The sequence below is a fragment of the Neptuniibacter sp. UBA6509 genome, from assembly GCA_002435145.1.
In the GTDB taxonomy this organism is placed as follows: Bacteria; Pseudomonadota; Gammaproteobacteria; order Pseudomonadales; family Balneatricaceae; genus Neptuniibacter.
In genome coordinates this window covers 27,950-83,254 of the sequence record DJLT01000043.1, presented here as the reverse complement: position 1 = coordinate 83,254, position 55,305 = coordinate 27,950, and the positions used below count along the sequence as shown (strand labels likewise).

Sequence of the window (55,305 nt, the reverse complement as noted above, 5' to 3'; positions counted from 1 at the left end):
GGTACGGGTAAAACAGCTGCATTCCTATTGGGTATTATTACTGACCTACTTGACTTCCCGCTTGCAGAGAACAGGCGTTTAGGGGAGCCGCGTGCTTTAATCGTTGCGCCCACTCGTGAACTTGCTCTACAGATTGCTGATGATGCTGAAGGGTTATCTAAACATACATCATTGCATGTAGTGAGTTTAGTGGGCGGCATGGATTATGATAAACAACGTCAGAAGTTGAAGAAGAAGCCGGTTGATATTTTGGTTGCTACTCCAGGGCGATTAATTGATTTTGTTAACCGTAAGGATGTCGATCTGTGGAATGTTGAAGTGCTTGTGTTAGACGAAGCAGACCGTATGTTGAGCATGGGCTTTATTCCTGATGTCCGCACGATCGTACGAAATACGCCTCGTAAGGGTACTGACCGTCAAACTTTGTTATACAGCGCAACTTTTACGGATGATATCTTAAATTTAGCTCAGCAGTGGACGTTAGATCCCGTTACGATTGAGATCGCTCCTGAAATTAAAACGACTGATAATGTGAGTCAGACCGTTTATTTAGTTTCTAAACAGCAAAAGTACCGTCTGTTACGTAATTATATGGATAAAGATCACGCGGAGAAGGTTATTGTTTTTGGTAATAGACGTGATGAAACACGTAAATTAGCAGAGAAACTCTCTCGTGATGGAATAAAAGCGGCACTTATGTCCGGTGAGATTCCTCAGCAGAAGCGCGTACGTACACTGGAAGATTTCCGTAGCGGAAAAATTCAAGTTTTAGTTGCGACAGATGTTGCTGGACGAGGTATTCATATTGATGGGGTAACTCACGTATTCAATTACCAGCTACCAGAAGATCCTGATGACTATGTTCACCGTATCGGCCGTACAGGGCGTGCTGGTGCAACCGGAGCTTCTATCTGTTTCGCTTGTGAGGATGATTCCTTCATGATTCCTGAAATTGAGGCTGAAACAGGCGTTAAACTTAATTGTGTTCACCCTGAAGCTGAATTGCTGGAGGAACCTAAGTCACAAACAATTAAGCCTCAGGATTCCAAACTTCCCGAATCTAATTCCGCGGAGCCTAAACCGCAGGAGTTTAAATCAGAGGTTTCGGTAGCTGAGAAAGATAGTGGTAGTGAGAATGCAACAAGACAAACACAGGACTAAGCGTCTGGCTAATATCGTTGCCGTAGTGTTCAGTGCGGTTATAGCCGCACTGGGTGTTGCCGGTTATCAACGTACTGAGGACCCTTTACAGTTACTGCTCTTTTTAGGCTTAGCCTGCTTGGGTTACTTTATTGTTATTTTATTGTTTAAGGGCATTAATAAAATGCTCGATAGTTTGGACGAATCAAGTCGATAAAGTGCGTGTTGGAATTAAATAGTATGTCGAAAATAAATAAAGTTGCCATATTGGGTGGCGGTAGCTTTGGCACTGTTATCGCCAATATGGTGGCAGAAAATGGTTTTGATGTTAATTTATGGCTTAGGGATGAAGCGTTAGCTGCACATATCAATCTAGCGCATGAAAATACGCGTTATTTACCGGAGTATAAGCTCTCTAGTCGTTTATTTGCCTCTACCTCGATAGAAGAGGTAGTAAAGGGGGCAGACATCGTCTTTGTGTCTATACCTAGCCAGTCCTTTCGACAAGTTGTAAGACAAGCTCGCGAATGGCTAAAGCCCGAGCAAATGTTAGTTTCGACGACCAAAGGTATAGAAGCTCAGACATTTAGTTTAATGAGCGAAATCCTGAGAGAAGAACTGCCTTTATCTCCTGTAGGTGTGTTGAGTGGGCCAAACTTAGCTAAAGAAGTTGCAAACCGCCATTTAACGGCAACCGTGATTGCGAGTGACTCCTCTGAGCTACGTAGTGCCGTTCAGGAGATACTTCACTCTTCCTACTTCCGAGTATATGCAAGCTCTGATACTTATGGCGTTGAGTTAGGTGGAACTTTAAAGAATATCTATGCAATTGCGGCGGGCTTAAGTGCTGCTTTGGGGATGGGTGAAAACACTAAAAGCATGCTGATGACTCGAAGCTTAGCTGAAATGAGTCGGTTTGCTGTCTGTATGGGGGCTAACCCTATGACCTTTATAGGTCTTGCAGGCGTCGGTGATCTAATTGTGACATGCATGTCCCCTTTAAGTCGTAACTACCGAGTTGGTTATGCTTTAGGAGAGGGTAAAACCTTAGAGCAAGCAGTTGATGCATTAGGGCAAGTAGCCGAAGGTGTGAGCACTATTAAGCACGTAAAAGAGAAAGCAGCAGAGATGAATGTTTATATGCCTTTGGTGAGCGGTCTCTACGAAGTAGTCTTTAATCATGCTCCGGTGGCGGAGGTTGTCAAAATGTTGATGATGAATGAGCAAAGTACAGATGTGGAATTTGTATTGCCTCGAGAGGGTGCATGAAGTTTTATCTGATGCGTCATGGAGAGGCTGAATTTACAGCTCCTTCAGATGCTCAGAGACACCTTACAGAGCAAGGTGTGGCTTTACTTAATCGTCGTTTAGATTCACTGAAACAAGAATTGCATGACATTAGCTGTATAATTCATAGTCCTTATGTCAGAACATTAGAAACTGCAGAACTCGTTTCAAGATGCTTTAATGTATCTGATCTGTACTCTTCAGATTTGTGGACCCCTGAGAGCAGCCCCGAAAAGGCTTTAGCATCACTAGAGCCTTATACTGAACATACCCCGCTTATCGTTACTCATATGCCGATCATCGCTTACGTTGAGGCTTTATGTTGTGAGGGTAATGTATCCTCCCCCCGCTCGTTTGGTTGCGGTGAAATTTCATCGATCACTGCTGACTGGCCGGCTGCTGGGTTGGGTGTTTTAACTCACCGTTTTTGAGCTTTTCTTGTTGAGTGGTACTTGCTGTGAATTTTCCCTCTAAGTGTAATAAGTCTTGATTTTGAGGGTAGATATCTAGTGCTTTCTGTAAAGTGTTATCCCGTTTTTCTATTTCATTGAGGTAATTGTAAGCTATAACTAAGTCTCTATAGCTACTGATAGCCGGAGTGGTTTTTAAGCTTTGTGTTGCCCAAGCTATATATTGTTCAGCAGCTCGGGTATCGGAATCATGAATGCCTAAATACATATTACGCCTAAGTAATAGGTAGGTTGTATATTCCCGGAAGTAGGCTGATTCTATAGATGATTCTAAGAATGCAGGATGGCTCTGGTTTCTTTTCAGATAATTTACAAGTCCCGCATTAGCGACTTGTGCATTAACTAGGGTGTAGCTGCTTAATATAGCTACAATCATAAAGAATATAGGTACTGTATTTTGAGCGGGCTTTGAAAGGACGTTTGTATTGAGTTCCTTCTTTCTGAATTGATGAGTCACAAAGAGTAAAAATAATAGTAGAAACCAGTGTGTGTTTGAAATATAGAAAGGTAGCTCTACTTGAGAATGGATAATTAACGGGAAGAATAAAGCTGCGTATGCCCAGCCCCTTTGCCAGCCTACTTTTATTAATTGTAGAAGGGTGAAAATAGTCGCTGCCAAAATTCCAATAATGGCAATAACTCCACCTTCGACTAACCAAAAAATAATTTCATTATGAGGATGGCTAAATCGAGGGGAGCGTTCTAGCTTAACCCCTCCTTTTATTTGGTAATCGGCTCTTTCCTCCTGGAATACTTTCTGGAAACTACCTAGCCCGTGACCAGTGATAGGGGCTTGAGTAAAAATGTCCCAAGAAAGCGTATATATATGCCAGCGTACATCTGCATCAAGTCCTCCTATTACGTTGTTCATTTTACTAGCGGTCGCCGTTAATCCGCTTTGCCCTAAAGTAGCGCCGATAAACACTGAGAGTGTGAGAGCGATAAACATGAACTTTGCGTTTTTTATTAGTTTCCAGCGACCAATTAATAACATGGAAAGCCCAATGATAGCGCTGATTAATCCCACCCGAGAGCCGCTATATGCAATTGAAAAGCTTGCGGTGATAGTTGCAATGATTAAGGTGAATTTTATTATGAAACTGAAATTTTGTAGCGTAGGACGGCTTGCTAGGTAGAATGAAAGAATAAGTAATGTAGCCATCAAAGAGGCTTGTAGATTAACTTGTTGGAAAATCCCTACTGCTTTATGTTCTGGGCTGACGGGTATTATATGCCCTAAATTTAGTGCCCCTGTTTGACTTTGAATAATACCGTAGGTCCCAGCAATTAACCCCATCGCTAATATGATGTAAAGGCTGCGTTCTATGTGTTTAGATTTAAGCTGAAATTGGAATAAACTGAGAAAGAAAAGGTACCCGCCAATAATGACTGAAATCCTTACAATCCATTCTGTTGGATTGTTATTATCGGCTACAAATCCGGTCACAAGCGCACCTATAGGTAATAACGCCAAACCTAGCCAGTGTTTAGGTAGAACAATTACTTTATTTTTGTAGATTAAAAAGCTTGCACTCGCAATAATCCAGCTTGCAACGATCCATAAACTACTATTGTGCGGAATGAAAAGGCCTTCTCCACCCAAATTAGGTTGGTAGTAAAAGGGTGCGATAAGAAAAAGGATGCCGAATAATATAAAAAATAAGCGTTGAGGTTTCTTTAGGCTAGAATCTTGTTCTAGTTGTAAGCCGGATATCATCAAAAATTCCAATTCATTAATTTTTCCCTTAAGTTTAAAGATCTTACTTTAATTTGAGATTATAGTAATTAAAGAAGCGCGATATATCAGTCGATTAGTTGAGGGAAAATGTTAAGTCATCGAGAGTATGTAGTTTCAGCTGCGGGTTATAACATCGCGATTGTTGAATATGGCGACCCTATTGGACGGCCTGTTTTAGCGTTACACGGGTGGTTGGATAATGCGGCAACGTTTTATGCTATAGGTGGCCATCTATCAGGTATACGGTTAATCGCGATGGATCTTGTGGGTCATGGACGTTCTGATCATCGTCCAGCACAAATGCCATATCACTTGTGGGATAACGTGGCTGATATATATGAAGTGATGAAGGCGTTAGAGTTAAAAAAAGCTGATTTTGTCGGTCACTCCATGGGGGCGAGTATTGCAATGTTATTTGCTTCCTCTTTTCCCAAAATGGTTGATAAGCTCCTCTGTATCGAAGGTCTAGGTCCGCTTGTTTATGAAGTTGATGATTTACCATCCCTATTATCTGAAGCGATAACTAAACGGCATAGAATGGCATCTCGTACGCTTACACCATACGCTAGTTTTGAAGATGCGGTTTTAGCCCGTATGAAGGGACGTTGGCCAGTCTCAAGAGAGGCCTCAGAGGCGCTGTTGGAACGAGGTTTAACGAGAACAGATAAAGGTTATATGTGGAGTAACGATTCTAAGCTTCTTCTCCCCTCACTTATACGTTTTAGTTCTGAACAGGTTTATTCATTTCTTCAGAAACTTGAATCAGAAGCTATAGTGATAATAGGTGATGAGGGTGCGAGTGAAAGCATTATTAATCGCTGGCTAGATAGCATTGAGCATCTCGACGTTATTAAATTAAAAGGAGGTCATCATCTTCATCTTGATCCTCCTGTAGCACAGTTTTTGGCAGATAGGATAAATAGTTGGGCGCGTTATGAATAGAGAAAATGAACGGTCAATTATGCAGTTTGGAATTTTAGGTTTTAGCAGGACTATTGTTAGATGTTTCAGCACCTTTGTGTTGATTTTTACATCTTTGTTAACAGTAGCTAAAGCCGATGTTTTAAACTCGTCGGATTATCCGGGTATCTCACGTTCCTCCGGTTCCACTATTGTTCAGTATGAGGAACGTGATTCAGATTATCGTTTTATTTTGGGCAGTTTGAAGAAAATAAACGGTGTATTAGTTCGTGAAAAAGAGCAAAATTTAAACGGTCGGCTTTATCGAATCACTTATAAAGTGCCTGAGCGTTTCACCCCTCAAGAAGCTTTTTTACATATAGACCAACAAATTCTACAGCTAGGGGGTGGCAAGCTTTTTCAGTGTGTAAGTCGCGCATGCGGTAGTAGTAACCAATGGGCAAATAAAGTTTTTGGCTATTCTCGGTTATATGGTTTTGATGAATCTCAGTCGTTTGCTTCCTATCAATTGGGTAATCAATATTTTTCACTTTATTCCGTACAGCGCGGTAATAAACAAATTTACTTACGTTTAGAGGTGCTTGTAACAAAGCCCTTAGATTTTCAGGCATTACTAGCAAAGGGGCTAGGCGTTCCTTTTGCTAATGAAAATGAGATACCAATGATTAAGCAATATATGGCTGATAATTCAGATAAGTTGTTATGGCTAGTTGGGAGAAATAATGATGATGTTACTACTCAAGAGCAACTAGCGAGGGCGAACGAATCAGTCAATCGCTTAAAATTAGCTTTAATCGAACAGGGGGTTGATGCGGTGAGGATTAAACTTCATTCGCTTGGTGGTTTTGCCCCAGAAAGGGATGCTGAGATATTAATGTATGTAGAATAAGTATCAACTGAAGGAATAGCTTATGGCAACGGTTTCACTGGTATTAGGTAGTGGTGGTGCACGTGGCTATGCTCATATAGGGGCTATTGAGGAGATAGAACGACGAGGGTATGAGATCGTTTCTGTTTCAGGTAGTTCTATGGGCGCGCTTGTTGGCGGAATGTATGCTGCGGGAAAACTGCCTGAATATAAGAAGTGGGTGATCTCTCTTAATTGGATGAGAGTGGTGCGTTTACTCGATTTTACTTTGTCTCGAGGTGCCATTCGAGGTGATAGGATTTTTGTTCAATTAACTAAGATTCTAGGCGCCCTTAAAATTGAGGACTTGGGATTAGATTTTACAGCGGTTTCAGCTGATATTGCTCATCAAAAAGAGGTTTGGTTTCAAAAGGGATCTTTGATTGACGCTATTCGAGCTTCCGTGGCTGTACCAGGTTTGTTTACCCCAGTTATGCAGGATGGCCGTGTGCTCGTTGATGGTGGTATTCTTAACCCCTTACCCATAATACCAGTTGTTGCGGCTCAGGCTGATTTCATTATCGCTATCGATCTGAATACGGGGGATTCCAGCCATAGTCATATAGCACTGCCGAGTAACCAGTACCTAAAGCGCAGTGGTATGAGTGATGAATGGAATATGCCAGAGTCTGAAGTAGCCGATCAAAGAGATGAGCCTACCGCTAAGGCCGACCAGATTGGTGGCAGAATGGATGTGCTATTGAACTCAGTGGAAGTGATGCAAGCGAGTTTGGCTGAGTATAAAATTGCAGGTTACCCGCCCGACCTTCTTATTCGTATCCCTAAAGATTTATGCAGCTTTTATGACTTTCATCGAGCAGAAGCCGCTATTGAATATGGTCGCCTAGCTGCGCGCGATAGATTGGAAGCATTGGAAAAAGGCGAACCAATTAATTAGGTGATCAAATAGCTATATATAATCGTTACTTTTCTCTTTTTAGTAAAACATAAAGAGCGCCTGTGCCCCCGTCTTTTGCTTGAGCGGAACAAAAGGCGAGAACGCCCGTTAATCGCTTTAGCCATTCGTTAACATATGATTTTATCATCGCTTGATCACTACCCGATGAGTGCGCTTTACCGTGAATAACAATAATACAGCGGCATTTGTTTCTTCTTGCATCAAATACAAATCGGCTTAGTTGGTCCCTTGCTTGATCAATTGTATAGCCGTGTAGGTCTAAACCTTGTTCCCAGGGTATATGACCCTGCTTGAGTTTTTTAAGTACTCGTAACTGGACACCCGGGTTTGCAAATAAGAGTTCTTCGCTTGATTCAACTAGATTAACAGCCTCATCGGATAAACCATCGATAACTTTCTCTTCCTCAAGTGTTGCGGCTTGTCTTCGGTAGAGGGTATTAAGCTTATTTTTAGAAGTTGTCGACTTGGTATCCGCTTTATCATGCTTATGTCGGCTGACACCTTGCATTGCATCGAGAAAAGATTGCTCTTCATTTTTATTCTCATTCGGGTCTTTCATGGTGTTCCTAAGCAATTTTTATTAAGATGGCGGCCTTTAATTAGCAAATTATCGGTCCAGAGTACATGAGCGATCAACCCCTGTTTTATAATACAGTTAAAAATGAGCTGCATAGCCTTAGAGATTATATCCGATTTGCGATGAGTCAGTTTGGTGAGTATCGGGTGTTTTTCGGTCATGGTACTGATAATGCTTGGGACGAAGCGACGCAGTTAGTCTTGGCCGCTGTTCACTTACCCTGGAATACAAACCCTGCTGTGCTGGAAGGTCGTCTGACTGAAACTGAGAAAGAGCGGGTATTAGATTTTATTAAGCTGCGTGCAGTTGGGCGTAAGCCGTTACCGTACATCACTCATGAATCGTGGTTTTGCCAATTACCCTTTTTTGTTGATGAGCGAGTGCTTATCCCCCGGTCGCCAATCGCTGAATTGATTCAAGCTGAGTTTTCTCCCTGGTTACGTGAAGGCCCAGTTCATCGGGTATTGGATCTATGTACAGGAAGTGGTTGTATCGGAATTGCTTGTGCGTATGCGTTTCCTGATGCTGAAGTCGATCTGGCTGATATTTCCGATGATGCGATCGATGTTGCGAACATTAATATTGAAAAGCATGAGATGCTTGATAGAGTGAATGCAATTCAAAGTGATCTATTTTCCGGTTTAAAGGGTAAAACTTATGATCTTATTGTAAGTAACCCTCCTTATGTGGATGAAGCCGATCTAGCTTCAATGCCTCAGGAGTACGATCATGAGCCTGCTTTGGCTTTGGGGTCAGGGCCTGATGGGCTTGATATTACCCGGCGTATTTTGAGAGAAGCTTCTGATTACTTAACCGATGACGGTTTGCTGGTGGTCGAAGTAGGAAACAGTGAAGTACACATGATGACTGAGTATCCAGAACTACCCGTAGTTTGGTTGGAATTTGAGCAAGGTGGGAATGGCGTATTTACGATTACGGCTCAAGACCTTCTGGCATTCAGAGATAGCATATAATTTGCTATAATCGCGTGTCTAGATTTTATATTTATTTTTTTGTTGCTTAATGGATCCATACAATGTCAGGAAATAGCTACGGTAAACTGTTTACGGTAACCACATTTGGCGAGAGCCACGGTAAGGCGCTCGGGTGTATTGTGGATGGTTGCCCTCCCGGCATTGAGCTGTCTGAAGCTGATCTTCAGCTGGATTTGGATCGAAGAAAACCTGGAACCTCTAGACATACAACACAACGCCGTGAAGCTGATGAGGTTGAGATCCTTTCGGGTGTTTTTGAGGGTAAGACAACAGGTACGCCGATAGGGTTGCTGATTAAAAATACAGATCAGCGCTCTAAAGATTATTCAAATATTGAAGAAACGTTCCGTCCGGCACATGCGGATTACGTGTATACCCATAAATATGGTTTCCGTGATTATCGCGGTGGTGGACGTTCTTCTGCGCGTGAAACGGCGATGCGAGTAGCAGCAGGCGCCATTGCTAAGAAGTTTCTTGCATCTAAAGGGGTTGAGGTTAAAGGCTATCTTTCTCAGTTAGGTCCTTTGAAGATTGATCAGGCCAAGTTCGATTGGAACGAAGTGCATAACAATCCATTCTTTAGCCCTGATGCCGCTGTTGTTGAGCAGATGGAAAACTATATGGATGATCTTCGTAAGGAGGGTAATTCCGTCGGTGCTAAAATTAGTGTCGTCGCTAGCGGAACGCCTGTGGGTTTAGGTGAGCCTATTTTTGACCGCCTTGATGCTGAGCTAGCTCATGCATTGATGAGTATTAATGCTGTGAAAGGGATTGAAATTGGCGATGGCTTTGATTGTGTAGCGCAAAAAGGTACAGAGCATCGTGATGAGATGACTCCAGACGGTTTCTTATCCAACCATGCGGGAGGTATTTTAGGCGGCATTTCTACAGGACAAGACATTGTTGCTCACATAGCACTAAAGCCAACGTCTAGCTTGCGTTTGCCCGGTCGTAGTATTAACAGCCGCGGTGAAGAGATTGAGGTGGTCACTAAGGGACGTCATGATCCATGTGTGGGTATTCGTGCAACGCCTATAGCTGAGGCTATGATGGCCATTGTCTTGATGGATCATATGTTGCGTCATCGAGGACAAAATGCAGACGTTCAATGTGACGTACCTGTGATCACTTGATGTCTTAATATTTCGCGATACACTTTTTAGAAGGATAAATTAGCGATAATTTATCCTTCTTTGCTTTTCGGGCTATGGCCTTTTCATTTTTTCTTAAAGAGCCGAATTATGTCTTTCGATTTGCTCGATCACTATTCACTAGCTAAAGAGCCAAATTTTCCACCGAGAACTTTGCCTGTTGGCTTTATGCTGCGTTTAGCTAAAGCGTTGCACACGCATGGTATGACCGCCTACGAGCTTGAAAATACGATGAAGCGTATGGGGGAAAAGTTAGGTTTTGGTGTTCAGTGTTTAGCGCAGCCGACCAATTTGATAATGAGTTTTTCTCATCCAGAGGAGCCTGAACCTAAAACGTACGTCTTTCGGGTTGAACAGGGTGAGGTTAATCTGGAAAGACAGATCCAAGTTCAAGACGTAGTGAGTTCGGTTCTTGATGAAACCTTAACGGTAGAAGAGGGAGCTGGGCGATTAAAAGAGATCGCTAATACCCCAGTGCGTTTTGGTATTAAGGGACAGATGGCTGGATTTGGCTTATTGTCAGGGTGTATTGCCCAACTATTAGGGGGCGCTGTTTCAGAGATTATCGTCGCTCTTGTGATGGGGATGGTTACAGGTTTAATTGCTGTTCGCTTTTTAAAAACGGAATCCCTTAAATACCTGTTCCCAACACTTTCGGCTATTATCTCAGCCTTGTTGGCTAATTTCGTCGCTAGTTTAGGTTGGCTTTCTGCTCCGTATATAGCCACAGTTGCAGGGGTTATTGTACTTGTGCCTGGGTTACTTTTAACAACTGCGGTTGCTGAACTTGCGCGTCAGAATATGGTTTCAGGTACTGCTCGATTAGTTTACGCAGGTACTATATTTCTACAGATAGGCTTTGGTGTAGCGATCGGTAATGCTATTGGTGCGGTTGTGTTTCCGGTTCAGGCTATTCAAACTGAATGGTTTTTGCCCGCTTGGACATTATGGCTTTCTATCGCCATCGGTAGTGTGGGGCTTTGTTTCCTTTTTCAGGGGCGGCCTAAAGATCTACCTTGGATTATACTGGGAGGTCTAACCGCGTTTGCTACTACATGGTACGGCGCGCAACTGTTTGGGCAAGTGATGGGGGCTTTTGTTGGCGCATTTGTAACAGGTTTAGGCGCTAACCTTTTTGAGCGTCTATCCGGTATCACCCGATCTGTCATGCTTATGCCGGGCATTATTTTACTTGTTCCGGGGAGTGTAGGCGTTCAAAGTTTATCTCTATTGGTTGAGAAAAATGTCTTAGAAGGTATTGATACCGCATTTAGTATGAGTTTTGTTGCGATTGCACTGGTAACGGGTTTACTTTTCTCCTCTCTAATTTTACCGCCGAAGGAATAATGATAGAAGAAGAGGGCTGGCCATTGGAGGGCTAACTGCTAATATGCCAATTATGCATAGTAACTTTTTAAGTTTTTGGAATATAAGAACTCTTATTATCAGTTTATTGATGATGGCTTTCTGTACTGTTTCTTCCGTTTATGGCGCAGGCGTTCGCAAAATAGTGCACCCTGATGGTCGAGTGGAATATACAAACCTTTCTGATAAACAGCGTGGTGTTCATTATACCAATAAGAGCAAAAGCTCTACGCAAAGTATCTATAAGTATCGTAATGATAAAGGAGTGATTACGTATACTGATCAGCGTCCTATTAACTTGAACTATGAAGTCTTAAGGTTTGATTGTTATGCCTGTAGTGTCGCGTCTACGGTTAATTGGCATAGCACTCCATTGAATACCGATGCTTATCAGAATCAGGTGAAGGCCATGTCAAATAAATATGGCGTTGATGCGGCACTTGTACGAGCGGTTATTCATGCCGAGTCTGCCTTTCGGGTGAATGCGGTTTCTAGAGCTGGTGCTCAGGGGTTGATGCAGTTGATGCCCGCGACAGCACGTGATCTAGGTGTTACAAACAGCTTGAATGCAAACCAAAATATTGAAGGGGGAACGAAGTATCTGGCAGAGCTTTTGAAACGTTTTTCTGGCGATATTGCATTAGCTACAGCTGCTTATAACGCTGGGCCTGGCGCTGTGACACGATATAATGGAATCCCCCCCTATGCCGAAACGCAAGCGTACGTAAAGCGAGTGGCCATATTGAAGACTCGATACGCGCAAGTTAATTAGGGCGTTTGTGAATGTCTCTTAAGTTTTTCAGTAAATAGCGATTCGGATTTGTACGATTCGGTATGTGATGGAATGACGCGCTATTTAAAAGCTGCAACGTAAAGTGGGAGGTTAATCTAATGCTCGCCCGTAGAGTTTATCTGCAGTTCGATTAGGTGATTGGCTGTGCATGTCTCAGATTTCTTTTTCACAAGATAGACTCTCTGAAAAGGCGACTTACTTCTGATGCTACTCCTGCGCTGAACATTGGGTGGGGAATCGGTGCTACAGCAAGCACGATATCTACTGAAGGAAGAGCTGGCATCGTCATGTTATTAATGATTACTAAATCATTAGGTACACTGGATCTGGCCATAGCACTAATACCTAACCCTCTACGTAGTAAGCTTTTAATGGTTGTCGCACTAGAAGAGCTACAAAGTAATCTATAATTCTTTCCTTGTTTCTCTAAACCGTCTACAGCAGTGCTGTGAAATTTACAGTCCGCCTCATATAGGATTAGAGGGAGAGGGTTGCTGTGCATAAGATCTTCGTAACCGCCGTGTATCCAAACCCCTGAATCATGTCTAAGTAGATACCCCTCTTCCACGTCAGGTGAACGGGTCAGAATGGCTATATCTATCTCTCCAGCATCCAGCTTTAAGCGTAATTGGCTACTACAATCACAACAGATTTGAATATTCTGATGTGGAAGTTTATCCAAGATTATTTGAGTGATGTGCGGAAGTATCGACTCAGCGTAATCATCGGGGCAGCCAATGATGAGTGGGGGGTGCCCCTCGCCCTGAGAGAGGCTTCCTAACGCCTCGTCATGCAAGGAGAGTATCTTTCTGGCATAACTAACTAAAAGCTGCCCATGCTCTGTTAGCGCAAGATTACGTCCCTCTTTTATAAACAAGCGCTTACCAGTGTCGTCCTCTAGCTTTTTCATCTGCATACTAATGGCGCTTTGGGTGCGGAAGGTTTGTTTCGCCGCGCGGGTAAAGCTGCCTGTATCAACAAAAGCTAGAAAGCTCCTTAGCGCATCAATATCCATTTACTGTCTCATTCAAATAGGGGCAGGGTATCACCTATCAGGTTTTCCAATAGGTGCCATCAAAACTATTCGTTAGTCATACGAAATGCAAGTTGCCAGAATGGTACTTCTTAGGATTTATAGTGTGGAAAGGGGAGTTGAAATGGAATTAATTATTGGTAATAAAAATTATTCGTCCTGGTCTCTGCGAGGTTGGTTAATACTTAAAGCGTTTGATCTTCCTTTTAGTGAAAAAAAGCTATCACTTTTTACTGAATCATTTTATCAAGAGCTTGAACAGGTTACGCCTGTCGCAAAAGTCCCCGTGCTGGTGGACGGTGATATTAAAGTTTGGGATTCTTTAGCGATTTGTGAATATGTAAATGAGCAGTATCTTGAAGGGAAAGGTTGGCCGGTAGATCCTAGTCAGCGTGCTGTTGCACGAGCGGTAGTGGCGGAAATGCATTCTGGCTTCTCTGCTCTACGTAATGAAATGCCTATGAATTGCCGTGCTAATAGGTCTTTGGAGTTGAGTGATGGCGCGCTCAATGATGTATCTCGTATCGATAAGCTTTGGCAGCACTGCTTACAGCAGCGTTCTAATAACTTAAGCAGTGTGCGTCAAAATGATAGCGATAATCATGATTGGTTATTTGGCCAATTTAGCATAGTGGATGTGTTTTATGCACCGGTGGCTTTGCGCTTTCAAACTTATGGCATAGAACTTTCTGATGTTTCGCGTGCGTATCAGGCGCGTGTATTAAATCATCCTGCCATTCAGGATTGGATCAATGATGCTTTACAAGAAACAGAAGTCGTTGCTGAAGATGAGGCCGGTGTGGAGCGGTAAGCTTCAAACATTAATGGAAGGGCTTAAATGCAAGAGCTTAAGTTGATGAAAAGCCGCGCCTGTCATCAGGGGCGGCTTTGAGTGTTCAAGAAAGCTCGCTGGAGGTACTTTCTTGGAAACTAGGTTGTTTTAGCCAGAAAATTAGTGATCTAAAATCTGACTTAAGAACAGCTGTAGTCTATCGGTCTGAGGGTTCTGGAAGATCTCTTCAGGTGTGTTTTGCTCAACGATCTCACCTGCATCCATAAAGATAACGCGGTCGGCGACCTTCTTAGCAAACCCCATCTCATGAGTTACGCAGAGCATGGTCATGCCTTCTTCGGCAAGTTCAACCATGACATCGAGTACCTCTTTGATCATCTCTGGGTCAAGTGCTGAGGTAGGTTCATCGAATAACATGATTTCTGGATTCATGCACAGTGAGCGAGCGATAGCGACACGCTGCTGCTGACCACCGGAAAGTTGTCCCGGAAACTTAAGCGCTTGATCTGGAATTTTGACGCGCTCCAGATACTTCATGGCTGTAGCTTCCGCTTCTTTTTTCGGCTTCTTCTGAACCCAGATAGGGCCCAGCGTTAAGTTCTCAAGAATAGTGAGGTGCGGAAACAGATTGAAATGCTGGAAAACCATACCAACTTCACGCCGAATAGCCTCAATATTTTTCACATCTTCAATCATTTCCACGCCGTTGACGATAAGAGAGCCACGTTGAAACTCTTCTAGGCGATTGATACAGCGAATCATTGTCGATTTGCCTGAACCTGAAGGGCCGCAGATAACGATACGCTCCCCTTTTTTAACGCGAAGATTAATATCCTTCAATACATGGAAGTCGCCATACCACTTATTGAGGTCTTTAATAACGATGATATCGTCATTACTTTCGATGCTTTGTTCGTGTTCAATGCTCACAAAGATGCCCCTTAATTTTTATGGCTAGTGTCTAGCTTACGTTCGATGGAGTTGCTGATCATGGACATACTAAAACAGCAGATCCAAAAAACGACAGCGACAAATAAATAACCTTCAGTTGAATGCCCGCCTAACCAGTTAGAGTTGGTTAGGGCTGTTTGGGTTGTACTGAGCATCTCGAAAATGCCGATAATTAATAAGAACGTAGTGTTCTTAAACAGCATGACAAAGGTTGCCAAAATGTTTGGCATGGAGATTTTTATAACTTGCGGCAAAATAATCAGTAAGGTTTTTTGCCAAAAGTTTAGACCTAATGAATCAGCTGCTTCGTATTGACCTTTTGGAACGGCTTGGAAGCCGCCGCGAAATACTTCTGCCATATAGCCAGACATAAAGAGTGTTAATACGATCCATACACGGACAAGTTTGTCGACATTGGTTCCTTCTGGAAAAAACAATGGCAACATAACAGAGCCCATAAAGAACAGAGCCAAGACCGGAACACCACGGAAGAACTCGATAAGCACGATACTGACACTTCGAATAAAAGGCATATCCGAGCGGCGCCCAAGTGCCCAAAGAAAGCTTAATGGAAAGGCGACAATAATACTGGCCGCTGCTAGAAGGACGTTAAGTGTGAATCCCCCCCAGTAATCAGTAGACACATATTCGAGTCCAATCCAGCTGCCATCCAAAAATAAAATAGAGATAAATGGAAGAAGTAAAAATAGTGGAATCGCTATTTTATTTCGCAGATCTTTATTTAATTTAAAGGAAGCAATGATAATTGCGACAAGGCCGATGAGGCATAAGTTTACTCGCCAGATCTCTTCAACAGGATAGCTGCCGTAGAAAAACTGTTTAGACCATGCAATGACAAAGACCCAGCAGGCGCCATTCTCATTAGTGCAGGCAGATTGTGTGTTACCAACCCAGTTAGCTGAAATAAATAACCAGTCGACTAGCGGTGGGATCACTGTGGCAAAGAATGCAATGATCGCAAGTGTCACAATCGTATTTACAGGTGAAGAAAACAGGTTTTCTTTCATCCAGTGAATAGGACCAATCGTATCGTTGGGCGCAGGTTGAGCGGGTAAAGGTTTAAATTCTTTCATAGCATCAATTCCGCTCAGCTAGTTCAACGCTTGCATTGAATCGATTCATTACAAACGAGATAGACATATTAATGACAAAATAAACCGCCATGGTCATAAAGACGATCTCAATCGCCTGACCGGTTTGGTTTAGTGTTGTCCCCACAAAAACAGTAAAAAGGTCTGGATAGCCAATTGCGGTAGCGAGCGTGGAGTTTTTTACCAAACTTTGGTACTCACTGTTAAGAAGAGGCGTAATCACGCGCATAGCCTGTGGAACTATGATCAGTTTCATGATCTTGCTCTCTTTCAAACCTAGGCTTCTTGCCGCTTCCCTTTGTCCTTGAGGAACAGCTTGAATCCCTGCACGAACTGCTTCTGCGATAAAAGCGCCTGTATAAATAGTGAGCGCCAACGCAAGAGCCATAAGCTCTGGGATAACTGTAATACCGCCACGGAAGTTAAAACCTTTAAGGGCGGGGAAGTCCCAGATAAAAGGAAAACCTGATACAAATAAAGCGAGTAGTGGCAGACCTAAAAGTATACCAATGCTGGTTGAAAGAACTGGAAATTGTTGCCCTGTCTCATTCTGCCTGTTTTTGGCCCAGCGAATGAGTATGAATATGCCTGCAATCGCTGCTGCAATAGCACCATAGACAATACCTGCGCCTGATTCAGCAATTAGCCCTGGGAAATAGAGCCCTCGGACATTAAGAAAAATCATTTCACCAAAGCTCATACTCTGACGTGCACTTGGTAGCGCTGCCAAGACTGCGAAGTACCAGAAGAAAATTTGCAAAAGTAGGGGGATATTACGGAAGGTTTCAATATAGGCAACGGCAAGTTTACGGATCAGCCAGTTATGGGAAAAGTGTGCAATCCCCATAAGAAAGCCGACTATTGTCGATAAAATAATGCCTATGGTTGAAACTAAAATTGTATTTAGTAGGCCTACAATAAATGTGCGCCCATAAGTGTGAGTAGCATCGTAGGGGACTAGCGACATTAAAATGTCGAAACCCGCGGTGGTGGATAGGAAGTCATAACCGCTTTTAATGCCGCGTGCTTCCATGTTCGCTAAGGTATTAGAAACGATCCCATAAAAGAAATAGGCTAATCCGATCAAAAGTAAAAATTGATAGATCAGAGAGCGATTTCTAGGGTTGTTGAAGAAGGAGGGTGAGGATTTCACCAATGGCTTTTCAGGCATAATTAAGCACTTATCTTCAGAAGGTTAATAGTAAACATAGCAGAGGGACACGAATGTCCCTCTGTTTTTTTCTTATTAACGTACTGGCGAAGAGTACATAATGCCGCCCTTGTTCCATTGGGCGTTAAGTCCACGAGAGATTTTTAGTGGTGAACCTGTACCTACATTACGCTCAAAGCTTTCTGCGTAGTTACCGACTTGCTTCACAATGTTGTAACCCCACTCAGCAGGGATTCCCATTTTTGAGCCAGAATCACCTTCTGATCCCATTAGGCGTTTTTGTGATGGGTTGCCTTCTGCTTTTGCTTTATCAGCAGATGCGCTGTCGATACCTAAAAATTCAGCCTCAACCATTGCCATTAAAGACCAGCGAACTACGTTAAACCAAGCGTCATCGCCCTGGCTTACAACAGGACCTAGTGGTTCTTTAGAAATTACTTCAGGAAGTACCATTGCCGAAGCAGGATCTTTTAGGCCGATACGTAGTGCGTATAATTGTGATTGGTCGGATGTAAGTACATCGCAGCGGCCGCTTTCGAAGCCTCCACGTGTTTGGTCAGACGTATCGAAAGTAATCGCTTTATAAGTAATGCCGTTAGCACGGAAATAATCGGCTAGGTTCAATTCACTGGTTGTACCTGCTTGGATACAGACTGCTGCTCCGTCAAGCTCTAGTGCACTTTTAACACCTAGATCTTTGGAAACCATAAAGCCTTGCCCATCGTAATAGTTTACGCCAGCGAAATTTAAGCCAAGCGATGTATCACGAGTATGTGTCCAAGTGGTATTACGTGAAAGAATATCTATTTCACCTGATTGAAGAGCGGTGAAACGTTCTTTAGCTGTTAATGGTTTATATTGAACTTTACTAGCATCACCTAAAACTGCAGCAGCAACCGCGCGGCATACGTCTACATCTAGACCGCTCCAAGTGCCATGCTCATCCTTCTGTGAGAAACCTGCTAAACCTGTACTCACACCACAAGATACATTGCCACGTTTTTGCACATCTTCTAGGGTGCCAGCTTGCGCGCCAAAAGATAAACCAATCGCTAAACTCGTAGCAATAACTGAGGTAACTCGTTTCATCATCATTCTCCGTCAAGTGTGTTGGCGACGCCGCCTTTTTTATAGTTTTTATTGTTGAAATTAGAAAGCGCAGTAAGTTTTAAAAATTGTCTTATAGAGTCTAGAAGAATATAGACCTATGCGTGGTTTAAATTAGACTTTAGTATTACTATTCTGTTTGGTCCCTATTTACGGGGGCTGTAGCCTATTATTGGATTATCTAATATGTGAGATTTTTACTCCGAAACGAAACTTTTGTACTGAAATTGGAAAAATCTTGTTTGGGTTTGAGCTCAAAAGTTAGTAAACGTGATCTGAATTGTTAGTTTTAGTGTTAAGACATCCACTGATTAAAGGCTTTGTTTTTCCGCTGTTTCGCGGTATAAATGCGCGCAAATAAACACACCTATATGGTGTTAAAGCTGATAACTTTAAAAGTATTTGAGAGGGCTTTATTTGGCTATTTCTCAAATAGGTGAGAACAATATGACAACCTCTTATAGTGAAACGCTGCATAAAGGCTACGGCCAAGCATTTGATGTTGAAGAAGTGCTATTTGAACAGCAGACGGATTCTTGGCATTTAATTATCTTTCGTAACGCGGTCTATGGCACTGTAATGGCTTTGGATGGCATCATCCAAACTACAGAGAGAGATGAGTTTGTCTACCATGAAATGCTAACGCATGTGCCATTAATTGCTCACGGTAGTGCTAAGCGGGTGTTGATTATTGGCGGTGGTGATGGCGGAATTTTACGTGAAGTATGTCGGCATCACTCTGTTGAGCATGTTACTCAGGTAGAGATTGATCAAGCTGTCATTGATATGTGTAAAGAGCATCTACCAAATCACTCCGCAGGTGCTTTTGATGACCCACGAACCAACATCGTGATTGCTGACGGTGTGGAATATGTCACTCAGACCGATGAAAAGTTTGATGTTATTATTTCTGATTGTACTGACCCCGTCGGTCCTGGAGAAGTTTTATTCTCTAGCCGTTTCTATGAAGGCTGCAAACGCCTTTTGAATGACGGAGGTGTTTTTGTGGCTCAAAATGGCGTGCCGTTTCTACAGCAAGATGAAGTGATCACTACGAAACGTCGTTTGAGTCCCTATTTTTCTGACCAGTCGTTTTACACAGCAGCAGTGCCAACCTATATCGGTGGAGTGATGACGTTAGCTTGGGGTTCCGACAATGACGCGTTACGCTCATTTGGCTTAGATGAATTGAAAGCCCGTTATGAGAACAGTGGTATTACAACGCGTTATTACAACCCACAGGTCCATTTAGGAAGTTTTGGGTTACCACAATATTTGCTAGATGCGTTAGAGGAGGCCTAATCGCTCTTTGACTAAAAGCCGATTTTACCGTCGGCTTATTATCTATGGCTTTTCTGCTAAGCTCCTACCACTGATTGATTTAAAAAACTTACAGGCTTAATTCTATTGAACAGCTATGTTCGCCTTTCCGGTTTCTATTTTTTCTACTTCGCTCTTTTGGGTGCACTCGTCCCATATTGGAGCCTTTACTTAACCTCTTTTGATTTTGATGCAAAAACAATAGGTACATTGATGGCGCTTCTTCAAGTATCGCGCATTATTGCGCCGAATCTATGGGGATGGGTGGCTGATCGAAGTGGTAAACGTGTTGAAATAGTACGTTTTGGGGCATTAATGACCTGCATAGTATTTATCGCTATGTTTTGGCAGGATACGGCCTTAGGTATTGGTTTGGTCATGCTGGCGTTTAGTTTTTTTTGGAATGCTGTTTTACCTCAATTTGAAGTGATTACTTTAGAAGCGTTAGGTGACGAAAAAAGTCGATATAGCCAAGTGCGGCTATGGGGATCAATTGGCTTTATAATCACCGTTGTCGGTATTGGGGCGTTATTGGACTATGTTGAAATTGATTACCTTCCTTGGGTTTTATTGGCATTGATGCTAGCCATTTGGCTGAACACTTTACTGATTCCAAAGCCAGCACCGTTTACAGTATCGTCGGCTGGCAAGCAGGGCTCTTCGGGGTTTATAAAGCTTTTGTTACGCCCTCAAGTAATAGCCTTTTTCGTTATCTGCTTTCTTGTGCAGTTTGGACATGGCGCCTATTACACTTTTTACAGTGTTTTAATGGTTGATGTTGGGTACAGTCGGACCGAGGTTGGGCTCTTATGGGCTGTGGGCGTGGTTGCAGAAGTGCTGGTCTTTATCTACATGCACTGGATGATAAAACGCTGGGGTATTCGCGCTATTATGATAGTCAGCTTATTGATGTGCGTTATTCGATGGTTCTTAATCGGTGTGGTACCAGAAAGCTTGTTGATTATGTTGTTTGCGCAAACATTACATGCGGCTACATTTGGTTGTTTGCATGCTGTAGGGATAGCTTTAGTTCATCAATACTTTTCTACACAAACACATGGGCAGGGGCAAGCGCTTTTTTCTAGTATTGGTTTTGGCTTAGGTGGCGCGTTAGGCGCTGTGGTGAGTGGATTTCTATGGGATGATTATGGTGCTTTCTACACATTTGCCCTTTCTGCAGGTGCCAGTTTGATTGCAGTTATATTAGCTCTTCTATGGATATACCCTGAGAAGGTACGTCCTAGTTGATCTTTTACTTTTTCCTAAACCAGTTACGCTTGGCCACATTGTTGCTCAGCAAGAATAGTGAGCTTTTGTTTGGCAATTAGGCTCGGCAGATGGATCATTCTGATGGTGATCTTTTGATTGTCGAGCCCAGTAGCAGAGATTACTTTGCAAGCATGGACGGTATACTCCTTTTGGTTGAAGGAACGTCTAACAACGCCAATTCTTAGAACACTTTCGCTTTCCCATTCACTGTGCGTAGCTAGTTGATCAAGATCGCTATTAAAAAAATCTGCGATCAATTTATGTTTCTTACTGTAATGCACAACAGGGGCTTGTTTTGAATGATCTATTTTTTCGTGGCGAATACCTTCATTGTTAAAGTAGCCTGATGGTTTTTGAGTGTTGTCACTAAAGAAGGTTTGAGCCGAAGTGTTAGTGCTGATCACTAAAGCCCATAAAGCTAGTACCAATGTAACCAGTAGATAGTTAATGGCTGATTCATTTGAACCACTTGAACGATGAGTTATAAATATCATATATACGAGCCTGACTTTTTGCGTAATTTATCGGTAATATGTTGATATAACAAGAATAAGTTTATTAAAATTTTATCTTTCTAATTCTAGTGTTTTTAGCATTTTATCCTAGATGCTAGAGGGCTTTGTTTGTTCATAATGAGTCGCATGTTTTAAGGTTTTTTTTGTTTTTAATGGCAGGGTAAATGAATAAATTAAGTAATTTTTTTATAATTAATCTGTGGTTTTATTACTTATTGATCGGCTGTTTTCTTTTAAAAAGTCGCTATGAAATAGATCAGCATGCGTATATGTTGGAAAACAATTGATCTGGATATTTTGCACTGCCGTAGTTTTGCTATAGGATTAGTATATTGTGCCACCCAAAAGAGGGCTCGGGGAATGAAGTTTAATATTGATATTGATATGTCTCCTGAAGAGCTGCGTAAAGTTCTGGGCTTGCCAGATGTGCAGAAGTTTCAGGAAGATATGATGGCTAAGATTACTGAGCAGATGGATGCTGGGGCGGAAGGATATGATCCTTTAACCTTGTTTAAGCCTTATCTGACCGGTGGTACCGGGTCTATGGAAGCACTGCAAAAATTCATGATGAATTTGATGACGTCCAGTTACGGCAGTTCAAATAATAAAAAAGATTGATCAACAATAGAGTGATCATATGAAACCGAAGGAATTAGACGAGAGAGATGGTAGCTTGCGTATTTTAAGAAAGTATACAAATCGTCGTTTGTATGACACTTCTCGTAGTTGTTACGTTACATTAGAAGACGTGAAGCAATTAGTGTTAAGTGGTGAAGCATTTAAAGTTGAAGATTCCAAAACCGGTAACGAGCTAACACGTAATATATTATTGCAAATTATTAGTGAGCAAGAAGCTTTAGGTCACGGAACACTGCTAACTAATCAGGTGTTGCAACAATTGATCCGTTTTTACGGTGACAGTATGCAGGGCATGATGAGTCAGTATTTAGAGCAAAGCATAGCGTCTTTCTTGGAGCATCAGGATCGTATTAGAGATCAGATGCAGACAATGATGGGAGCGGCAAACCCTCTTACCATGATGAACCGTATTGCGGATCAAAATATGCAGAACATGCAGATGTGGGGAGGAATGTTTAAACCTGAAGAACATCCCGGTGGGGACGTTACAGAAGAAGAGCCTGAGAAGAAGGATAAGTCTTAAACAGTTTTATCCTGTATTCTGGTTTGAGCATGTAAAAAAGGGACATATAGATATGTCCCTTTTTTGTGTTTCTATATTAAAGGCTTTTACTTCATATCCGGCATGTTGCGGCCATAAAAGATTTCATTCATCTCTTTATAAAGGCGTTTTGTTATCTCTTTAACTTCTGATGTCCCAAGTTCTTCCTTCGTGGTATGAAACAGATAAGTATTCAGATCAAAATCCTTTAGCATCATTTTGGTGTGAAAAATATTTTCTTGATAAACATTCACATCAAGCATCTGATAATGATCGTGTATGTCGGGTGTGAAGAAGTTTTGGATGGAATTGATGTCATGGTCAATGTAATGCTTAACGCCCGCCACGTCACGCGTAAATCCTCTAACACGATAATCAATCGTGACTATATCTGATTCAAGTTGATGAATTAGATAATTGAGCGCCTTAAGCGGCGAGATAATACCGCAGGTCGAGACTTCTATGTCAGCTCTAAAAGTGCAGATACCATCATCCGGATGAGCTTCCGGGTATGTATGTACGCAAATATGGCTTTTATCTAAATGGGCGACGACTGAATCTGGCATTGGCCCAGGTTTTTCAGTGGTATCGACATCTCCAGAGTCTTTAATCGGCTCTTCGGCGACTAGCAGAGTAACGCTGGCACCTTGAGGTTCATAGTCTTGGCGGGCAACGTTCAATATGTTGGCGCCAATGATCTCACAGCACTCACTTAAAATTTCAGTTAAACGGTCAGCATTATATTGCTCATCGATATACTCAATGTATTCTGCTTTTTGTTGTGCTGTTTGGGCATAACAAACATCGTAGATGCAGAAACTTAGGCTTTTGGTGAGATTATTAAAGCCTTCAAGCTTAATTTTTTGAGTCGTTGGCAAAGCGGTTCGCTCCGTTAATCATGCAATACGAAATTCAGACGCGCGATTTTAGTAAACAATTAAGCTTGGAGGAAGCAAAAAGTCACTGTTATTTAGCTGAAATTAGTTAATAGTGATGGTGGGTGGTTATCAAGGGATGTTAATCCCTCTCTACTAACCAATCTACAATAGCCGGAGCGACTTGCGTTTGGGATTTGCCAGATACAAATACGCCTATATGTCCTCCTTTGACTTCCAATTCTTGGTAGTCTGTGGAACTCACGTGTTCTTTAAGGGCAGTAGATGCACGTGGCGGTACTAAGTGATCAAAGCTACCGTATACGTTCAGAATGGGCTGTTGGATATCTGCTAAATTGACAGTTTTATTGCCAATTTTGGCTTCCGCTTTGATGAGCTTATTTTGTTGGAAGAACTGAGTGATAAACTCCCGGAACGCTTCGCCTGCCTGGTCGGGGCTATCGAATATCCATTTTTCCATACGTAAAAAGCTCAGAGCGCTTTCTTGATTCTCAAGCTGGTTAGGCATGCCTAAGTTTTTCTGTACGCCTAGGCGCATTGGCATTAGAGAGTTGTATGAATCGTTCAGCATACTGCCTGGGATATTGCCGTAAGTTTCTACCGCGAGGTCTGCATCCACATATTTAGCAAGATGATAAAGTAGATTATCTTCTGTTTGAAAATCTACAGGCGTTACCATCGTGACAAGGTTTTTAATCTTTTGAGGATTTAAAGCGGTGTAACACAAACTAAACGTCCCGCCTTGGCATATGCCAAGTAGATTCGTTTGCTCTGTATCTGCGTGTGCCGTAACAGAATCTACGCAGTTATTTAAATACTCGTTGATATAATCATCTAGATCTAAATAACGATCTGCCGCATCGGGGTAGCCCCAATCAATTAAATAGATATCTAAACCAAGCTCTAACAGTCGTTGTAGCATGGAGCGCTTAGATTCTAGATCAATCATGTAAGGGCGATTAACCAGGGCATAACAGATGAGTAACGGTGTTTTACAGCGTTTTTTAGCACTAGATTGGTAGTAACGGAGTTTGAGCTTGTCTTCCGTGTATATGACTTCATAAGGAGTCGAGTCTACGTCGACCTCTTTGAGCTGGTTGAGGGTGTTAAAGCTTTTTAATAGCTTACGATTAAATTCAAGTAACTCATGGGAGACGGTTGCGGGATCAAGATCAAATCCATTCATGGCCGTTTATCCTTTTTTTGCTTTCTTAAGAGACGCTACTTCTTTTTTAAGAGAAGCGATCTCTTTTTTAAGTTCAGCAATAGCGTTAGATGTAGTGTTTTCTTGCAGCTGGTTTAGTTGCTCTTGAAACTCGAGCATTTCACGGCGATTCACGCGCATCTCTTTACGAAGTTTGTGCTGACGCTGGAGTGCTGTATCGAGCCCGGTGCGTGTTGCTAAACCCACTGATTGGAAGTGTATGTCACGAACATCTTGTAGGAATTTTCTTAGCTGCATAAGTGCATTACTTATGCGTCCGTGGGAGCGCTGATAAACATCCGTAAATACAGTCACGGAATAAGCGGATTCATACGCCTCTACCCAGATATCATGAAGCGCTTGTAAGCTAGAAATGTTAGTTTCGGGATTGTTTAAAGTCTGTAGCATTTTTTCAGAAGCATTTTGATTAATGGAGTTGTAGTGCTCCATATATTCGTGAAGTGCTTCTTGGTATTCCAGTGTAAGGGCCGTTGCTTCTCTGAGCTGCTCTTGAGTTTCTCTATTGCTGCCTACGACCGGTGTTTCAATTAGGCTTTTCATACCACTGATAAAAGGGTTTTCGAAAAGCAGATCATCTTTAAAGCTGTGCGTTTTGAAAAGGGCAGCAAATTGCTCAGGAAATTGCCACTGCTGCATGAGAGCATCAGTGGTTTGTTGTTGCATATATTGCTGGAATTGTTGAACTGCTTCGTTAAGCGGTTGCTTAGTACCGGCTTTGTATTGTTTCAATAACTCTTCACCGTAAGCGGTGAAATTACTGGATTGGGCTCCTAGAATGTCTAAAAGTTGAGCGAACTGTTGGGGGGCTTCTTGGCGAAGGTTGTTTTGGTTGCTGGATACAAATTTAGCCCATTCTGCTGGAGGCTGTAAGTCATTACCCGCAGTGATGTTTTTCCAGTATTCCTTCTGAGCGTCCAGCAGGGCTTCAATCGTTAAGCCGCTATTATCCATCAGTTCAATCTCTTTGAAGTTATTCAATTGGGTTATCTTATTACAACTAGCGCCTGCTTACATCCGATTATCGATGGGACTTTAGGATTTGTACTAGATGATTAGCTGTGTTAGATAAGGTTCGATTACGGTGGTATATGATCCCTAAGTTACGATGAACGGGTTCTGAATCAATTACATTGAGTACGGTCAAATCATCATTAACTAAGCGCTGCGGTAACAGGCTCCATCCTAAACCAATGCTGACCATCATTCGGATTGTATCAAGGTAATTTGTCGATATGGTTACATTGAGTTCAAGTTGATGGTGTAAGAAAAGTTTTTCTACAAGAGAGCGTGTAAATGTATTACTGCCTGGAAGTATCGCGTTGTATTGCGTTAACTCTTCTAGCTCAATTTGGGATTTGTCTGCTAAGGGGTGGTCATTAGAAACTACGTACATGAGTAGATCATCCCAGATTATTTCGGAGTGGATGTTAGGATCTGGTTCGGGGGATAAGGTAATAAGTGCTAATTCTAGATCGCCTTTCAAAACGCCTTCATAGGCAACTTCTGATTCAGCAAACTGCAGATCAAGTTCAACTTTGGGGCACTCTTCGCTAAATTGTTTTAAAAGGGGAGGGAGTCTATGCAGACTAATATGATGGCTGGCCGCAAGAGATAAGCCTCCGGTGATCTCCCCGCCTGCTAAATTACCTATAGCGCGTTTAGCGTCATCGAGCTGTAGCAGAATATCTTTTGCTCTTGGTAGTAGTGCTTCTCCAGCTTCAGTGAGTGAAACCGTTCGCCCTATGCGATCAAACAGTTTGCTTGATAGTTGCTCTTCTAATAGCGCAATGCGCTTGCTGATAGCGGACTGGGTCAAATAAAGATGGTCTGCAGCTTTAGAAAAAGAATTGCTCTCAGCAACAGCAAGAAATGCCTGTAATGTATTGGTATCCATATTTGTTCTCCTGATGCTTGAGAGTTGAGTCTATATATTCCTATTTGGAATGCAAAGTATAAAAAATATGAATTTGTTTTCTAGTATTGGCTGCACTAGGATAGCTACATATAAAAAATCGACAGGCTCTGTGGGAGGGTCGGTTGATAAAAAGAATAGTGAGGTAAGCTCCCGTGGCTGGACAAACATTATACGACAAGTTATTTGATGCACATTTGGTGCGCACTAACGAAGATGGCAGTTCTTTGATCTATATTGATCGACAGGTACTACATGAAGTTACATCTCCGCAGGCATTTGAAGGATTACGAATTGCGGGTCGTCAGCCGTGGCGTATTGATGCCAATATCGCAACTCCTGATCATAACGTTCCTACGACTGAGCGTTCAGGCGGTGTGGATCTTATTGTTGACCCTGTCTCTAAAATCCAAGTCAAAACTTTGGATGAGAACTGTGATGAATTTGGCATCTTAGAATTCAAAATGAACGATCAGCGCCAAGGTATTGTTCATGTTATGGCGCCAGAGCAAGGTGCAATTCTTCCGGGCGTCACCGCTGTATGCGGAGATTCGCATACCGCTACATTAGGTGCGCTAGGCGCATTGGCTCATGGTGTGGGTACATCTGAAGTAGAACACGTTCTTGCAACTCAGTGTTTGATCACTAAAAAGATGAAAAACATGCTTGTGCGTGTGGATGGTGAATTAGGTCTGGGTGTTACGCCGAAGGATGTTGTATTGCATGTTATTGGTGTTATCGGCACCGCAGGTGGTACAGGCTATGCGATCGAATTTGGTGGCGATGTCTTCCGTAATATGTCAATGGAAGGCCGTATGACGGTTTGTAATATGGCGATTGAGGCTGGGGCGCGCGTAGGTTTAGTTGCTGTAGATCAGATCACAGTTGATTATGTCGAAGGGCGCTCGTTTGCTCCTAAAGGGGAACAGTGGGATCAGGCGGTAGAGGCATGGAAAGATTTGGTTTCTGATGCGGATGCTGAATTTGATGAGACTGTTGTGATTAATGGTGCTGATATCGACCCACAGGTGACTTGGGGTACCTCTCCTGAGATGGTTGTGAGTGTTAATGATCAAGTACCAAACCCTGCGAATGAAACAGATCAAGTTAAAATTGATGGGATCAATCGTGCACTTGAGTACATGGGTTTAAATGCGGACCAAAAGATCACAGATATTAAGCTAGACCGTGTATTTATTGGCTCTTGTACAAACTCACGTATTGAAGACCTTCGTGATGCGGCAAAAGTCGTTGAAGGACGTAAAGTTGCGGACAATATTATTCAGGCACTAGTTGTGCCGGGTTCTGGCTTAGTAAAAGAGCAGGCTGAACAAGAAGGTTTAGATAAAATCTTTGTTGAGGCGGGCCTTGAATGGCGTGAGCCGGGTTGTTCAATGTGCTTAGCAATGAACCCTGATAAGTTAGGCAATGGCGAGCATTGCGCATCTACATCTAACCGTAACTTTGAAGGTCGTCAGGGCTTTGGTGGCCGAACGCATTTGGTTAGCCCCGCGATGGCTGCAGCTGCTGCAGTATCCGGCAGTTTTGTTGATGTACGTGAATTGATTAAATAAAGGTATCGGAGAGCAAAATGAATAAGTTTACATTGCATACAGGTGTTGCTGCTCCAATGGATCGAGCAAATATCGATACCGATATGATCATTCCTAAGCAGTTCTTAAAGTCTATCAAGCGTTCAGGTTTTGGTAAAAACTTGTTTGATGAGCTTCGTTATCTAGATGAAGGTCAGCCTGATCAAGAGTGTACTGGACGTCCTCTTAATAAAGATTTTGTATTGAACCAGTCTCGCTATCAAGGTACTAGTGTGCTGTTAGCGCGTGAGAACTTTGGTTGCGGCTCTAGCCGTGAACATGCGCCTTGGGCATTAGAAGATTTTGGTATCCGTTCGGTTATTGCGCCAAGCTTCGCAGAGATTTTCTACAATAACTGCTTTAAAAATGGTTTGCTGCCAATTGTATTAAGTGAAGAGCAGGTTGATAAGCTTTTTACTGAAGTTCAAGCAAACGAAGGGTATGAACTAACCGTTAATCTTGAAGAGCAGATTGTTGTGACGCCATCAGGTGAAAAGATCGCGTTTGAGATTGATGATTTCCGTAAGCATTGCCTACTTAATGGTTTGGACGATATTGGTCTGACCTTGCAACATGCTGATGATATCCGCGCATATGAAGCTAAGCGTCAAGCTGAAGCGCCTTGGTTGTTTGGTGCAATTAAGTAACGCATAAGTATTAATGAGTTAATCGCTAAGCTAGCTAAACCATAGTGGTTAATACTAAGAATTTTGTATCTCAGTTATAGAGATAAATGAAAGGTTATAAACATGTCTAAAAACGTTTTAATTTTACCTGGTGATGGCATTGGTCCTGAGATCGTTGCTGAAACGCGTCGTGTACTAGAATTAGTTAATGGCCAAGATGACTTAGGGTTAGAGTTAAGCGAAGCGCTAGTGGGCGGTGCTGCTATTGATGCTGATGGTGTTCCGCTTCCTGAATCTACGTTGGAAGCTGCTAAAGCAGCGGATGCAATATTGCTAGGTGCGGTTGGTGGACCTAAGTGGGATACAAATCCTGATTTTCAGATTCGTCCTGAAAAAGGTCTATTAGGTATTCGTTCAAATCTTGGTCTGTTTGGTAACTTGCGTCCGGCTATTTTGTACCCTCAGTTAGCACATGCTTCTACATTGAAGCCTGAAGTGGTGTCTGGCTTAGATATCTTGATCGTACGTGAGCTAACCGGCGGTATCTACTTTGGTCAGCCTCGTGGTATTCGTGAAAAAGAGGGTGGAATTCGCGAAGGTTATAACACTTACGTTTATGATGAAAACGAGATTCGCCGTATTGGTCGCGTCGCGTTTGAAGCCGCAATGGCGCGTGATAAACGTTTGTGCTCTGTGGATAAAGCTAACGTACTTGAAGTAACCGTGCTTTGGCGTGAAATTATGGAAGACTTAGCGAAGGAATACCCAGAAGTTGAGTTGAGCCATATGTATGTTGACAACGCAGCGATGCAGCTAGTGCGTGCGCCGAAGCAGTTTGACGTAGTTGTTACGGGCAATATGTTCGGTGATATCTTGTCTGATGCAGCGGCTATGCTAACGGGCTCAATTGGTATGTTACCTTCCGCGTCTTTGGATGTAGACGGTAAAGGTATGTATGAACCTTGTCATGGTTCTGCACCTGATATCGCAGGTCAAGGTCTTGCTAACCCGCTAGCGACAATTTTATCTGCGGCGATGATGCTACGTTACTCTTTGGATGCAGGCGATACGGCTGACCGTATAGAAGCGGCAGTCAGCAATGTACTAGACCAAAATCTACGCACTGCAGATATCTGGTCTGAAGGTATGCAGAAAGTATCTACTTCAGAGATGGGTGATGCGGTTGTTGCAGCGCTTAGCTGATCGATAACCCCTTAAGACGATAGGCGCGGTAGTTTATAGCGCCCATCGCGCTTTTGTAGCATAATATGCCCCCATTGTCGGTTCTTGGAGTGAAATATCGCTTTAAGTACCGATTTTGTGTTTTTTAGAATCCGAATTTTTGGTGAATTTGATGAAACGTGTAGGATTTGTTGGTTGGCGCGGCATGGTAGGTTCTGTCCTAATGCAGCGCATGATGGAAGAGCGTGATTTCGACCAGATCGAAGAGCCGGTCTTCTTTACCACTTCACAGGTAGGTCAGGCTGGACCGGATATTGGTAAAGATATTCCAGCGCTGAAAGATGCGACATCCATTGATGAACTTAAGCAGATGGATGCCATTATTTCCTGCCAGGGTGGCGACTACACGAAACAGGTTTATTCTGATCTGCGTTCAGCAGGATGGGATGGCTACTGGATTGATGCTGCATCCTCCCTGCGTATGGATGACAGCGCGATCATCGTGCTTGATCCTGTAAATATGAACGTGATCAAAGATGGTCTATCTAAAGGTGTTAAAACCTATGTAGGTGGTAACTGTACAGTATCGCTTATGTTGATGGGGCTTGGTGGACTCTTTAATGCGGGTCAGATTGAGTGGATGACTTCCATGACATATCAGGCGGCATCAGGTGGTGGTGCGCGTCATATGCGTGAACTAATCTCCCAAATGGGTGTGATTAATGATTCTGTCGCTGCTGATCTAGCGAACCCTGCGAGTGCAATTTTAAATATCGATCGTCAAGTTGCGGAGACTATCCGTGGTGATGCAATGCCGGTTGATAATTTTGGTGTTCCTCTTGCTGGTTCCCTTATTCCTTGGATCGATACTAAGTTGGATAATGGTCAGAGCCGTGAAGAGTGGAAAGCATACGCTGAGACAAATAAAATTTTAGGATTGGATAATAACCCGATTCCTATTGATGGTACCTGTGTGCGTATTGGTGCGATGCGTTGCCATAGCCAAGCATTCACTATCAAGCTTAAGCAGAATGTTCCAATGGATGAGATCGAATCGATGCTTGCTGAAGCAAATGATTGGGTTAAAGTGATTCCAAATGAACGTGATATTACGTCTCAGGAACTAACACCTGCTAAAATTACAGGAACGCTGAATGTGCCTGTTGGTCGTTTACGTAAAATGAATTTAGGTGACGAATACCTAAATGCATTCAGTGTAGGTGATCAGCTTCTTTGGGGTGCTGCAGAACCATTGCGTCGTATGTTGAGAATTTTGTTAGAAGATTAATTCTTTTTGCAAAAAAAAAATCTGTATTTCTACTAGCCCGGCATTGCTCGGGCTGGTTTGTTTTTAGGGTATGAAAAATGAGTGAAGGTTATAAAGTTGCTGTTGTTGGCGCTACGGGGATGGTTGGTGAGGCTATTCTAGAGATTCTGGAGCAGAGAGAGTTTCCTGTAGAGCAGTTGTTTGTGTTGGCGAGTGAGAACAGTGTAGGTAAAACCATTCAATTCAATGAGAAGTCACATAAGGTTGAGCTTGTTGATGATTTTGATTTCTCTGAAACGCAAATTGCATTCTTTACTGCTGGATCTTCGGTCTCAGAAGAGCATGCCCAGGTAGCGGCTGATCAGGGCTGTGTCGTGATCGATAATACCTCTTTCTTTAGATATGAATATGATGTGCCATTGGTTGTGCCTGAGGTAAACCCGGAAAGTATTGCTGATTTCAGAAGCCGGGGGATTATTGCAAATCCTAATTGTTCTACTATTCAGATGCTGTTGGCTCTTGCGCCTATTCACCGCCATGCGTCAATCAAAAGAATTAATGTTGCCACTTATCAAGCGGTTTCAGGAACAGGCAAAAGTGGTGTAGAGGAGTTAGCGGGGCAGACTGCTAAGCTGCTAAATGCTCAAACACCGGAAAATAAGGCTTATCCAAAACAAATCGCTTTTAATGTGCTACCGCAGATTGATGATTTCCAAGAAAACGGCTATACCAAAGAAGAGATGAAAATGGTTTGGGAAACTCAGAAAATTCTGGGCGATGAATCTATCATGGTTAACCCGACCTGCGTGCGCGTACCTGTATTCTTCGGACATAGTGAAGCGGTTCATATTGAATGCTGGGATAGTATTAGTGCTGAAGAAGTTAAAGAATTAATGGCTCAGACATCCGGTGTGCAGCTTGTCGATGAGCAGGTTGATGGTGGTTATGCTACAGCAGTCACTGATGCAGCGAAGAGTGATGAGGTATTCGTTAGTCGTATACGCGAAGATATTTCGTGTGAAAATGCTATAAATCTATGGGTTGTTGCCGATAACGTTCGCAAAGGGGCAGCACTTAACAGTGTACAAATTGCAGAAATCTTGGTTCAGCAGCATATTTAAAGCGTTTATCTGAAGAGAAATACAAACAACTGTTTGTATTTCCTTGACCCATAAGCGGTTTATAAATAATACTGTGAGTAGATTTCGGAATCGCAACCCTCTGATTTGAGCTAAGTTTTGAGCCGAACATAGAGGGTAGGGGAACAGGGAAACTGATGATGTTGCGAAAACTCGCAGTCAGCCTTGCAGTAGCAGGGATTATAAGCGCGTCGAATGCCAATGCACTTGGGTTAGGCGAAATAAAAATACACTCGGCTCTTAATGAACCGTTGAATGCAGAGATTAAGCTTCTTCAAGTAAGGAAGTTAGGTCCATTGCAGATACAGCCGCGCATGGCTGATATTGATGAGTTTGCATTGGCGGGTCTTGATAAATCTCGTTTTCTGACGGACGTAAGCTTTCAGGTTAAGGTTAATCCTGATGGTTCAGGCCTCATTACAATGAGATCTGATCGTGCAGTTAAAGAGCCCTTCTTGAATTTCTTGGTCGAAGTGAATTGGCCAAACGGTCGTTTAGTAAGAGAATATACACTTTTACTGGATCCTCCCGTCTTTGATCCTACACCGGTAAGAAAAACCGTACAGCCATCTACGTCGGCAGTGGCGGTTAATCCTCCTGTCAATCGTGTCGTTTCCTCACAAAGCAATGCTAGTAATTATGCGGCGAATGGAAATCAAGTTCGTGTCGATAATAAAGACACGCTTTGGTCGATAGCTATTAAACACCGCCCAAGTGAGCGTGTCTCTGCCAAGAAGATGATGATCGCGCTGCAGAAAAAGAACCCGCATGCGTTTGCCAACAATAATATTAATGCATTGAAGGCTGGGAGCACGTTGACACTTCCTACATTGGAAGAGATTAATCAACTTAACTCTAAAGATGCTGCTTTAGAAGTTGTGCGTCAGACCTCTGAATGGAAAAAAACACCTTCTACTACAGTTCCTGCGACTAAGGAACCTGTAAAAGAAGAGGAAGTTAAAGACGAAACCGTTACAGATAGTTCGACCTCGGAAGTCCCTGAAGAACCCGTTCCTACGCCTGAAGAAGTTGCCGCTGAACTAAAGATCGTTACTCCGAAGGACTCCATCGAGCCTGAAGATGGGATGATGACGGATCAGTCAGAAGCTGAAGCGGAAACCGATGAAGAAACTGAAGTTTCAGATGATGAGCAAGCTGAAGAGAAGAATGCCCTTGCTGAGCGTAACCTTGAATTAGAGGCGCGTTTAAGTGAGTCATTAGAAAGCGTGGATAAAATTTCACGTGAAAATGTTGAATTGAACGAACGATTAGATTCAATTCAATATGAGTTAGAAAAATTAAGAGAGATGCTGGAGCTGAAAGATAATCAGCTTTCAGCATTGCAGAATCAAGTCAAAGCTGCAGAAGCAGCGCCTAAGCCTAAGCCAGAGAAGGGTGTATTAGATACGCTACTTGGTTCTCCGCTAACACTGGGTGCAATTGGTGCAGCACTTATTGCTCTGTTAGGTGGATTATTCTTCTTCATGCGTCGTAAAGGTAAAGATGAAGAAGAGGCGGCTGACGATACAGCTCTAGTTCAAGTACCTGATGAGCTAGCGGCAGAGCCCGAGACCACTGCTGAAGCAGAAGAAACCGCTGAATCAGAGGAAACTGCTGAAGAAAGCAGTGATGAGGTTAAAGAAGAAGCAGTAGAAGATGATCTTGATATTGGTGAAGAGGAAGACCTACTTGAAAGTTCTGATCTTGCCGATGCGGATGAGTTAGATGAATTAGATGACCTTGATCTAGACATGGATATGGACCTTGATCTAGAGGAAGATGCCGTCGCTGATGACTTGCTCGAGACTGTAGAAGCAGTGGAAGAGCCTGATGAGTTAGATAAGCTTCTAGATGATGAATTTGATTTAGGGCTTGATGATGACGATGAAATTGAGCCTGAGGCAGACGCAGAAGCAGATGAGAGTGTCGATGCCGAATTAGACTCAATTTTAGCTATGGATGATAATGACGATTCGGATAGCGATAGCGAGCCAGAAGAAAGCGATGCGCTTGATGATATTCTTGGTGAAATTGATTCGGACACTGAAGCCGAAAGTAGCGATGAAGAGATCGATTTAGGTCTAGATGATGACTTAGAGTTTGAAGTTGAAGACCCTATTGATGAATCGGTCAGTGAAGAAGCAGCTGATGCAGCTGATAGTGCTGAAGATGATGAAGGATTAGATTTCATTGTTTCACCAAATGATGAAGCTACAGTTGATGTATCAGATAGCTCTGAAACACCTGATTCCGAAGATATTGATGAGACCGGTTTAGATGCGCTGCTTGATTCAGTTTCTGATGATGAAATCGGTGAATTAAGTGAAGCAGCTGAGCAGGCTGGTGATCTTGATGATCTGGATTCGATTCTAGATGAACAGGCTGCTGATAATTCAGAAGAAACTGACGAAGTTGATGAACTAGATTCAATCTTAGGTGAGCTAGATGATGTCGAAGCTGAACTTGAGTCTGAAGGTAGTGAGCCTGAGAGCGAAGTAGAAAAAGATCTTGATGAGCAGCTGGGTGCAGACGATGTGACTGACGCTGATCTAGAAGCAATGCTGGCTGCTAATGCTGATCCTGATGACGTGCCTCTTGAAGGTATGCTTGAAGCCGATACCGAGTTAAGTGCTGAGGCTGGATCTGATGATTTAGATGAGTTACTTGCATCTATGGATGAGCCTTCGGGCGAGGCTGATAGCTCGGATGATGCATCCGATGACTTGGATGCGATGCTTGATGATATTAATCTAGAAGATATTGATCTAGGTGAAAGTGAAGAAAATGATGATACAACTGATGATCTAGATTCATTATTCGATGATTTAGATGCTGGGGATGTAGCTGCAGGTGCCGCTGTAGCCGCTACTGCTGCAGCCGGTGTGGCAGCATCTTCATCTGAAGAAGAAATTGTTGTAGAAGATGAAAATTTAGAATCTGATATTGCTCATGACCTTGAAGCAGACTTAGATTCAGAGTTGGATGCACTGTTAAGCAGTAATGATGATATAGAGCTTGAAGAGCTTGCAGCTGAGGAAGAAAATGTGTCAGAGGATGAAGATTTTGATGAACTGGCGGGCTTAAATCTGCTCGAAGGTGCTGATGAAGTTGAAACTAAACTTGATTTAGCACGTGCTTATTTGGATATGGAAGATCTTGAGGGTGCTAAAGATATCCTTGAAGAGATTGTATCTGAAGGCAGCGAGAAGCAGAAAACTGAGGCGCAAGCGCTGATTCAATCTATTAACGAAAAGTAGTATGTCTGACAGTAATTTAATAGAGCCTGAAAACGGCTCTTCCCAAGGGGCGATTTCGATCGCCCCTTATCGTTATGCGCTCTGTGTTGAATATTCAGGCGCGGCCTATCGTGGTTGGCAGATTCAAAAAGAGAAAGATGTCTCAAGTATTCAGGAAGAGGTACAAAAGGCGCTTTCTCGAATAGCCAATGCTCCAGTCACGGTGATTTGTGCAGGTCGAACCGATGCGCGCGTCAATGCAACCTATCAGATAATTCATTTTGATAGTCCAATAGAGCGGGCAGATCGTGCGTGGGTGCTGGGAACGAACAGCTACCTGCCGGATGATATTGCAATACAGTGGGCTAAACCTGTAAATCAAGATTTTCACGCCCGTTTTACCGCACTGGAAAGGCGTTACCGGTACCTGATCTATTCCAACCCAGTTAAACCAGCGATTCTACCCAAAGGTATTACGTGGACCTATAAGGACATGGATGTTGAACGGATGGCCAAAGCGGCTCAGCTTCTTATTGGTGAGCATGACTTTACATCGTATAGAGCGGTTGGTTGTCAGGCAAATAGTCCTGTGAGAACGGTTAAGTCATTCGATGTATACCGCTCCGGTCACCTGATCGTTTTAGATGTTTGTGCGAATGCGTTCCTACATCACATGATTCGTAATTTTGCGGGTGTATTAATGTCTATTGGTTGTGGTGACGCAGAACCAGAGTGGGCGAAAGAGGTTTTAGAAGCGAAGGATCGTCGACAAGGAGGGATTACAGCCCCACCTTTTGGTCTTTATTTTGTCGATGCGAAGTATCCAGAGGTCTTTGAACTACCAAAATCTAAAATTGGGCCCTATTTCCTGTCTTAGTTGGCTGCCTTAAAGGGCTGCAATCTGGTAATATTTGCAGCTGATCAATTATTGTTTAAGTGAAATCTAAGTTAGTGAAAAGAACTCGCGTTAAAATTTGTGGCATTACTCGTATAGAGGATGCGCTTTGTGCTGTAAATTCTGGAGTCGATTCACTTGGCTTTGTATTTTATGACAAAAGCCCAAGAGCGATTCAGCCGAGTGAAGCTGCGGGAATTATTCAGCAGCTGCCTGCATTTGTAACTACAACAGCACTGTTTGTTAATGCAGATGCAGATTTTATTGATCGGGTTGTTGCTGAAACCCGTATAGATTTACTGCAATTTCATGGTGATGAATCGCCGGAGTTTTGCAATAGCTTCTCCCGTCCGTATCTTAAAGCATTACGTATGAAGCCGGGTTTGGATTTGGCTGCTGAATGCCAGCGATTTAGTTCAAGCCAAGCAATACTTTTAGATGCATATAGACCCGGTGTACCTGGTGGTACAGGTGAAGTATTTGATTGGGATCTTATTCCTAATCCCCATCCTGCCCCTATCATCTTGGCGGGAGGATTAACCTGCGATAACGTTGCAGAAGCCGTTAAAAGTGTTCAGCCATATGCCATTGATGTAAGTGGTGGTGTAGAGCAGAGTAAAGGCATCAAAGATGCCGTTAAAATTGATAAGTTTATAAATGAGGTAACCCGTGCCAACTAATATTGATCTTAAAGCACTTTCTCAGTTGCCCGATAGTAAAGGCCATTTTGGCCCTTACGGTGGGCGTTTCGTTTCTGAAACTCTAATGGCTGCACTTAAGCAGTTAGAAGAAACTTATGAGACATTGTGGCGAGATCCCGCGTTTCAGGAAGAGTTTGATAAAGACCTGGCGCACTATGTTGGTCGTCCATCGCCTTTATATCATGCGAAACACCTTACTGAACATGTAGGTGGGGCGCAGATTTATCTGAAACGTGAAGATTTGAACCATACTGGTGCGCATAAAATTAACAACACTATCGGTCAGGCGTTGTTAGCGAAATTTACTGGCAAGCCGCGTGTTATTGCTGAAACCGGTGCGGGTCAGCATGGTGTTGCTACAGCAACAGTGGCTGCTAGACTTGGGTTAGAATGCCAAGTTTATATGGGTGCTGAAGATGTACAGCGCCAAGCTTTGAACGTTTATCGAATGAAGCTTTTGGGTGCTGAAGTTATCTCTGTAGAATCGGGTACGCGCACTTTAAAAGATGCTATGAACGAAGCGATGCGTGACTGGGTAACTAATGTAGATGATACGTTTTACATTATTGGAACAGCTGCGGGCCCGCATCCATACCCTAAATTAGTTAGGGACTTCCAATGTGTTATTGGTCGTGAAGCGCGTCAGCAATGCCTAGAACAAGCTGGGCGTTTACCCGATGCGCTTGTTGCCTGTGTTGGTGGCGGTTCAAATGCGATTGGTTTATTTCATCCGTTCATTGAAGATGCCGACGTTAAAATGTACGGCGTTGAAGCCGGTGGCTATGGTGTAGAAACGGGTCAGCATGCCGCACCGCTTTCAGCAGGCAGTCCAGGGGTACTGCATGGAAATCGAACTTACCTAATGTCTGATGAAGGAGGCCAAATTATCGGTACTCATTCAGTATCAGCGGGTTTGGATTATCCAGGTGTTGGTCCAGAGCATTCTTATTTGAAAGATACAGGTCGTGCTGAATATGTTGATGCGACTGATGATGAAGCGATGGATGCATTCCGTGCGTTAACGCGTATTGAAGGTATAATGCCTGCAATTGAATCAAGCCATGCAGTTGCTTACGCAATGAAATTGGCAAAAGAGATGGATAAGGACCAGATTATCGTAGTAAATCTGTCTGGTCGTGGTGATAAAGATATTCATACGGTCGCACAGATCGATGGCATCAATATCTGATTTGTGCGAGGGATTATAAAATGAGTCGTATTTCTACTAGCTTTGAAAAGCTAAAAAAGGAAGGGCGCACAGCGCTTATTCCTTATGTTACAGCAGGGGATCCAGCACCGGGCGTCACTGTTGAATTATTGCATGGTATGGTTGAAGCAGGTGCTGATGTTATTGAACTAGGTGTTCCTTTTTCAGATCCAATGGCTGATGGTCCTGTTATCCAGTTGGCATGCGAGCGTGCTTTGTTGCACAATACTCGTTTGCTAGATGTATTAGCGATGGTTGCGGAATTCAGAGAGAAAGATGCGGATACGCCGATTGTTTTAATGGGGTATTTGAATCCTATTGAGATTTTGGGTTATCAGACATTTGCTGAAGAAGCTAAAAAAGCAGGTGTTGACGGTGTTTTAACGGTCGACCTTCCGCCGGAAGAGTCAGGTGAATTTAATCAAATTATGCGCGCGCATGATATTGATACAATTTATCTTTTAGCACCTACAACAGAAGATGAACGCATCAAGTATATCTGTGAGCATGGCAGTGGTTATCTTTATTACGTTTCTGTAAAAGGTGTGACCGGTTCAGCTTCACTTGATGTTCAGGCTGTTGCGGATAAATTGGATCTAATTCGTGAATACACCACCGTTCCTCTAGGGGTTGGGTTTGGTATTAAAGATGCTGAATCTGCCAAAGCTGTTTCAGCAGTAGCTGACGGCGTAATTGTAGGTAGTGTATTAGTTAATAAAATTGCAGAGCTGGTGAAAGATCAGCAACAAATTGCACCACAAGTTTCTGCGATTATCAAAGATATGCGCGTTGCGATGGACAGCTAATTAGGGTTTTTAATAATGAGTAACTGGCTGGAAAAAATTGTTCCTTCTCTCGTTCGGTCTGAGAGCAAACGTTCTAACATTCCGGAAGGGCTTTGGAAAAAGTGTCCGAAATGTGAGTCTGTATTATATCGTCCTGAACTTGAGAAAAATCTAAACGTTTGTCCTAAGTGTGACCACCATATGCGCTTACATGCGCGTCGTCGCTTAGAGCTTTTCCTTGATGAAGGAAATAGACAAGAGATCGGTATCGATGTTGAGCCGATTGATCGCCTGAAATTCAGGGATTCTAAAAAATATAAGGATCGTTTACAGGCTGCGCAAAAAGCAACCGGTGAAAAGGACGCTTTAATCGCCATGCGTGGTGAACTTGAAGGCATGCCTGTTGTTGCTGTTGCTTTTGAATTCCGCTTTATGGGCGGTTCAATGGGTGCTGTGGTTGGTGAGCGCTTTGCTCGTGCTGCGAATATTGCTCTTGAAGAAAATATTCCGTTTGTGTGTTTCTCCGCTTCAGGGGGGGCACGTATGCAAGAGGCATTGTTTTCACTTTTCCAAATGGCAAAAACGAGTGCTATTCTAGAGAAGCTTCGCTTGCAGGGTACTCCATACTTGTCAGTGCTGACTGATCCTGTATATGGCGGTGTATCTGCTTCATTGGCGATGTTAGGCGATCTAAATATTGCTGAACCTAAGGCTTTAATGGGGTTTGCGGGTCCTCGAGTAATTGAGCAAACGGTACGTGAAAAACTGCCAGAAGGCTTTCAGCGTAGTGAGTTTTTGTTAGAACACGGCCAGGTTGATATGATCATCAGCCGTGGTGAGATGCGTACCCGTTTATCTCGCATCTTGCGTAAGTTTGTTCACGCAAGCCCAGTTCCTCCAGTGGAGACAGTTGAAGGTGAAGTGGTTTCGGAAGCAGAAATTCCACCTGCACCTGAAGCACAGTAAGCTTCGTGACTAATAAAATTGGCCGACGTGAAAACGCCGGCCTTTTTGTTTTTGTGGCTCTAAAAATAAATACTTATGAATCCGATAGCTAAAAAATTCTCACTTTCACAGTGGCTTTCTTGGATGGAGCAGTGTCATCCCTCTGAGATTGAGCTAGGTCTTGACCGAGTAAGTGCCGTTTCCCAACTACTGGCCATTGATCTGTCTTCATCAAAAGTCGTTACTGTTGCTGGAACTAATGGTAAAGGCTCAACTGTGAGCTATTTGGATGCTATTTATAAGCATGCGGGCTATTCCGTGGGTTGTTTTACATCGCCTCATTTTTTGCATTATAACGAACGAGTCAGAATCGATGCTTTAAATGCTAGCGATGAGCAGCTATGTGCTGCCTTTGAAAGAATAGATCAAGCCCGAGGGCAAATTCCATTAACCTATTTTGAATTTGGCACTTTAGCCGCGTTGGTTATTTTTACAGAGCTCAAGCCTGACCTTGTTCTTCTAGAAGTGGGATTGGGTGGTCGCTTAGATGCAGTAAATATTATTGATGCGGATATATCTATAGTAACTACCGTTGCGCTCGATCATATGGATTGGCTAGGTGATGATCGGGAGATCATCGGTCGCGAAAAGTCAGGCGTATATCGTGCTAACAAACCTGCAATCTGCGGAGACCTTAATCCTCCTTTATCGGTTTCGGGTTATGCGACGGAGATTGGCGCTGAATTTTATCAGGCCGGTCAACAGTTTTCTTATGAGATAAAAGAGAACGGCTGTTGGGATTGGAGAGGAGCTAAAACGGGCGTAAGTGTCGCGCTGACTGAACTTCCAAAACCTAATTTACCTATTCAAAATGCATCCACTGTTTTACAAGCTATTCAATGTATTGGCTTAAGTGTAAATGAAGAATCAATTCGCGTAGGTATTGAGATGGCCTCCCTGACAGGGCGAATGCAATTGATTCAGGATGGTGCAACGAACTACTGGCTAGATGTGGCTCATAATCCAGAAGCGGCTACATTGTTGGCTGAGCGTGTATCCCTAATGGAAGGCGAAGTCACGCTAGTTCTAGGTATGCTCGCAGATAAAGATTGTCGTCAGGTTATGGATATTATTACGCCTAAGATCGATCGTATTTGTCTCGTGGATCTTCATGTTCCAAGAGGTCAAACGGCCTCTGAATTGGAAGGGTGTATTTCGTCCGGAGCTTCAGCTGAAAAATATTCATCTGTTAAAAAGGCGTTAATTGCATTGAAAAATGACGACAACCTTTCTGGTAATGTTATTATCGCAGGTTCATTTTTCACGGTCAGTGATGCGTTGACTGTATTTGGAAAGGAAGGCTAATGCAGCAAAAAATTAAATATCGGTTAATAGGCTTAGCCGTGATTTTAGTCTCTGCTGCCATCGTGTTTCCTGTTTTTTTTGATGGTGCAGGTTATAAAGAACGACATTTAACATCCGAGATTCCTGATGCACCCGATCGTCCTGAGATCGTACGTATAACACCTGTTAATAAGCCTCTTCCTGATACCTCCGTTGCGGCTGAACCGATGTTACCCAAGGAACTGCCTAAAGCGCCTGAAAAAGTTCAGGTAGTGATTGATAAGGTGGTTACTGAGAATAAGGTTGAAATTGAGATACATAAAGATCAGCCAGTCTTAGATCAGCAAGGTGTTCCTGTTGCTTGGACCTTGCAGTTGGCGAGTTTTAAAGATGAAGCGAATGCGAAAGGTCTACGAAAGCAATTAATATCAGAAGGGCATAAAGTTTTTACACGAAAACAGGGTGATTTGGTTAAAGTTTATGTCGGGCCCGAATTTCAAAGAACACGTTTAGAAGCGTTGAAACTTAAGCTAAAAACTGATTTTGGCTTGAATGGTATAATTGTTCGTTTCACAACGCAGTAATAATAGGATTCAGTGGTACTGGAAACTCTGATAAAATGCGCACAATTTTTAGCTGAGCTGTAATTATGAACTGGGCAGACTGGACTATTTTAGCCATTGTAGGGATTTCAAGTTTGTTAAGCTTGAAACGTGGTTTTGTACGAGAAGCACTCTCTTTGGTTACATGGGTATCAGCATTTGTTATTGCTCGAATTTTTTATCAGCCTCTCTCTTACTTACTTGAGCCGTTTATCCAAACGCCTTCAGTACGTTTATCGGCTTCCTTTGCTATTCTGTTTATAGCAACTTTGGTAGTGGGTGTTTTAGTTAATAAATTGATTAGTGCCTTGGTTGATGCGACAGGCTTATCAGCTACGGATCGAGTTTTAGGTATAGGTTTTGGTGCAGCGAGAGGCGGTTTAATCATCGTCGTAATTGTTGCTCTGATCGGAATGACTCCAGCGGTAAATGATCGTTGGTTTCAGGAATCACAATTGATTCCGCATTTTGTTTTAATGGAAGCATGGACGAAAGATGTTGCGGGCGATGTCGGCCGCTTGATCTGGAATGCTGGACGCTAAATTTTTCGTTAGCACTTTGAGGTGAGTTTTAATGTGCGGGATTGTTGGCATTGTAGCCAAATCTAATGTAAACCAGACTATTTTTGATGCCCTAACTGTATTACAGCATCGTGGGCAAGACGCTGCAGGCATGGTGACTTGTGAAGGAGACCGTTTCTTCTTGCGTAAAGACAATGGCTTGGTTAACGAAGTTTTTCGTACCCGCCATATGAAGCGTCTGGCGGGTAATGTAGGTATCGGTCATGTTCGTTACCCTACCGCCGGTAGTTCAAGCTCTGCTGAAGCTCAGCCTTTCTACGTCAACTCGCCGTATGGTATTGCGTTAGCGCATAACGGTAATTTAACGAACGCTGATGATGTTGCAGAGCAGATGTTCCGTGCTGACCTGCGTCATATCAACACTACATCTGATTCTGAAGTGTTGTTAAACGTTCTTGCACATGAGTTACAGCGTCAAGGTAAGTTACAGCCACAAGCTGAAGATATGTTTGCGGCTGTACGTCGCGTTCATGAGCGCTGTAAAGGTGGTTATGCCGCAGTATCGCTTATCACTGGCTATGGCATGTTGGCTTTCCGTGACCCTAATGGTATTCGTCCGCTGACTTATGGTAAGCGCGAAACTGAAAACGGCACTGAGTACATGGTCGCTTCAGAAAGTGTAGCCCTAGATATTTCCGGTTTTGAACGTGTGCGTGATATCGCGCCGGGCGAAGCGATCTATATAGACATGGAAGGTAATGTATCGACACAGTTGTGTGCTGAGAACACCAAACTAGCACCGTGTCTTTTTGAATATGTTTATCTTGCGCGCCCAGATTCAATTATTGATGATGTGAACGTACACATCTCACGTATGCGTATGGGGACTAAGCTTGCTGACAAAGTAATGCGTGACCGCCCAGACCATGACATCGATGTCATTATTCCTATCCCTGATACAAGCCGTACTTCGGCAATGGAAATGGCAAAAGAACTAGGCGTAAACTTCCGTGAAGGGTTTATTAAAAACCGCTATATCGGCCGTACATTTATTATGCCTGGACAAACACAGCGTAAAAAATCTGTGCGTCGTAAGCTAAACCCGATCGGTATGGAGTTCAAAGACAAAGTTGTCATGCTTGTTGATGACTCTATTGTTCGCGGAACGACATCAAGCCAAATTGTTCAGATGGCTCGCGATGTAGGTGCTAAAAAAGTTTACTTCGCATCTGCAGCGCCAGCAGTTAAATACCCAAATGTTTACGGTATTGATATGCCTGCTGCGGAAGAGCTAATCGCTCATGGTCGTACTGACGATGAAGTAGGTGAAGAGATCGGATGTGATTGGATTATCTATCAAGATCTTGATGATCTGAAACAATCTGTTTCTGAAGGTAACCCTGAGATTACAGAGTTTGATACATGCGTATTTGATGGTAAGTATGTTTCTGGCGATGTAGATGCTGATTACCTTGAACGCTTACAAGCGGCGCGCAATGATGGCAGTAAAGATAATCAGACGGGGAGCAATGAGTCTTCTAATCTGTGTAGCAAGATAGATTAAGGAGTTTTTTACATGTCTATATCTGATTATGAACGTGCGGAACGGATCCAGTTTGACCCACAAGGGTATGACTTGGAAACCTTAGCTGTACGTTCAGGTCAGCACCGTTCACTTGAAGGTGAGCATAGCGACCCTATCTATCCAACATCTAGCTATGTTTTTTCCAGTGCACGGGAAGCAGCAGCGCGCTTTGGGGGCGAAGAAGAGGGTAATATTTACTCTCGGTTTACTAACCCTACCGTACAGTTTTTTGAAGAGCGTATCGCCGCCTTAGAAGGTGGTGAACGTGCCGTCGCAACTGCATCTGGCATGGCGGCGATCTTAAGTACTTGCCTGTCATTAATGCAAAACGGCGATCATATTGTTTGCTCGCGTAGTGTATTTGGTTCAACTGTTTCTCTGTTTGATAAGTACTTAACCCGTACCGGCATAAGCGTCACCTACGTTGATCCTACAGATCTGAATAGCTGGGAATCTGCAATTAAAGCAGAAACCAAAATGCTATTTTTGGAGACGCCTTCAAATCCGTTATCAGAGCTAACTGATGTTGCTGCGGTTGCAGAAATTGCACATAAATATGATGCACTTTTAGTGGTGGATAACTGCTTCTGTACGCCAATGTTACAACAGCCTTTGAAGCAGGGGGCTGACATCATTATTCATTCAGCAACTAAATACCTAGACGGCCAAGGTCGCTGTGTAGGTGGTGTGGTTGTTGGCCGTGATAAACATATGGAAGAGGTCTTTGGCTTCATCCGTACTGGGGGGGCATGTCTCAGCCCGTTTAATGCGTGGGTCTTCCTTAAGGGACTTGAAACCTTAAAGATTCGTATGGATGCCCATTGCCGAAATGCAATGGAATTGGCCACGTGGTTAGAGCAGCAAGATGGCATTGACCATGTATTTTATTCAGGTTTAGAAAGTCATCCACAACATGAGCTGGCTAAAAAGCAGCAAACGGGTTTTGGTGGTGTACTTTCATTTGAAGTAGCAGGCGGAAAAGAAGCCGCGTGGCGTTTTATTGATGCAACGACAATGGTTTCCATTACCGGTAATTTAGGTGATGTAAAAACCACTATCACGCATCCAGGTACGACGACTCATGGACGAATGACGCCGGAAGCACGTGCTGAAGCGGGTATTAAAGATAACCTAGTGCGCTTGTCTGTTGGTATTGAATCGATTGAAGATATCAAAGCAGATATGACAAGAGGTTTATCGGCTGTCTGATTTGATCCAGTACTAGTAAAACCAAAAGAAGCCTGCTATTTAGCAGGCTTTTTTATGGCTAAAGGTGTCATAAGGGACTAACGATTTACTAGGGAGTAAAGGTCGCTTCGCTCTGATAGTCCACGCCATTGGTCGTTGAATGGCTACTGATAAGATCAAAAGATGAGGCGGTGAATTCAGCTTCAAAGCCTATACCGCGTGTTTCAATTAGTTTTGCTAATGCGGGTGTTGCAGTCTTTCCTCGCGCAATAGTGACATGGGGTGTGTAACGGCGTTTTTCCAATTTAATTCCTAACTGCAGCATCGCCCGGTGCAGTTTTCGTTGAAGATTTAATAGTTCGATTGATTCTTCAACGCCTACCCAATAAATACCGGATTTGAAAAATCCGCTGTTCCTTAACTTGATTTTGAAAGGTTTGAAATCTATTTCGGTAATCGCTTCAGCGATATCATCGATCATAGATTCTGGCAGCTCACCTAAAAAACTTAATGTGATATGTAGTTGATGGAGGGGGCTCCAGCGCAGTTCATCTATCTCGGAAAGCATAAGCGGGCTGATGCTGTTCTGTACGTCATCAGGAATATTAATTGCTAGAAAAAGCCGCATATTAGTACCATTAACTGCCTTTGTGACTTAAAGCTATCATATAATAGCGCTTTTATATCATCTTATCTGTAGCTGTCCTATTTTGAAAATTATCCTTGCACCGATGGAAGGCGTTGTCGATTACACAATGCGAGATCTGCTGACCCAAGTCGGCGGTATTGATCAATGCGTCACAGAGTTTGTACGCGTAAGCGATCGGGTTTTACCGGCTAAAGTGTTCAGACGTTTATGCCCTGAGCTTTTTAATAAAGGCAGAACTCCCGCAGGAACTCCAGTTGTTTTACAGTTATTAGGCAGTGACCCAACCGTTCTTGCTGGAAACGCACGTAAAGCGGCTAAATTAGGTGCGCCTGGAATTGATCTTAATTTTGGTTGCCCGGCAAAAACGGTCAATAAAAGTAAAGGTGGAGCGGTACTGCTAGATACACCAGAGCTGATCTATGAGATAGTCAAAGCGGTCCGCGAATCAGTACCGAGTAATACGCCTGTTACCGCTAAAATGCGTTTAGGTAATAAAGATAAAAGTCTTGCGTTGGAAAACGCCCAAGCAATCGCTGATGCTAAAGCGGATGGACTGACGATACATGCGCGTACCAAACTGGAAGGTTATCGTCCGCCAGCGCATTGGGAATGGATAGCTAAGATAAGGGAAGCGGTAGATATTCCAATTACGGCAAACGGTGAAGTGTGGAATTGGGATGATTATCAAAAATGCCAAGTGGTGAGTGGTTGTGACAACATCATGATTGGAAGAGGGCTTATCGCAAGGCCTGATCTTGCACTCGCAATCAAGCATCACCAACGTGATGAAAGTTTTTCTTCCTTTAATTGGCAACAGGTGCTTAAGTTAATAGAACTTTATTTGAATAGAGTTGAGCAAGATATTGCTGCCAAGTATGTGCATGGTCGTTTAAAGCAGTGGCTACACCATTTACAGCGAGAGTATGATGAAGCTGGAATTTTATTTGAAAAAATAAAGAAGCTTAAGGAACCTTCTTCCCTTAGACTTGCCCTATATGGTTAATTCTGAATAAGTATTCAAAAAACATGGAGATTTGAAAATGGCATCTTGGATTAGTCCGGCGGCAACACTGATGGGGAGTATGAAATACCCTGCCAAATTTAGTGTTGTCAGTGTTCTTTTTCTAATTCCTTTGGTACTTACGGTTGTGTTGTATTGGCAGGAGCTTAGCCGAAGTATTAATTTAACAAAAGATGAGCTTCGCGGTATCGAAATAATACAGCTCACAGAACCTTTAGTGGTAAACATTGGTCAGCACCGAGGTTTAACGAATGCTTTGCTAAATGGGAATAGTGCCGTTGAAAGTAAAGTTCTTGATCGTCGTGCTAAAGTGGATCAAGCACTGAAAGTGCTGAAATCGGGTACTCAAGATGTTAGTTCAGAGACTAAATCACTTATTGCCGACTTGGATAAACATTGGCGGGTTATCAAGTCGAGCATATCAGGCAAAGAGCCTGCTGTTATATTTGAATTACATAATGAGTTTGCTGCTGAAGTAAGACGATTCAACCATATTATTCTGCGTGAGTTCTCTTTAGAACTTGACCCTAATATTGGCACGACCTTTATGATCAATAATGTTGCGGCTTTTCTGCCTCAAATTATTGACGAGGCAGGGCAGCTACGAGGTAAAGCATCGGGTGTCGCTGCAAAAGGTAGTTTTACGCCAGACAGCTTTATCTATGTTAGTAATTTAGTTGACCGTTTAGAGGAGATATATCCAGGCCTATCAGAAGGAATGGCCATGCCTGAGTTGTCTGATATGCGTGATGAAATTGCGGCAGCAGAAAAGAGTGTCGCTAATTATGTTAGTTATATTCAAACTAATGTTATAAAGCCTGATAGTCTTGCGGTTAATGCTGATGAGGTATTTTCTGAAGGTACTAAAGCGATTAAACAGGTATTAGCGTTGTATAAGACAATGCTGCCGTCGCTGTATGCTAAGGAGCAAGCGTACTTAGATAAGCAGACATTTAGCCGTAATCTCATTCTCGTGGTTATCTCTATTGCTGTTTTTCTCGCTTTTTATCTATTTATGGGTTTTTACCGTTCAACGATTCAAGCGATGGAAGGGTTTAAAGAGGTCTCTGATAAATTAGCGAATGGTGACCTTGCTGCGAGATTAGATTACCGCGGTAAAGATGAGATGGCAGCCATCTCTGTGGGCATGAATAAAGTAGCTGATGGCTTTGAGCAGTTAGTGAGGGAGACTAAACGCGCGACAGACCTTGTCTCTGATAATTCTAAACGCCTGAACAGCGAATCGGCTCAAACCCGCGATGGTGTCGCACGCCAGAAAGAGGAAACCTCTCGCATTGCCGACGGCGTAGGTGATCTAGCGACAAGTTCTGCTGATATTGCACAAAATACGAATATGGCTTCTTCAACGGCTCAAAGTGTTGAATCGATGGCGTCTGAAGGACTGTCGGTGGTTCAGAAAACGACTCAGTCCTTTAATGAACTGTCTAATGAGGTTTCCACTACTAGTGAAGTGATTAGTGAATTAGACAAAGATGTACAGAATATCCATGCCGTATCTAGTGTTATCAGTGAAATAGCGGATCAAACAAACTTACTTGCCCTTAACGCAGCTATTGAAGCGGCACGAGCAGGTGAGCAAGGGCGAGGTTTTGCGGTCGTTGCAGATGAAGTAAGAACCTTGGCACAGCGCACACAAGAATCGACTGGAGAGATCCGAGAGACGCTAAGTAAACTACAAGATTGTGCTAAGCGTGCCGTAGCGATGATGGAACGTACGAGTAGTTCTGTGACTGAAAATGTTTCAGAGATGGCGCGTGCTAGTGATGTTCTGCATGAAATCAACAATGAACTGTCTGAAATGAATCAGATGAATGCGGGTATTGCATCGGCGGCAGAAGAGCAAAGTAGTTTAGTGAACCATCTACATGAAAGTTTGGCTGCCATTTCTGAGGTTGCTGATAGCTCTGAAGGAGCGGCAAGGAATACTTCTAGTCTGGCCGAAGAGATGTCCTCTTCAGCTTCACACCTAGAGCATACTTTATCGAGGTTTACTCTTCGCTAATATACGATTGATTTGATTGAGATGCCCGAGTTTAATAACCTCGGGCTTTTTTCTATGTGTGATTCACTTCGAGTTGTTTTAAATGAGTGAGTGTCCTTAAATGAGGAAGAGTCGCAACCTTATGAACCTATTTAATCTTCCTGTTCCTAGAAAAGATGAAGAGCTCTTCGAGACATTGCTATCTAAAGATAATGTCACAATAGAGCGTATAGTTTCCACTGGGCAGTCAACGCCAGACGGAGAATGGTATGACCAAGATTGGGATGAATGGGTGGTTGTTATTCAAGGACGAGCGGGATTGTTAATCGAGGGTCAGGAAGAGGTGATTTTAGAATCCGGAGATCATCTTTTTTTGCCTGCTAATGAGAAGCATCGGGTTGAATGGACCGATCAGACACAAGAGACTATCTGGTTAGCGATTCATATCAGATAAGTAATAGAGTGCAATTTAAAAAGACAGAACCTAAAAGCGCAGAATCTAAAAGACAGTAAAGCCAGGTGAATGCTCTACTGTCTATCTATGCATCTGCATGAGGTTATTCTTAATCGCTCTGCTCAACATTAAAACGATCGATATCGTTTGTTATATCAACGTCTACATTGGCTGAGGGGATCTTATAATCGTGTACACGCTCCCACTTATCACTTCCTGGAATGCGCTCCCAAACAGTCCCCGCATTGTAAGTAACAAGCTCTTTCAATGAAGCATCTAAACTACACATCTTTTCAACAGGTACAGGTACCAAGTTAGAAAGTTCATCTTCTAAGTATTCTTCGGTTTCATAACCTGTAAACATGCGCCAGCCTGTATCGTTCAGGTGTTCAGGCACTGACTTATACATGAAACGAATAGGCAATTTTTCGTCAAAGCAAAGTTTGGATACCAAAGCTAAAAAACCATTTTTTGTTTGGTTTGTTTCAGAATTTGTTGATACCGGCGTGTCTATATCAGGCGATTTCATGCGATCTCTTTTTTATATAAGTCTGGGCGGGATAAAAGTTAAAATTTAATAACGAATAGGGCTATTCTAAACTCTCAAGTATGTTGGCGCCAGTTGACCAAGGATTAAGCGGCTAAACTGAATAAATAAATCTACCCTAACTCAGAAAGAAGCGTGGTAGAATGCGCACATTATTGAATCATTTCTATCTTCAGGAAAAATGAATGGCCAAGGGTAAGAAGTACGACTATCAAGTGATTGCAGAAGGTGAAACCTGGTCTGTAAAAATTTTGCGACAAGCAAGTGCCCGTAAGATCGTTGTGTCAAAGCGTCAGGATGGGTTTGCGACTGAAGATGAAGCTAAGGCTTGGGGTGAAGCAGAGCTAAAGCAGTTTATGGAACAACAGAAAGAGCGTAACAAACGCAAAGCGGATCGTCGTGAAGAGCGCATCGAAGCAGAAGCTCAAGCGCAGGCACGTCATGAAGAGGCTCAAGCCCGCTGGGAAGAGTCCCGCAATGAATCAGGTCACGACGAATAGTCCAACACACTGATATAAAAAAGCCGAGAATCAGTTAACTGTTCTCGGCTTTTTTGTGCTCTGTTTCTTTCAGTTTCGCAGTAGCTATAAGCTAAAGATCAGTTAAAAACTTGTTTTAACAGATCCGTGGTACGTGCAGCAGGGTTTTCTCTAATCTTTTTCTCTTCCGCTGCAAGCATCGTAAATAATCCGTTTAAAGCCTCTTCAGTCACGTAACTGTCGAGATCTACGTTAACTTTATCTCCTACAAAAGGAATATCTTTCGCTTGGCCTGCTAGCTCGTTGTAGTACTTAGTCGCGCCCACTTGGCCTAGCGACTCTTGTACACTAGGCTGAAAAAGTGTTCTTAGTTTACTGCTTGTTTTGTCTTTAAAATACTGTGTAGCCGCATCATCTGGACCTGAATAGATCTTTTTGGCGTCTTCAAAGCTCATCTCTTTAACCGCACCTACGATCAGCTCAGTGGCTTGGGGAGCCGCTTTCTCTGCTGCACGGTTCATACTTTCTTCAAACTGATTAACTTGTTCTTCCAGTCCGTACTTTTTAAGGATAGAAGCAACTTTATCAACACCATCAGGTAGAGGAATGCGTATGTTCTTATTATCTAGATAACCGCCAGGCTGGCTAATCTCTTCAATTGCGCGCTTGCTGCCAACTTCCAATGCTTCTTTTAGACCATTAATTAAGGTTTCGGTTGAAAGGTTGGTGGTTTTTCCGGACGAAGTCGACCCTTTGGCTGTATCTAAAACAGTTTTTTGTATCTCTTCGTCCTGAACCGCTTCTTTTAGTTTATCGGCCCAGCCCGCATTTACTGCGCTGGTAGAAAGTGAAGCAGCAAGAAGAGAGGCTATCAGATATGTTTTTTTCATTATGCTCATTCCCAGTTTGCAATTACCTTAAGCATATCAGACAAGTGCGAATGAAGCCTTAATGAGAAGTGCTGATTTAATAACTGTTTCTGTACCTATTGTGCCTATCACCTTTTTCCTCATTATCTTGTCTCATGGGCCGATATGCTGAGTCTCTAGATCTCTTTTTCTACTCATAAAATCAGGTTAATAGAGTTAATCTACGGCGGGAAATAGCATGATTATTACCAGTGCGACGGTTGGGTTTAATAGCCAACATGAAAAGACATCGACTGATACACCCCAACAGTTGGGGAGTAGTGTAGAGCGAGGTCTGTCTTTGCCTGCTTCTGGTACAGGGACCTGGGGTTCTGGTACTCGTGTTGATCTCTCATATGATGCACGAATGCGCTCAGAGAAAGCGTCCAGTGTTTCAAGTGTTTCCAATATTAAGTCGGGTGATCAGACGACTCAAATTAAGCAGAATCAAAATATAGCCTCGTTGGTTGAAACGGTTATACATAAAGATGCACAAATCCAAAGTGTAGAAGTGCGAAGTGCACCCGTAGTGATTACTGCACCCCCTGTTGATCTATTAGCACAGGCGGTTTCAGCGCAACTCTATCATGAAACAGAACAGATCAATATTGATGAATTTCGAGCCTCAACAGGTTCAGATGAGCTTAATTTTGAACTGACGGCCCCCGTTCTTGAAGTCGGGCAGATACAGTTCGAGGAGGCGAGAGTCCAAATTGTTGAGCAGCGTGTTTATACAGAAAATGAAAAAACGAATGTAGGCACTCAAGGCGTCATTACTACTGAAGATGGTCGAGAGATTAACTTCATGCTCGAACTAGAAATGGAGCGGAGCTTTAAGCTGGAAGAAAGCTATAAAGAAGATCTGCTCAGTCGCAACTTAATAGACCCGCTTGTGATTAACCTTCATGGAGGAGCCGCGGGCCTGACCAATAGTAGTTTTAGTTTTGATTTAAATGCTGATGGCCAGAAAGAGGATATTTCATTTGTTGCTCAAGGAAGTGGGTTTCTTGCATTCGATATCAATAATGATGGTGAAATAAATGATGGCTCTGAATTATTTGGTACCCAAGGACAGAGCGGTTTTAGTCATCTAGCGGAATATGACGCAGATAATAATCAATGGATTGACGAAAATGATGAGATCTTTTCCAAACTGAAAGTGTGGAGCAAAGATGCTGAGGGCAATGACCAATTAATGAGCTTAACAGAAGCGGGTGTTGGTGCGATCTATCTGGGCTCTACTTCTTCAAGCTTTGATTTAACGGATGATCAGAATAACTTATTAGGCCAAGTTAAACGTAGTGGCGTTTTCCTTTATGAAGATGGAAATGTATCGACAATTCAGGAATTGGATATAGCGATCCGAGAGGAGCAAGTGACTGGAGATGGAACTAGGAGCCTTGCAGAGCAATATAATGACGCTATTAACCGCTTAAGCCAAGCCATAGATATCGGTGGTGAAGAGGATGCTGAACCGCAAGAGCGATTAACACTGTTGGATATGTTGTTAGCACAAGAGCGCCAAACTGAGGAATTAGTCGCGCGCAAGGAAGAGAGTAGCTCAAGTTATGAAGAGCAGGTAACAGAAAGTCATAGTAAGGAAGAGGAGCAAGAGTTCGTCTTTGTTGACAGTGAGAGGCTCTCTGTTCTACAGCGGTTGAGTGATCAAACAGAGAAGCAGTTAGTTCAAGAGCGGGATAAATACGATCACCTGAAAGAGATTATTCAAACGTTGAGACAGATCGATAATGAGGAATCAGACTCGTTTAAAGGTGGTGATTGATCCGGAATTTACCTTTAACTGAATTAAAAGTGTTCCAGATCTATGTAAAAACTGCTTATATCCTACAAAATAGGCGCTAAGCGCTTTATAAAATTCTTACAGAAGTGCTAATCTTAAGTGCTTAGTAGGACTTTGTAGAGGTACCGGTGCAGGGAAAAAATGTATATCGGTTTATATTGCCCTTTTTATACCGGTGGTGCGGCCTTGTCTTGGCGACTTGGGTATCTATACTCGTGCCGACTTTGGTATATGGCGCACAAAGTATTGAAGATGGCCCCGCGATTGAATCATCATATATCCGCTATTTCCATGAGCAACACGACTCAGAGTTAAGTTATGCTGATGCGTTAGAAAATATTAAGACTCAAGGGCAGCATTCTCAAAGTGATATTCTTAATTTTGGCTTGGGCTCTGCCCCTGTATGGATTAGTTTTGAGCTCCATAACGCTAAAGCCACCGCGCTTAGATACCTACAAATAGAAAACTCATGGTTGGATAAAATCAGTGTCTTCTTTTTGCATCAGGGGCAATTAGTACAGCAGACTGAGACAGGGGATAGCCTTCCTTATGACGCGCAACGAAGTAATCGCTTTTTCTCCTTCCCGCATGAGTTCATGCAGGGCGCTACTACCGTCCTCATCCGTATTGAATCTGATGACCCTCAGGTGTTACCGCTGTTTCTTTATACACCGCAAGAGTTTACCGACCGCCAAGTTGAATCCGGTTACACTTACGGAATCATATATGGCTTCCTAATCGCTTTACTAATCTATAATGCGCTGCTCTTTTTTAGTCTGAAAAGCCGCCGCTATCTTTATTATTCATTTTATTTAACGTCATTCATTTTTCTTAATGCAGCTTATACAGGGCATGGCTATCAATGGCTCTGGTCCGATTGGCCTCAAGTTCAGAATACGATTATTCCTGTCTTGATGATTATGTTTGCATTGAGCGGTTTAGTATTTGCTAGCATGTTTTTAGCGTTACCCAGCCGTTTTCCACGTCTCGACAAGAGCTTTAATATTTTCAGTTTTGTCTTGGCAGTCTGCCTTATTCTTTTTTTGCTCTTGGATAATCTCCTCTGCTTACTTTATACCGCATTTATAGGGGTTGTTCCGTTTGCGGTCTTGATGATCATTGCGGGTTCCGTCGCTTGTTTTCAGGGAGTTAAGGAGGCCCCATATTTTCTTGGGGCTGCTGTTTTTGCGGTGATCAGTGCGGTCATTACTGCTTTTACGGTATCTGGTCTGGTGGAATATAATTCGCTTGGTTTTCATGCAGTTGAATATGGCATTTTACTTGAGGCTGTCCTTTTTGCACTGGCTTTGGCTTACCAATTCCGTATAAGCCAAGATGAAAAGGTATTGGCGCAACGATTAGCTGATAGAGATCAGTTAACAGGGCTATATAATCGACGTGGCTTTAATAAATTGATGAAGCCAATCTTTAGTAATGCAATTCGTAACAATAGAAACCTCTGTTTAATGATATTGGATATCGACTATTTTAAGAAGATTAACGATGAGCATGGGCATGCTCATGGTGATATTGTACTGCTTGATTTAGCGCGTGCTCTTTCTAAGGAGTTACGTGCAGGGGACTTAGTTGCCCGCTGGGGAGGGGAAGAGTTTCTACTTTTACTACCTGAAACCAAGCATGCTGAAGCTATCGCAATAGCTGAAAGGCTCGTTACAACATTTTCAAACCATGAGGTAACGACTAATCAGCACACAACCCAGTACACGGTCAGCATTGGGATATCTGAACTTAAACGGGGAAATGCTAATTTTTCTGACCTTTTAGGTAGCGCAGATCATTACCTATATCAGGCGAAAGAAAACGGACGAAATCGTGTTTGTTATAGAGTTGATTAAGCTTTTTAGTTGCCGTTACTTTAATC

Annotated in this window: 53 protein-coding genes; 38 read left to right on the top strand and 15 right to left on the bottom strand. The window is 42.9% G+C overall.

The genetic code is table 11. The features are described from left to right. The 4 genes from B4K11_RS06240 to sixA form a co-directional block, all read left to right on the top strand. Positions 1 to 1,161, top strand: a 1,161-nt coding sequence (locus B4K11_RS06240) for a DEAD/DEAH box helicase (RefSeq protein ID WP_292959284.1), incomplete at its 5' end; no start/stop codon positions are given. After that, positions 1,136 to 1,357, top strand: a complete 222-nt coding sequence (locus B4K11_RS06235) for a hypothetical protein (RefSeq protein WP_292955118.1) — start codon at positions 1,136 to 1,138, stop codon at positions 1,355 to 1,357. The genes B4K11_RS06240 and B4K11_RS06235, both read left to right, overlap by 26 nt. Positions 1,358 to 1,380: 23 nt before the next feature. After that, positions 1,381 to 2,409: an NAD(P)H-dependent glycerol-3-phosphate dehydrogenase gene (locus B4K11_RS06230; protein WP_292955121.1), complete on the top strand. Its 1,029-nt coding sequence runs from the start codon at positions 1,381 to 1,383 to the stop codon at positions 2,407 to 2,409. Further along, the gene (sixA, locus tag B4K11_RS06225) at positions 2,406 to 2,858 is read left to right on the top strand and encodes a phosphohistidine phosphatase SixA (RefSeq protein WP_292955124.1); all 453 of its coding nucleotides are present in this window, start codon (positions 2,406 to 2,408) and stop codon (positions 2,856 to 2,858) included. Before B4K11_RS06230 ends, sixA begins: the two co-directional genes overlap by 4 nt. On the opposite strand, the gene B4K11_RS06220 is transcribed toward sixA, so the two are convergent. Then, entirely contained in the window at positions 2,806 to 4,614 is a 1,809-nt protein-coding gene (locus B4K11_RS06220) for a PglL family O-oligosaccharyltransferase (protein WP_292955127.1), read from the bottom strand. The two genes, sixA and B4K11_RS06220, sit on opposite strands and share 53 nt — an antisense overlap. A 108-nt stretch (positions 4,615 to 4,722) precedes the next feature. Here B4K11_RS06220 and B4K11_RS06215 point away from each other — a divergent pair, with 108 nt between their 5' ends. The 3 genes from B4K11_RS06215 to B4K11_RS06205 are packed head-to-tail and all read left to right on the top strand — an operon-like array spanning position 4,723 to position 7,361. After that, positions 4,723 to 5,577: an alpha/beta fold hydrolase gene (locus B4K11_RS06215; protein WP_292955130.1), complete on the top strand. Its 855-nt coding sequence runs from the start codon at positions 4,723 to 4,725 to the stop codon at positions 5,575 to 5,577. Further along, positions 5,570 to 6,445: a DUF4892 domain-containing protein gene (locus B4K11_RS06210; protein WP_292955133.1), complete on the top strand. Its 876-nt coding sequence runs from the start codon at positions 5,570 to 5,572 to the stop codon at positions 6,443 to 6,445. The genes B4K11_RS06215 and B4K11_RS06210 overlap by 8 nt, the downstream gene beginning before the upstream one ends. A gap of 22 nt (positions 6,446 to 6,467) precedes the next feature. Then, complete coding sequence (locus tag B4K11_RS06205; protein WP_292955136.1) at positions 6,468 to 7,361, top strand: patatin-like phospholipase family protein; 894 nt, start codon at positions 6,468 to 6,470, stop codon at positions 7,359 to 7,361. 25 nt (positions 7,362 to 7,386) lie between these two features. Here the strand turns inward: B4K11_RS06205 and B4K11_RS06200 are convergent, their stop codons facing one another. Continuing rightward, positions 7,387 to 7,941, bottom strand: a complete 555-nt coding sequence (locus tag B4K11_RS06200; RefSeq protein WP_292955139.1) for a Smr/MutS family protein — start codon at positions 7,939 to 7,941, stop codon at positions 7,387 to 7,389. Between the two features lie 65 nt (positions 7,942 to 8,006). Between B4K11_RS06200 and prmB the strand changes: the two genes are divergently transcribed. From prmB to B4K11_RS06180, 4 genes are all read left to right on the top strand, one after another. Beyond that, positions 8,007 to 8,933 carry a 50S ribosomal protein L3 N(5)-glutamine methyltransferase gene (prmB, locus tag B4K11_RS06195; RefSeq protein ID WP_292955142.1) on the top strand — a complete coding sequence of 309 codons (927 nt, stop codon included), beginning with the start codon at positions 8,007 to 8,009 and terminating at the stop codon, positions 8,931 to 8,933. 62 nt (positions 8,934 to 8,995) lie between these two features. Beyond that, positions 8,996 to 10,087, top strand: coding sequence for a chorismate synthase (gene aroC, locus B4K11_RS06190; protein WP_292955145.1), 1,092 nt, complete (start codon positions 8,996 to 8,998; stop codon positions 10,085 to 10,087). Between the two features lie 108 nt (positions 10,088 to 10,195). Next, the gene (locus B4K11_RS06185) at positions 10,196 to 11,452 is read left to right on the top strand and encodes a threonine/serine ThrE exporter family protein (protein ID WP_292955147.1); all 1,257 of its coding nucleotides are present in this window, start codon (positions 10,196 to 10,198) and stop codon (positions 11,450 to 11,452) included. 43 nt (positions 11,453 to 11,495) lie between these two features. After that, positions 11,496 to 12,242, top strand: a complete 747-nt coding sequence (locus tag B4K11_RS06180; protein ID WP_292955150.1) for a lytic transglycosylase domain-containing protein — start codon at positions 11,496 to 11,498, stop codon at positions 12,240 to 12,242. A gap of 187 nt (positions 12,243 to 12,429) precedes the next feature. Here the strand turns inward: B4K11_RS06180 and B4K11_RS06175 are convergent, their stop codons facing one another. Next, positions 12,430 to 13,278, bottom strand: coding sequence for a LysR family transcriptional regulator (locus B4K11_RS06175; protein WP_292955153.1), 849 nt, complete (start codon positions 13,276 to 13,278; stop codon positions 12,430 to 12,432). 142 nt (positions 13,279 to 13,420) lie between these two features. Between B4K11_RS06175 and B4K11_RS06170 the strand changes: the two genes are divergently transcribed. Beyond that, positions 13,421 to 14,107 carry a glutathione S-transferase family protein gene (locus B4K11_RS06170; protein ID WP_292955156.1) on the top strand — a complete coding sequence of 229 codons (687 nt, stop codon included), beginning with the start codon at positions 13,421 to 13,423 and terminating at the stop codon, positions 14,105 to 14,107. A gap of 141 nt (positions 14,108 to 14,248) precedes the next feature. On the opposite strand, the gene B4K11_RS06165 is transcribed toward B4K11_RS06170, so the two are convergent. The 4 genes from B4K11_RS06165 to B4K11_RS06150 all read right to left on the bottom strand — a co-directional run bounded on the left by B4K11_RS06165 (position 14,249) and on the right by B4K11_RS06150 (position 18,418). Then, positions 14,249 to 15,013, bottom strand: coding sequence for an amino acid ABC transporter ATP-binding protein (locus tag B4K11_RS06165; protein ID WP_414689249.1), 765 nt, complete (start codon positions 15,011 to 15,013; stop codon positions 14,249 to 14,251). Positions 15,014 to 15,030: 17 nt separating this feature from the next. Next, positions 15,031 to 16,134: an amino acid ABC transporter permease gene (locus B4K11_RS06160; protein WP_292955162.1), complete on the bottom strand. Its 1,104-nt coding sequence runs from the start codon at positions 16,132 to 16,134 to the stop codon at positions 15,031 to 15,033. A gap of 4 nt (positions 16,135 to 16,138) precedes the next feature. Further along, a complete protein-coding gene (locus tag B4K11_RS06155) occupies positions 16,139 to 17,323 on the bottom strand; it encodes an amino acid ABC transporter permease (protein WP_292955165.1) in 1,185 nt (394 codons plus the stop codon). A 75-nt stretch (positions 17,324 to 17,398) separates the two neighbouring features. Continuing rightward, complete coding sequence (locus tag B4K11_RS06150) at positions 17,399 to 18,418, bottom strand: amino acid ABC transporter substrate-binding protein (RefSeq protein ID WP_414689248.1); 1,020 nt, start codon at positions 18,416 to 18,418, stop codon at positions 17,399 to 17,401. 459 nt (positions 18,419 to 18,877) lie between these two features. On the opposite strand from B4K11_RS06150, the gene speE reads away from it, so the two are divergent. Then, a complete protein-coding gene (gene speE, locus B4K11_RS06145; protein ID WP_292955171.1) occupies positions 18,878 to 19,732 on the top strand; it encodes a polyamine aminopropyltransferase in 855 nt (284 codons plus the stop codon). A gap of 105 nt (positions 19,733 to 19,837) precedes the next feature. Next, positions 19,838 to 20,998, top strand: coding sequence for an MFS transporter (locus B4K11_RS06140; protein ID WP_292955174.1), 1,161 nt, complete (start codon positions 19,838 to 19,840; stop codon positions 20,996 to 20,998). 23 nt (positions 20,999 to 21,021) lie between these two features. Here B4K11_RS06140 and B4K11_RS06135 read toward each other — a convergent pair whose 3' ends face one another. Next, positions 21,022 to 21,513 carry a hypothetical protein gene (locus B4K11_RS06135; protein ID WP_292955177.1) on the bottom strand — a complete coding sequence of 164 codons (492 nt, stop codon included), beginning with the start codon at positions 21,511 to 21,513 and terminating at the stop codon, positions 21,022 to 21,024. 381 nt (positions 21,514 to 21,894) lie between these two features. Between B4K11_RS06135 and B4K11_RS06130 the strand changes: the two genes are divergently transcribed. Both B4K11_RS06130 and phaR read left to right on the top strand, forming a co-directional pair. Beyond that, a complete protein-coding gene (locus tag B4K11_RS06130) occupies positions 21,895 to 22,152 on the top strand; it encodes a DUF6489 family protein (protein WP_292955180.1) in 258 nt (85 codons plus the stop codon). 19 nt (positions 22,153 to 22,171) lie between these two features. Further along, positions 22,172 to 22,696 carry a polyhydroxyalkanoate synthesis repressor PhaR gene (phaR, locus tag B4K11_RS06125; RefSeq protein ID WP_292955183.1) on the top strand — a complete coding sequence of 175 codons (525 nt, stop codon included), beginning with the start codon at positions 22,172 to 22,174 and terminating at the stop codon, positions 22,694 to 22,696. 86 nt (positions 22,697 to 22,782) lie between these two features. On the opposite strand, the gene speD is transcribed toward phaR, so the two are convergent. The 4 genes from speD to B4K11_RS06105 all read right to left on the bottom strand — a co-directional run bounded on the left by speD (position 22,783) and on the right by B4K11_RS06105 (position 26,729). Continuing rightward, positions 22,783 to 23,592, bottom strand: coding sequence for an adenosylmethionine decarboxylase (speD, locus tag B4K11_RS06120; protein ID WP_292955186.1), 810 nt, complete (start codon positions 23,590 to 23,592; stop codon positions 22,783 to 22,785). Between the two features lie 139 nt (positions 23,593 to 23,731). Then, positions 23,732 to 24,796 carry a class III poly(R)-hydroxyalkanoic acid synthase subunit PhaC gene (gene phaC, locus B4K11_RS06115; protein WP_292955189.1) on the bottom strand — a complete coding sequence of 355 codons (1,065 nt, stop codon included), beginning with the start codon at positions 24,794 to 24,796 and terminating at the stop codon, positions 23,732 to 23,734. 6 nt (positions 24,797 to 24,802) lie between these two features. Then, complete coding sequence (locus B4K11_RS06110; protein ID WP_292955192.1) at positions 24,803 to 25,813, bottom strand: poly(R)-hydroxyalkanoic acid synthase subunit PhaE; 1,011 nt, start codon at positions 25,811 to 25,813, stop codon at positions 24,803 to 24,805. Between the two features lie 40 nt (positions 25,814 to 25,853). Then, positions 25,854 to 26,729 (bottom strand): LysR family transcriptional regulator, encoded by an 876-nt coding sequence (locus B4K11_RS06105; RefSeq protein WP_292955195.1) that lies wholly within the window; start codon positions 26,727 to 26,729, stop codon positions 25,854 to 25,856. Positions 26,730 to 26,902: 173 nt separating this feature from the next. Between B4K11_RS06105 and leuC the strand changes: the two genes are divergently transcribed. The 16 genes from leuC (at position 26,903) to B4K11_RS06025 (ending at position 45,583) form a co-directional block, all read left to right on the top strand. Then, complete coding sequence (gene leuC, locus B4K11_RS06100; RefSeq protein ID WP_292955198.1) at positions 26,903 to 28,321, top strand: 3-isopropylmalate dehydratase large subunit; 1,419 nt, start codon at positions 26,903 to 26,905, stop codon at positions 28,319 to 28,321. A 17-nt stretch (positions 28,322 to 28,338) separates the two neighbouring features. Beyond that, on the top strand, positions 28,339 to 28,986 hold the full coding sequence (gene leuD / locus B4K11_RS06095; protein WP_292955201.1) for a 3-isopropylmalate dehydratase small subunit: 648 nt from the start codon (positions 28,339 to 28,341) through the stop codon (positions 28,984 to 28,986). Between the two features lie 102 nt (positions 28,987 to 29,088). Beyond that, the gene (gene leuB, locus B4K11_RS06090) at positions 29,089 to 30,168 is read left to right on the top strand and encodes a 3-isopropylmalate dehydrogenase (RefSeq protein WP_292955204.1); all 1,080 of its coding nucleotides are present in this window, start codon (positions 29,089 to 29,091) and stop codon (positions 30,166 to 30,168) included. Between the two features lie 151 nt (positions 30,169 to 30,319). Next, positions 30,320 to 31,435: an aspartate-semialdehyde dehydrogenase gene (asd, locus tag B4K11_RS06085; RefSeq protein ID WP_292955206.1), complete on the top strand. Its 1,116-nt coding sequence runs from the start codon at positions 30,320 to 30,322 to the stop codon at positions 31,433 to 31,435. A gap of 77 nt (positions 31,436 to 31,512) precedes the next feature. Continuing rightward, on the top strand, positions 31,513 to 32,535 hold the full coding sequence (locus B4K11_RS06080) for an aspartate-semialdehyde dehydrogenase (protein ID WP_292959283.1): 1,023 nt from the start codon (positions 31,513 to 31,515) through the stop codon (positions 32,533 to 32,535). A gap of 155 nt (positions 32,536 to 32,690) precedes the next feature. Further along, the gene (locus B4K11_RS06075; RefSeq protein ID WP_292955211.1) at positions 32,691 to 35,810 is read left to right on the top strand and encodes a FimV/HubP family polar landmark protein; all 3,120 of its coding nucleotides are present in this window, start codon (positions 32,691 to 32,693) and stop codon (positions 35,808 to 35,810) included. A gap of 1 nt (position 35,811) precedes the next feature. Continuing rightward, positions 35,812 to 36,666 (top strand): tRNA pseudouridine(38-40) synthase TruA, encoded by an 855-nt coding sequence (gene truA / locus B4K11_RS06070; protein WP_292955214.1) that lies wholly within the window; start codon positions 35,812 to 35,814, stop codon positions 36,664 to 36,666. Between the two features lie 74 nt (positions 36,667 to 36,740). Beyond that, the gene (locus tag B4K11_RS06065) at positions 36,741 to 37,364 is read left to right on the top strand and encodes a phosphoribosylanthranilate isomerase (RefSeq protein ID WP_292955217.1); all 624 of its coding nucleotides are present in this window, start codon (positions 36,741 to 36,743) and stop codon (positions 37,362 to 37,364) included. Beyond that, positions 37,354 to 38,574 (top strand): tryptophan synthase subunit beta, encoded by a 1,221-nt coding sequence (gene trpB, locus B4K11_RS06060; protein ID WP_292955221.1) that lies wholly within the window; start codon positions 37,354 to 37,356, stop codon positions 38,572 to 38,574. Before B4K11_RS06065 ends, trpB begins: the two co-directional genes overlap by 11 nt. Before the next feature lie 20 nt (positions 38,575 to 38,594). Beyond that, a complete protein-coding gene (gene trpA / locus B4K11_RS06055; protein WP_292955224.1) occupies positions 38,595 to 39,398 on the top strand; it encodes a tryptophan synthase subunit alpha in 804 nt (267 codons plus the stop codon). Positions 39,399 to 39,413: 15 nt separating this feature from the next. Continuing rightward, complete coding sequence (accD, locus tag B4K11_RS06050) at positions 39,414 to 40,343, top strand: acetyl-CoA carboxylase, carboxyltransferase subunit beta (RefSeq protein ID WP_292955227.1); 930 nt, start codon at positions 39,414 to 39,416, stop codon at positions 40,341 to 40,343. Positions 40,344 to 40,418: 75 nt separating this feature from the next. Beyond that, positions 40,419 to 41,687 (top strand): bifunctional tetrahydrofolate synthase/dihydrofolate synthase, encoded by a 1,269-nt coding sequence (gene folC / locus B4K11_RS06045; protein WP_292955230.1) that lies wholly within the window; start codon positions 40,419 to 40,421, stop codon positions 41,685 to 41,687. Next, positions 41,687 to 42,250 carry an SPOR domain-containing protein gene (locus B4K11_RS06040; RefSeq protein WP_292955232.1) on the top strand — a complete coding sequence of 188 codons (564 nt, stop codon included), beginning with the start codon at positions 41,687 to 41,689 and terminating at the stop codon, positions 42,248 to 42,250. The genes folC and B4K11_RS06040 overlap by 1 nt, the downstream gene beginning before the upstream one ends. A 65-nt stretch (positions 42,251 to 42,315) precedes the next feature. Then, on the top strand, positions 42,316 to 42,810 hold the full coding sequence (locus tag B4K11_RS06035; protein ID WP_292955235.1) for a CvpA family protein: 495 nt from the start codon (positions 42,316 to 42,318) through the stop codon (positions 42,808 to 42,810). 31 nt (positions 42,811 to 42,841) lie between these two features. Beyond that, positions 42,842 to 44,353, top strand: coding sequence for an amidophosphoribosyltransferase (gene purF / locus B4K11_RS06030; RefSeq protein ID WP_292955238.1), 1,512 nt, complete (start codon positions 42,842 to 42,844; stop codon positions 44,351 to 44,353). A gap of 12 nt (positions 44,354 to 44,365) precedes the next feature. Further along, positions 44,366 to 45,583, top strand: coding sequence for an O-succinylhomoserine sulfhydrylase (locus B4K11_RS06025; protein ID WP_292955241.1), 1,218 nt, complete (start codon positions 44,366 to 44,368; stop codon positions 45,581 to 45,583). Between the two features lie 88 nt (positions 45,584 to 45,671). Here the strand turns inward: B4K11_RS06025 and thpR are convergent, their stop codons facing one another. Further along, the gene (thpR, locus tag B4K11_RS06020; protein WP_292959282.1) at positions 45,672 to 46,190 is read right to left on the bottom strand and encodes an RNA 2',3'-cyclic phosphodiesterase; all 519 of its coding nucleotides are present in this window, start codon (positions 46,188 to 46,190) and stop codon (positions 45,672 to 45,674) included. A gap of 82 nt (positions 46,191 to 46,272) precedes the next feature. Here thpR and B4K11_RS06015 point away from each other — a divergent pair, with 82 nt between their 5' ends. From B4K11_RS06015 to B4K11_RS06005, 3 genes are all read left to right on the top strand, one after another. Continuing rightward, on the top strand, positions 46,273 to 47,214 hold the full coding sequence (locus B4K11_RS06015) for a tRNA dihydrouridine synthase (RefSeq protein ID WP_292956988.1): 942 nt from the start codon (positions 46,273 to 46,275) through the stop codon (positions 47,212 to 47,214). A gap of 37 nt (positions 47,215 to 47,251) precedes the next feature. Beyond that, positions 47,252 to 49,255: a methyl-accepting chemotaxis protein gene (locus tag B4K11_RS06010; RefSeq protein ID WP_292956991.1), complete on the top strand. Its 2,004-nt coding sequence runs from the start codon at positions 47,252 to 47,254 to the stop codon at positions 49,253 to 49,255. A gap of 121 nt (positions 49,256 to 49,376) precedes the next feature. Continuing rightward, on the top strand, positions 49,377 to 49,688 hold the full coding sequence (locus B4K11_RS06005) for a cupin domain-containing protein (RefSeq protein WP_292956994.1): 312 nt from the start codon (positions 49,377 to 49,379) through the stop codon (positions 49,686 to 49,688). A gap of 109 nt (positions 49,689 to 49,797) precedes the next feature. Here the strand turns inward: B4K11_RS06005 and B4K11_RS06000 are convergent, their stop codons facing one another. After that, positions 49,798 to 50,217, bottom strand: coding sequence for an immunity protein Imm33 domain-containing protein (locus tag B4K11_RS06000; protein WP_292956997.1), 420 nt, complete (start codon positions 50,215 to 50,217; stop codon positions 49,798 to 49,800). 203 nt (positions 50,218 to 50,420) lie between these two features. Here B4K11_RS06000 and B4K11_RS05995 point away from each other — a divergent pair, with 203 nt between their 5' ends. Next, complete coding sequence (locus tag B4K11_RS05995; protein WP_292957000.1) at positions 50,421 to 50,735, top strand: DUF3622 domain-containing protein; 315 nt, start codon at positions 50,421 to 50,423, stop codon at positions 50,733 to 50,735. Between the two features lie 98 nt (positions 50,736 to 50,833). On the opposite strand, the gene B4K11_RS05990 is transcribed toward B4K11_RS05995, so the two are convergent. Continuing rightward, a complete protein-coding gene (locus B4K11_RS05990; protein ID WP_292957003.1) occupies positions 50,834 to 51,604 on the bottom strand; it encodes a DUF4197 domain-containing protein in 771 nt (256 codons plus the stop codon). A 217-nt stretch (positions 51,605 to 51,821) separates the two neighbouring features. On the opposite strand from B4K11_RS05990, the gene B4K11_RS05985 reads away from it, so the two are divergent. Beyond that, positions 51,822 to 53,405, top strand: a complete 1,584-nt coding sequence (locus B4K11_RS05985; protein WP_292957006.1) for a hypothetical protein — start codon at positions 51,822 to 51,824, stop codon at positions 53,403 to 53,405. Positions 53,406 to 53,638: 233 nt separating this feature from the next. Continuing rightward, complete coding sequence (locus tag B4K11_RS05980) at positions 53,639 to 55,279, top strand: sensor domain-containing diguanylate cyclase (protein ID WP_292957009.1); 1,641 nt, start codon at positions 53,639 to 53,641, stop codon at positions 55,277 to 55,279. Positions 55,280 to 55,305 lie beyond the last annotated feature (26 nt).

Bases quoted from the DNA above. Each gene is read 5' to 3' on its own strand.
- leuD (WP_292955201.1), top strand. From the start codon at position 28,339: ATGAATAAGTTTACATTGCATACAGGTGTTGCTGCTCCAATGGATCGA.
- B4K11_RS06150 (WP_414689248.1), bottom strand. From the start codon at position 18,418: ATGATGATGAAACGAGTTACCTCAGTTATTGCTACGAGTTTAGCGATT.
- B4K11_RS06010 (WP_292956991.1), top strand. From the start codon at position 47,252: ATGGCATCTTGGATTAGTCCGGCGGCAACACTGATGGGGAGTATGAAA.
- leuB (WP_292955204.1), top strand. From the start codon at position 29,089: ATGTCTAAAAACGTTTTAATTTTACCTGGTGATGGCATTGGTCCTGAG.
- B4K11_RS06025 (WP_292955241.1), top strand. From the start codon at position 44,366: ATGTCTATATCTGATTATGAACGTGCGGAACGGATCCAGTTTGACCCA.
- B4K11_RS06160 (WP_292955162.1), bottom strand. From the start codon at position 16,134: ATGAAAGAATTTAAACCTTTACCCGCTCAACCTGCGCCCAACGATACG.
- B4K11_RS06000 (WP_292956997.1), bottom strand. From the start codon at position 50,217: ATGAAATCGCCTGATATAGACACGCCGGTATCAACAAATTCTGAAACA.
- B4K11_RS06135 (WP_292955177.1), bottom strand. From the start codon at position 21,513: ATGATATTTATAACTCATCGTTCAAGTGGTTCAAATGAATCAGCCATT.
- B4K11_RS06040 (WP_292955232.1), top strand. From the start codon at position 41,687: ATGCAGCAAAAAATTAAATATCGGTTAATAGGCTTAGCCGTGATTTTA.
- B4K11_RS06130 (WP_292955180.1), top strand. From the start codon at position 21,895: ATGAAGTTTAATATTGATATTGATATGTCTCCTGAAGAGCTGCGTAAA.
- B4K11_RS05985 (WP_292957006.1), top strand. From the start codon at position 51,822: ATGATTATTACCAGTGCGACGGTTGGGTTTAATAGCCAACATGAAAAG.
- B4K11_RS06220 (WP_292955127.1), bottom strand. From the start codon at position 4,614: ATGATATCCGGCTTACAACTAGAACAAGATTCTAGCCTAAAGAAACCT.
- B4K11_RS06235 (WP_292955118.1), top strand. From the start codon at position 1,136: ATGCAACAAGACAAACACAGGACTAAGCGTCTGGCTAATATCGTTGCC.
- phaR (WP_292955183.1), top strand. From the start codon at position 22,172: ATGAAACCGAAGGAATTAGACGAGAGAGATGGTAGCTTGCGTATTTTA.
- B4K11_RS06230 (WP_292955121.1), top strand. From the start codon at position 1,381: ATGTCGAAAATAAATAAAGTTGCCATATTGGGTGGCGGTAGCTTTGGC.
- B4K11_RS05995 (WP_292957000.1), top strand. From the start codon at position 50,421: ATGGCCAAGGGTAAGAAGTACGACTATCAAGTGATTGCAGAAGGTGAA.
- B4K11_RS06200 (WP_292955139.1), bottom strand. From the start codon at position 7,941: ATGAAAGACCCGAATGAGAATAAAAATGAAGAGCAATCTTTTCTCGAT.
- trpA (WP_292955224.1), top strand. From the start codon at position 38,595: ATGAGTCGTATTTCTACTAGCTTTGAAAAGCTAAAAAAGGAAGGGCGC.
- B4K11_RS06075 (WP_292955211.1), top strand. From the start codon at position 32,691: ATGATGTTGCGAAAACTCGCAGTCAGCCTTGCAGTAGCAGGGATTATA.
- sixA (WP_292955124.1), top strand. From the start codon at position 2,406: ATGAAGTTTTATCTGATGCGTCATGGAGAGGCTGAATTTACAGCTCCT.
- B4K11_RS06005 (WP_292956994.1), top strand. From the start codon at position 49,377: ATGAACCTATTTAATCTTCCTGTTCCTAGAAAAGATGAAGAGCTCTTC.
- B4K11_RS06170 (WP_292955156.1), top strand. From the start codon at position 13,421: ATGGAATTAATTATTGGTAATAAAAATTATTCGTCCTGGTCTCTGCGA.
- B4K11_RS06185 (WP_292955147.1), top strand. From the start codon at position 10,196: ATGTCTTTCGATTTGCTCGATCACTATTCACTAGCTAAAGAGCCAAAT.
- purF (WP_292955238.1), top strand. From the start codon at position 42,842: ATGTGCGGGATTGTTGGCATTGTAGCCAAATCTAATGTAAACCAGACT.
- B4K11_RS06105 (WP_292955195.1), bottom strand. From the start codon at position 26,729: ATGGATACCAATACATTACAGGCATTTCTTGCTGTTGCTGAGAGCAAT.
- B4K11_RS05990 (WP_292957003.1), bottom strand. From the start codon at position 51,604: ATGAAAAAAACATATCTGATAGCCTCTCTTCTTGCTGCTTCACTTTCT.
- prmB (WP_292955142.1), top strand. From the start codon at position 8,007: ATGAGCGATCAACCCCTGTTTTATAATACAGTTAAAAATGAGCTGCAT.
- B4K11_RS06205 (WP_292955136.1), top strand. From the start codon at position 6,468: ATGGCAACGGTTTCACTGGTATTAGGTAGTGGTGGTGCACGTGGCTAT.
- B4K11_RS06210 (WP_292955133.1), top strand. From the start codon at position 5,570: ATGAATAGAGAAAATGAACGGTCAATTATGCAGTTTGGAATTTTAGGT.
- asd (WP_292955206.1), top strand. From the start codon at position 30,320: ATGAAACGTGTAGGATTTGTTGGTTGGCGCGGCATGGTAGGTTCTGTC.
- B4K11_RS06180 (WP_292955150.1), top strand. From the start codon at position 11,496: ATGCCAATTATGCATAGTAACTTTTTAAGTTTTTGGAATATAAGAACT.
- phaC (WP_292955189.1), bottom strand. From the start codon at position 24,796: ATGAATGGATTTGATCTTGATCCCGCAACCGTCTCCCATGAGTTACTT.
- aroC (WP_292955145.1), top strand. From the start codon at position 8,996: ATGTCAGGAAATAGCTACGGTAAACTGTTTACGGTAACCACATTTGGC.
- accD (WP_292955227.1), top strand. From the start codon at position 39,414: ATGAGTAACTGGCTGGAAAAAATTGTTCCTTCTCTCGTTCGGTCTGAG.
- speE (WP_292955171.1), top strand. From the start codon at position 18,878: ATGACAACCTCTTATAGTGAAACGCTGCATAAAGGCTACGGCCAAGCA.
- B4K11_RS06080 (WP_292959283.1), top strand. From the start codon at position 31,513: ATGAGTGAAGGTTATAAAGTTGCTGTTGTTGGCGCTACGGGGATGGTT.
- B4K11_RS06155 (WP_292955165.1), bottom strand. From the start codon at position 17,323: ATGCCTGAAAAGCCATTGGTGAAATCCTCACCCTCCTTCTTCAACAAC.
- folC (WP_292955230.1), top strand. From the start codon at position 40,419: ATGAATCCGATAGCTAAAAAATTCTCACTTTCACAGTGGCTTTCTTGG.
- B4K11_RS06035 (WP_292955235.1), top strand. From the start codon at position 42,316: ATGAACTGGGCAGACTGGACTATTTTAGCCATTGTAGGGATTTCAAGT.
- B4K11_RS06215 (WP_292955130.1), top strand. From the start codon at position 4,723: ATGTTAAGTCATCGAGAGTATGTAGTTTCAGCTGCGGGTTATAACATC.
- thpR (WP_292959282.1), bottom strand. From the start codon at position 46,190: ATGCGGCTTTTTCTAGCAATTAATATTCCTGATGACGTACAGAACAGC.
- B4K11_RS06175 (WP_292955153.1), bottom strand. From the start codon at position 13,278: ATGGATATTGATGCGCTAAGGAGCTTTCTAGCTTTTGTTGATACAGGC.
- truA (WP_292955214.1), top strand. From the start codon at position 35,812: ATGTCTGACAGTAATTTAATAGAGCCTGAAAACGGCTCTTCCCAAGGG.